This is a genomic window from Bacillus sp. V59.32b (genome assembly GCF_003429085.1).
Classification (GTDB): Bacteria; Bacillota; Bacilli; order Bacillales; family DSM-1321; genus Peribacillus.
The window spans coordinates 57672-115342 of sequence record NZ_QVTC01000018.1 but is presented as its reverse complement, the minus strand read 5'-3'; the positions used below and the strand labels follow the sequence as shown (position 1 = coordinate 115342).

52 protein-coding genes, 1 pseudogene and 1 riboswitch (2 of these 54 cut by a window edge) are annotated in these 57671 nt (G+C 42.7%); of the genes and pseudogenes, 39 read left to right on the top strand and 14 right to left on the bottom strand.

Features of this window, described 5'->3' with window-relative positions; all coding sequences use genetic code 11:
- On the bottom strand, positions 1-334 hold the beginning of the coding sequence (locus D0463_RS05915; RefSeq protein ID WP_117306158.1) for a DNA ligase D. It extends 1511 nt beyond the left edge of the window; 334 of the gene's 1845 nt are visible here — the first part of the coding sequence; the start codon lies at positions 332-334; the stop codon falls past the left edge of the window.
- 112 nt (positions 335-446) lie between these two features.
- On the opposite strand from D0463_RS05915, the gene ku reads away from it, so the two are divergent.
- The 4 genes from ku (at position 447) to D0463_RS05890 (ending at position 5125) form a co-directional block, all read left to right on the top strand.
- Positions 447-1277, top strand: coding sequence for a non-homologous end joining protein Ku (gene ku / locus D0463_RS05910; RefSeq protein WP_117306156.1), 831 nt, complete (start codon positions 447-449; stop codon positions 1275-1277).
- An 862-nt stretch (positions 1278-2139) separates the two neighbouring features.
- Positions 2140-2718, top strand: a complete 579-nt coding sequence (locus tag D0463_RS05900; RefSeq protein ID WP_254052724.1) for a phosphatase PAP2 family protein — start codon at positions 2140-2142, stop codon at positions 2716-2718.
- The gene (locus D0463_RS05895; protein ID WP_117306150.1) at positions 2718-3266 is read left to right on the top strand and encodes a glycerol-3-phosphate responsive antiterminator; all 549 of its coding nucleotides are present in this window, start codon (positions 2718-2720) and stop codon (positions 3264-3266) included. Before D0463_RS05900 ends, D0463_RS05895 begins: the two co-directional genes overlap by 1 nt.
- Positions 3267-3469: 203 nt before the next feature.
- Positions 3470-5125, top strand: coding sequence for a glycerol-3-phosphate dehydrogenase/oxidase (locus D0463_RS05890; RefSeq protein WP_117306148.1), 1656 nt, complete (start codon positions 3470-3472; stop codon positions 5123-5125).
- A 42-nt stretch (positions 5126-5167) separates the two neighbouring features.
- Here D0463_RS05890 and mscL read toward each other — a convergent pair whose 3' ends face one another.
- A complete protein-coding gene (gene mscL / locus D0463_RS05885) occupies positions 5168-5629 on the bottom strand; it encodes a large conductance mechanosensitive channel protein MscL (protein ID WP_117306146.1) in 462 nt (153 codons plus the stop codon).
- A gap of 421 nt (positions 5630-6050) precedes the next feature.
- On the opposite strand from mscL, the gene D0463_RS20220 reads away from it, so the two are divergent.
- Together D0463_RS20220 and D0463_RS05880 are read left to right on the top strand one after the other, a co-directional pair.
- Positions 6051-6206 carry a putative holin-like toxin gene (locus D0463_RS20220; RefSeq protein WP_354959293.1) on the top strand — a complete coding sequence of 52 codons (156 nt, stop codon included), beginning with the start codon at positions 6051-6053 and terminating at the stop codon, positions 6204-6206.
- A gap of 376 nt (positions 6207-6582) precedes the next feature.
- Entirely contained in the window at positions 6583-7245 is a 663-nt protein-coding gene (locus D0463_RS05880; protein WP_117306144.1) for an MOSC domain-containing protein, read from the top strand.
- Between the two features lie 50 nt (positions 7246-7295).
- Here the strand turns inward: D0463_RS05880 and D0463_RS05875 are convergent, their stop codons facing one another.
- Positions 7296-7910, bottom strand: a complete 615-nt coding sequence (locus tag D0463_RS05875) for a class I SAM-dependent methyltransferase (protein WP_117306142.1) — start codon at positions 7908-7910, stop codon at positions 7296-7298.
- A 162-nt stretch (positions 7911-8072) separates the two neighbouring features.
- Positions 8073-8172, top strand: a riboswitch (SAM riboswitch).
- A 91-nt stretch (positions 8173-8263) separates the two neighbouring features.
- Between D0463_RS05875 and D0463_RS05870 the strand changes: the two genes are divergently transcribed.
- The 16 genes from D0463_RS05870 (at position 8264) to D0463_RS05795 (ending at position 30411) form a co-directional block, all read left to right on the top strand.
- Complete coding sequence (locus D0463_RS05870) at positions 8264-10111, top strand: bifunctional homocysteine S-methyltransferase/methylenetetrahydrofolate reductase (protein ID WP_117306178.1); 1848 nt, start codon at positions 8264-8266, stop codon at positions 10109-10111.
- Complete coding sequence (gene metH, locus D0463_RS05865) at positions 10104-13553, top strand: methionine synthase (RefSeq protein WP_117306140.1); 3450 nt, start codon at positions 10104-10106, stop codon at positions 13551-13553. Before D0463_RS05870 ends, metH begins: the two co-directional genes overlap by 8 nt.
- Positions 13554-13827: 274 nt before the next feature.
- Positions 13828-14550 (top strand): polysaccharide deacetylase family protein, encoded by a 723-nt coding sequence (locus tag D0463_RS05860; protein ID WP_160118377.1) that lies wholly within the window; start codon positions 13828-13830, stop codon positions 14548-14550.
- 265 nt (positions 14551-14815) lie between these two features.
- Positions 14816-15892: a tRNA 2-selenouridine(34) synthase MnmH gene (gene mnmH / locus D0463_RS05855; RefSeq protein WP_117306136.1), complete on the top strand. Its 1077-nt coding sequence runs from the start codon at positions 14816-14818 to the stop codon at positions 15890-15892.
- A 239-nt stretch (positions 15893-16131) separates the two neighbouring features.
- Positions 16132-16365, top strand: coding sequence for a hypothetical protein (locus tag D0463_RS20215; RefSeq protein WP_117306134.1), 234 nt, complete (start codon positions 16132-16134; stop codon positions 16363-16365).
- 259 nt (positions 16366-16624) lie between these two features.
- Positions 16625-17392 carry a DODA-type extradiol aromatic ring-opening family dioxygenase gene (locus D0463_RS05845; protein WP_117306131.1) on the top strand — a complete coding sequence of 256 codons (768 nt, stop codon included), beginning with the start codon at positions 16625-16627 and terminating at the stop codon, positions 17390-17392.
- Positions 17393-17798: 406 nt separating this feature from the next.
- On the top strand, positions 17799-20654 hold the full coding sequence (gene sucA / locus D0463_RS05840; RefSeq protein WP_301950625.1) for a 2-oxoglutarate dehydrogenase E1 component: 2856 nt from the start codon (positions 17799-17801) through the stop codon (positions 20652-20654).
- 1 nt (position 20655) lies between these two features.
- A complete protein-coding gene (gene odhB, locus D0463_RS05835) occupies positions 20656-21912 on the top strand; it encodes a 2-oxoglutarate dehydrogenase complex dihydrolipoyllysine-residue succinyltransferase (protein ID WP_117306127.1) in 1257 nt (418 codons plus the stop codon).
- A 299-nt stretch (positions 21913-22211) separates the two neighbouring features.
- Positions 22212-22964 carry a DeoR/GlpR family DNA-binding transcription regulator gene (locus D0463_RS05830; RefSeq protein WP_117306125.1) on the top strand — a complete coding sequence of 251 codons (753 nt, stop codon included), beginning with the start codon at positions 22212-22214 and terminating at the stop codon, positions 22962-22964.
- Complete coding sequence (pfkB, locus tag D0463_RS05825) at positions 22961-23887, top strand: 1-phosphofructokinase (RefSeq protein WP_117306122.1); 927 nt, start codon at positions 22961-22963, stop codon at positions 23885-23887. Before D0463_RS05830 ends, pfkB begins: the two co-directional genes overlap by 4 nt.
- A complete protein-coding gene (locus tag D0463_RS05820) occupies positions 23884-25767 on the top strand; it encodes a PTS fructose transporter subunit IIABC (RefSeq protein WP_117306120.1) in 1884 nt (627 codons plus the stop codon). The genes pfkB and D0463_RS05820 overlap by 4 nt, the downstream gene beginning before the upstream one ends.
- A 119-nt stretch (positions 25768-25886) precedes the next feature.
- Positions 25887-26678 (top strand): VOC family protein, encoded by a 792-nt coding sequence (locus D0463_RS05815; protein ID WP_117306117.1) that lies wholly within the window; start codon positions 25887-25889, stop codon positions 26676-26678.
- A 38-nt stretch (positions 26679-26716) separates the two neighbouring features.
- Positions 26717-27118: a secondary thiamine-phosphate synthase enzyme YjbQ gene (locus tag D0463_RS05810; protein ID WP_117306114.1), complete on the top strand. Its 402-nt coding sequence runs from the start codon at positions 26717-26719 to the stop codon at positions 27116-27118.
- Between the two features lie 184 nt (positions 27119-27302).
- Positions 27303-28538, top strand: a complete 1236-nt coding sequence (locus D0463_RS05805; RefSeq protein ID WP_117306111.1) for an MDR family MFS transporter — start codon at positions 27303-27305, stop codon at positions 28536-28538.
- A gap of 105 nt (positions 28539-28643) precedes the next feature.
- Positions 28644-29294 carry a PAQR family membrane homeostasis protein TrhA gene (gene trhA, locus D0463_RS05800; protein WP_117306109.1) on the top strand — a complete coding sequence of 217 codons (651 nt, stop codon included), beginning with the start codon at positions 28644-28646 and terminating at the stop codon, positions 29292-29294.
- Positions 29295-29409: 115 nt separating this feature from the next.
- Entirely contained in the window at positions 29410-30411 is a 1002-nt protein-coding gene (locus D0463_RS05795) for a phosphotransferase enzyme family protein (protein WP_160118376.1), read from the top strand.
- A 161-nt stretch (positions 30412-30572) separates the two neighbouring features.
- Here the strand turns inward: D0463_RS05795 and D0463_RS05790 are convergent, their stop codons facing one another.
- Positions 30573-31139, bottom strand: a complete 567-nt coding sequence (locus D0463_RS05790; RefSeq protein WP_117306104.1) for a biotin transporter BioY — start codon at positions 31137-31139, stop codon at positions 30573-30575.
- 230 nt (positions 31140-31369) lie between these two features.
- On the opposite strand from D0463_RS05790, the gene D0463_RS05785 reads away from it, so the two are divergent.
- The 4 genes from D0463_RS05785 to D0463_RS05770 all read left to right on the top strand — a co-directional run bounded on the left by D0463_RS05785 (position 31370) and on the right by D0463_RS05770 (position 34535).
- On the top strand, positions 31370-32224 hold the full coding sequence (locus D0463_RS05785; protein ID WP_117306102.1) for a GRP family sugar transporter: 855 nt from the start codon (positions 31370-31372) through the stop codon (positions 32222-32224).
- A 13-nt stretch (positions 32225-32237) separates the two neighbouring features.
- Positions 32238-33023, top strand: coding sequence for a glucose-1-dehydrogenase (locus D0463_RS05780; RefSeq protein WP_117306099.1), 786 nt, complete (start codon positions 32238-32240; stop codon positions 33021-33023).
- A gap of 102 nt (positions 33024-33125) precedes the next feature.
- Positions 33126-34064, top strand: coding sequence for an EamA family transporter (locus D0463_RS05775; protein ID WP_117306176.1), 939 nt, complete (start codon positions 33126-33128; stop codon positions 34062-34064).
- Positions 34065-34313: 249 nt separating this feature from the next.
- A complete protein-coding gene (locus D0463_RS05770; protein ID WP_117306174.1) occupies positions 34314-34535 on the top strand; it encodes a spore coat protein in 222 nt (73 codons plus the stop codon).
- A gap of 62 nt (positions 34536-34597) precedes the next feature.
- Here the strand turns inward: D0463_RS05770 and D0463_RS05765 are convergent, their stop codons facing one another.
- The 3 genes from D0463_RS05765 to D0463_RS05755 all read right to left on the bottom strand — a co-directional run bounded on the left by D0463_RS05765 (position 34598) and on the right by D0463_RS05755 (position 38095).
- Positions 34598-34852: a hypothetical protein gene (locus tag D0463_RS05765; RefSeq protein WP_117306097.1), complete on the bottom strand. Its 255-nt coding sequence runs from the start codon at positions 34850-34852 to the stop codon at positions 34598-34600.
- 382 nt (positions 34853-35234) lie between these two features.
- Positions 35235-36329, bottom strand: coding sequence for an AI-2E family transporter (locus D0463_RS05760; RefSeq protein WP_117306094.1), 1095 nt, complete (start codon positions 36327-36329; stop codon positions 35235-35237).
- 146 nt (positions 36330-36475) lie between these two features.
- Entirely contained in the window at positions 36476-38095 is a 1620-nt protein-coding gene (locus D0463_RS05755; RefSeq protein ID WP_117306091.1) for an ABC-F family ATP-binding cassette domain-containing protein, read from the bottom strand.
- A gap of 169 nt (positions 38096-38264) precedes the next feature.
- Here D0463_RS05755 and D0463_RS05750 point away from each other — a divergent pair, with 169 nt between their 5' ends.
- Positions 38265-38792, top strand: coding sequence for a hypothetical protein (locus D0463_RS05750; protein WP_117306089.1), 528 nt, complete (start codon positions 38265-38267; stop codon positions 38790-38792).
- Between the two features lie 644 nt (positions 38793-39436).
- On the opposite strand, the gene D0463_RS19790 is transcribed toward D0463_RS05750, so the two are convergent.
- On the bottom strand, positions 39437-39754 hold the full coding sequence (locus tag D0463_RS19790) for a GNAT family N-acetyltransferase (RefSeq protein ID WP_254052723.1): 318 nt from the start codon (positions 39752-39754) through the stop codon (positions 39437-39439).
- Positions 39755-39953: 199 nt separating this feature from the next.
- On the opposite strand from D0463_RS19790, the gene D0463_RS05740 reads away from it, so the two are divergent.
- Both D0463_RS05740 and D0463_RS05735 read left to right on the top strand, forming a co-directional pair.
- The gene (locus D0463_RS05740) at positions 39954-40148 is read left to right on the top strand and encodes a hypothetical protein (RefSeq protein WP_117306086.1); all 195 of its coding nucleotides are present in this window, start codon (positions 39954-39956) and stop codon (positions 40146-40148) included.
- A 225-nt stretch (positions 40149-40373) separates the two neighbouring features.
- Entirely contained in the window at positions 40374-40796 is a 423-nt protein-coding gene (locus tag D0463_RS05735; protein WP_117306083.1) for a hypothetical protein, read from the top strand.
- Between the two features lie 51 nt (positions 40797-40847).
- Here the strand turns inward: D0463_RS05735 and D0463_RS05730 are convergent, their stop codons facing one another.
- Complete coding sequence (locus tag D0463_RS05730; RefSeq protein ID WP_117306081.1) at positions 40848-42026, bottom strand: alanyl-tRNA editing protein; 1179 nt, start codon at positions 42024-42026, stop codon at positions 40848-40850.
- Between the two features lie 133 nt (positions 42027-42159).
- Between D0463_RS05730 and D0463_RS05725 the strand changes: the two genes are divergently transcribed.
- Both D0463_RS05725 and D0463_RS05720 read left to right on the top strand, forming a co-directional pair.
- Positions 42160-43233 (top strand): NAD(P)H-dependent flavin oxidoreductase, encoded by a 1074-nt coding sequence (locus tag D0463_RS05725; protein ID WP_117306079.1) that lies wholly within the window; start codon positions 42160-42162, stop codon positions 43231-43233.
- A gap of 123 nt (positions 43234-43356) precedes the next feature.
- On the top strand, positions 43357-44223 hold the full coding sequence (locus D0463_RS05720) for a CvfB family protein (protein WP_117306077.1): 867 nt from the start codon (positions 43357-43359) through the stop codon (positions 44221-44223).
- A gap of 197 nt (positions 44224-44420) precedes the next feature.
- On the opposite strand, the gene D0463_RS05715 is transcribed toward D0463_RS05720, so the two are convergent.
- Genes D0463_RS05715 through D0463_RS05705 form a run of 3 tightly spaced genes read right to left on the bottom strand, consistent with a single transcriptional unit; the run spans position 44421 to position 45513 of the window.
- Entirely contained in the window at positions 44421-44990 is a 570-nt protein-coding gene (locus D0463_RS05715; RefSeq protein ID WP_117306075.1) for a manganese catalase family protein, read from the bottom strand.
- 15 nt (positions 44991-45005) lie between these two features.
- Positions 45006-45272: a spore coat protein CotJB gene (locus D0463_RS05710; RefSeq protein WP_117306073.1), complete on the bottom strand. Its 267-nt coding sequence runs from the start codon at positions 45270-45272 to the stop codon at positions 45006-45008.
- A gap of 1 nt (position 45273) precedes the next feature.
- On the bottom strand, positions 45274-45513 hold the full coding sequence (locus D0463_RS05705) for a spore coat associated protein CotJA (protein ID WP_117306071.1): 240 nt from the start codon (positions 45511-45513) through the stop codon (positions 45274-45276).
- A 759-nt stretch (positions 45514-46272) separates the two neighbouring features.
- Here D0463_RS05705 and D0463_RS20370 point away from each other — a divergent pair.
- From D0463_RS20370 to D0463_RS05685, 4 genes and pseudogenes are all read left to right on the top strand, one after another.
- Positions 46273-46548 (top strand): annotated as a pseudogene (locus D0463_RS20370) (3D domain-containing protein); the annotation flags it as partial.
- A 227-nt stretch (positions 46549-46775) separates the two neighbouring features.
- Positions 46776-48575, top strand: a complete 1800-nt coding sequence (gene recQ, locus D0463_RS05695; RefSeq protein WP_117306066.1) for a DNA helicase RecQ — start codon at positions 46776-46778, stop codon at positions 48573-48575.
- 139 nt (positions 48576-48714) lie between these two features.
- Complete coding sequence (locus tag D0463_RS05690) at positions 48715-48921, top strand: cold-inducible protein YdjO-related protein (RefSeq protein ID WP_117306064.1); 207 nt, start codon at positions 48715-48717, stop codon at positions 48919-48921.
- Between the two features lie 681 nt (positions 48922-49602).
- Complete coding sequence (locus D0463_RS05685; RefSeq protein ID WP_117306062.1) at positions 49603-49797, top strand: cold-inducible protein YdjO-related protein; 195 nt, start codon at positions 49603-49605, stop codon at positions 49795-49797.
- 49 nt (positions 49798-49846) lie between these two features.
- Here D0463_RS05685 and D0463_RS05680 read toward each other — a convergent pair whose 3' ends face one another.
- Positions 49847-50761 carry a YitT family protein gene (locus tag D0463_RS05680; RefSeq protein ID WP_483295720.1) on the bottom strand — a complete coding sequence of 305 codons (915 nt, stop codon included), beginning with the start codon at positions 50759-50761 and terminating at the stop codon, positions 49847-49849.
- 99 nt (positions 50762-50860) lie between these two features.
- On the opposite strand from D0463_RS05680, the gene D0463_RS05675 reads away from it, so the two are divergent.
- The 4 genes from D0463_RS05675 (at position 50861) to D0463_RS05660 (ending at position 57191) form a co-directional block, all read left to right on the top strand.
- Positions 50861-53149 carry an ATP-dependent DNA helicase gene (locus D0463_RS05675; protein WP_117306170.1) on the top strand — a complete coding sequence of 763 codons (2289 nt, stop codon included), beginning with the start codon at positions 50861-50863 and terminating at the stop codon, positions 53147-53149.
- Positions 53150-53295: 146 nt separating this feature from the next.
- Complete coding sequence (locus D0463_RS05670) at positions 53296-55452, top strand: PAS domain S-box protein (protein ID WP_117306060.1); 2157 nt, start codon at positions 53296-53298, stop codon at positions 55450-55452.
- A 237-nt stretch (positions 55453-55689) separates the two neighbouring features.
- Positions 55690-55875: a hypothetical protein gene (locus D0463_RS05665; RefSeq protein ID WP_117306058.1), complete on the top strand. Its 186-nt coding sequence runs from the start codon at positions 55690-55692 to the stop codon at positions 55873-55875.
- A 143-nt stretch (positions 55876-56018) separates the two neighbouring features.
- Entirely contained in the window at positions 56019-57191 is a 1173-nt protein-coding gene (locus D0463_RS05660) for an MFS transporter (RefSeq protein WP_117306056.1), read from the top strand.
- A 49-nt stretch (positions 57192-57240) separates the two neighbouring features.
- Here D0463_RS05660 and D0463_RS05655 read toward each other — a convergent pair whose 3' ends face one another.
- Positions 57241-57671: the 3' portion of a GNAT family N-acetyltransferase gene (locus D0463_RS05655; RefSeq protein ID WP_160118375.1), read on the bottom strand. 91 nt of this gene lie beyond the right edge of the window; the window shows 431 of its 522 coding nt (coding positions 92-522); its start codon lies beyond the right edge, outside the window — the gene reads right to left on this strand; it ends in the stop codon at positions 57241-57243.

Sequence of the window (57671 nt, the reverse complement as noted above, 5' to 3'; positions counted from 1 at the left end):
GGGAAACAAGAGCCGCCTCTTCAATCGTTTTTTTTGTTTTCAGGCGGCCACGCCACTGAAGATGCATGAAATCGGACTTGTATGGGTTGGCAAGCCAAACAACTTCGCCGTCGAGTTGAATCGGCAAATGCTCCGTTAATGCGGGTTTTATTCGATCAACGAATTCTTCAATTTCCGGGAATGACGGGAGCAGATTCTTACCGTTTCTGCTAGTCAGTTCGATTTTATTTTTGCCAATTGTAAGCAGGGCACGGAAGCCGTCATATTTCACTTCGTATCTCCATGGTTTTCCGGTCGGGGCACTATCATGATACGTCGGAAGCATAGGTTTCATCAGATCACTCTTTCTGTTTGCCAATTGTTTATAGGTGTTATTTTGAAGCTGGAGAGAAAAAATATGCTTAGGCAAATTAACTTTAGAAAAAGAAAATGAAGAAGGTGAAATCATGCATACGATGTGGAAGGGCAGCATCAGCTTTGGGCTGGTTAATATTCCGATAAAGCTGCATGCCGCAACAGAAGATAAGGATATATCCCTGAGGACACTTCATAAGGAATGCCATTCTCCGATTAAGTATGAAAAAGTTTGTCCTGTCTGTGAAAAAGAGGTGGGCAAAGATGATATCGTCCGAGCTTTTGAATATACAAAAGGTAAGTTCGTCGTTATTGAAGATGAAGAACTGGAGCAGTTGAGAAAGGTAAATGAAGACAGAGCGGTCGAAATCATTGATTTTGTTAAAATAGAGGAAATTGATCCGATTTATTTTAACAAAAGCTATTACATGTCGCCCAATGAAGGCGGCGTCAAAGCGTATTCACTACTTCGGGCTGCTCTGGCAGATTCAAAAAAGGTGGGTCTGGCAAAAATCATCATTAGAGCGAAAGAACAGATGGCGGTCATCCGAGTAGTGGAAAACACACTGCTCATGGAAACGATCCATTATCCTGATGAAGTCCGCTCTGTCGCTGACGTCCCGAATATACCCGCTGCGGATAATGTGAGCGACAGGGAGCTGTCTACGGCGATCATGCTTATTGACCAGTTAACGACCGAGTTTGAACCAAGTAAGTACAATGATGATTATCGTACCGCGCTTTTGGAACTTATTGAATCAAAAAAGACAGGCAAAACGATTACGCCAAAAGAACGAGAACCGGCTGCATCCAATGTGACCGATTTAATGGCGGCACTTCAGGCGTCCATCGACAGAACAAAGCCTCCAGCAAAGAAAAAGCCGGCGCGTAAACGAGCCGCAGCGAAAAAGAAAGAGGCTTGATAAATCAGAGCGGCTAAAGGAGATCCTTTCCGCTCTGATTTTTTAAATGGAAAAGCGACAAGCAAACTTTTCTAAAACGAGCACAAATCCGGATCATCGAGCAGAAATTCAATTAATCGAGCACAAATTCTCATCATCAAGCAGAAATTCAATTAATCGAGCACAAATCCGAATCATCGAGCACAAATCCGGATCATCGAGCAGAAATTCGGATCATCGAGCAGAAATTCGGATCATCGAGCAGAAATTCGGATCATCGAGCAGAAATTTGAATCAGCGAGCACAAATCCGGATCATCGAGCAGAAATTCAATTAATCGAGCACAAATCCTCCTCATCGAGCAGAAATCCAATTAATCGAGCACAAATCCGGATCATCGAGCAGAAATTCAATTAATCGAGCACAAATCTGAATCATCGATCAGAAATTCAATTAATCGAGCACAAATCCGAATCATCGAGCAGAAATTCAATTAATCGAGCACAAATCTGAATCATCGAGCAGAAATTCAATTAATCGAGCACAAATCCGAATCATCGAGCGGAAATTCAATTAATCGAGCACAAATCCGAATCATCGAGCAGAAATTCAAATTATCGAGCCCAAATTCATATGATCGAGCAGAAATTCAAATAATCAAAGACAAATTTGAAGAATCGATCCACAAATCTCAACATTTCGAGGCTGAAATATCATCATAAGTATTGATTCTTGTTTGGAAAGCTGGGAGTGAGGTATATTTCTTAAGAATGATATTTCGCCCGGGGTGATTGTACTGAAAATTAAAACAAACATTTACTTTTCCTTTATTGCAGTGTTATTGTCCTTATATGTATTCATATTCACAAAATTTGCAGAAAAATTGAAAGAAAATGAACTGGAACAGTTCGATTCTGCGATCATTCAATTTATTCAAGGGCAGATTTCCGATCAGCTGACGTCAATCATGAAAGTGCTGACATTTTTCGGGTCCATTCCATGGTTTATCATGGCAGCAATCGCCGTATCGATTTTTTTGGTTCTCTCTCATAAAAAACGATATGCCGTTTTTTTATTGTTTACTTCCTGGACAGGGTTAGTATTGAATCTCGTGCTAAAATGGATGTTTAAAAGGGAAAGGCCTGATTTGCTGCCAATCATCGCTGAAAACGGCTTTAGCTTTCCAAGCGGGCACTCCATGGGTTCGTTTGTTTTTTACGGTGCTCTGGCAGTTATCCTAGTAAGAATTTCTAAGCATGCCTTCCTTGATTGGATTTTCGGCAGCTTATGTGCCTTAATCATTTTGTTCATCGGGATAAGCAGAATATATTTAGGGGTGCACTATCCGAGCGATGTGATTGGGGGCTTTGCCGCGGGCGGGGCATGGTTGACGATCTGCGGGCTAGGCTTGCGCTACTTTGAATACAGTTTTACTAAAAAAAGGAGGGGAGACCGACGTTAATGCAAAAAATCTTTCCAGCATCCAGAAACATGAAGGAATTTGAGCAATTTCTCGAAAGTCCCTATGAAATCGGTGTTTTTTTGGAAATACATATTTCGATGCTGAAATCAGTCCAAAGGCTAGCCGAGCAGCATGGAAAAAAGATGATTTATCATATGGACCTCATTCATGGGATAAAGAACGACGACTTTGGAACCGAATACGTGTGTCAGGAGTATAACCCGTACGGACTGATCTCGACAAAAATCAACGTGATTTTAAGAGCAAAGAAAAAAGGAGTGAAAGCGATCCAAAGAATGTTCTTAATCGATTCGGGGGCGCTGGAGAAAAGCTTGAAGCTGGTGGAGAAAACGCAGCCGGATTATATCGAGCTATTGCCTGGTGCGATGCCGTGGATAATTGAAGAAGTATACAGCAAGGTGAACATTCCGATTATGGCTGGCGGCTTTATTAGGACAGAAGAAGATGTTGAGAATGCCTTTAAAGCGGGAGCGGTCGGGATTACCACTTCAAATCTTAAGTTATGGCGCGCGTTTTCCCAAGAGTAAGAAGTTATTCTTTTATAAATTTAGAAATAGGTATATAATGAAAGTAAGTTAATATTCGGTTCGAGATTTGGAGAGGCCACGATGCTGCGATTAGTGATAATCGCCTGTTTCGTGGCCTTTTTATATATAGAAGCATTTATTATCATAATCATGGGGAAGTAGGGTAATACATTAACTAGAGAGACATTAAGGAGGAACTTATTATGAAGTTTTCGAATCTTGACCGCGCGCAACTGCGTGAAAAATTACAGTCGGAAGAATTTGATCTGTTGATTATCGGCGGGGGAATAACAGGCTCAGGAATTGCGCTTGATGCCGTTACCCGCGGAATGAATACAGCGTTGGTTGAAATGCAGGATTTCGCAGCAGGCACGTCAAGCCGTTCCACCAAACTCGTCCATGGCGGCCTTCGTTATCTTAAGCAGTTTGAAGTGGCGATGGTCGCGGAAGTGGGCAAGGAACGGGCGATTGTTTATGAAAACGGACCGCACGTCACTACTCCTGAATGGATGCTGCTTCCTTTCCATAAAGGCGGAACATTCGGCAAATTTACAACTTCAATTGGACTGCGAGTATATGACCTGCTTGCTGGTGTTAAGCGCAAAGAATGGCGAAAGATGTTAACAGTCGATGAAACAATTAATAAAGAACCGCTTGTAAAAAAAGAAGGCTTAATGGGAGGCGGATATTACGTTGAATACCGCACCGATGATGCCCGGTTGACGATTGAAGTCGCCAAAAAAGCAGCCGAATTCGGCGCAAATTTAATGAACTATGCTAAAGTGGTTGATTTTATCTATGAAGACGGCAAAGTGGCCGGTGCGGTTGTAGAAGACCGGTTAACGAAAGAACAATTTTCAATCAAAGCAAAGAAAATTGTCAATGCGGCTGGTCCTTGGGTGGATACGCTTCGTGAAAAGGATGGTTCCAAAAAAGGCAAAACCCTTAAGCTGACAAAGGGAGCTCATGTTGTCATAGACCAATCGCGTTTCCCGTTAAAACAGGCTGTCTATTTTGATACCCCGGACGGGCGCATGGTCTTCGCGATTCCCCGTGAAGGCAAAGCGTATGTAGGGACAACCGATACCTTTTACGATAGCGATCCGGTGAATCCGAAAATGACCGCAGCCGACCGAGCCTATATCATCGAGGCGATCAACTATATGTTCCCTGAAGTCAAGATTGTGGAACAAGATGTAGAATCAAGCTGGGCAGGTGTCCGTCCATTGATCCATGAAGAAGGGAAGGATCCATCAGAAATTTCCCGTAAAGATGAAATCTGGGTATCGGATTCGGGCTTAATCACAATCGCTGGCGGAAAATTGACAGGCTACCGTAAAATGGCGGAAATGGTGCTTGACCGGGTTGCAGCCCAATTTGAAGAAGAGCTCGGCATTAAGTATGACAGCAGTCAAACGAAGCACCTCCCGATTTCGGGAGGCGACATTGGTGGTTCCGGTAACCTGGATAGTTTCAGAAAAACGGAAGCAACGGGAGGAACCCATCTCGGTTTAAGCCGACAGACGGCCGAAAAGCTTGCACAAATGTACGGGACGAATGTTCGGAAGCTGTATGAAATCATTGAAAACAGTGGAAAAGATGCAGAAAAATATAACTTACCCGTTGAGGTATATGCTATGCTTGTCTATTCAATCGAACAGGAAGCTGCTGCAACACCGGTGGATTTTTTGCTAAGAAGAACTGGTGCGATCTTGTTTAACATTGACGAGGCAAAACAGTGGAAACAGGGAGTCGTTGATTATATGAATGAAACATTCGGTTGGGATGAGAATCAAAGACAACATTTTGAAACGGAAGCGGATGCGGCGATCGAAGAAGCACAAACACCCGAAATGTGAAGCTATATAAAAGAAAACCCGCCGATTGGCGAGTTTTCTTTACTAGGTATCAGTGCTTAATTCGGTTTCATCTGCAGTCAAATAAGTCGTGCAAGCAGGGCAACGCTTAGCCGAAACAGGAATTTCCGAAATACACTCCGGGCATTTTTTTGTTTCAATCTTATTGGGTTCTTCTTTTTTGTGAAAGCGATTGACTTGCTTAACAATCATGAAGATGACAAATGAGATAATTAAGAAATGGATGATATTATTAATGAAAAGACCGTAATTGATTGTGGCCGCTCCCGCTTCCTGTGCCTCTGCAAGCGAGCTGTAATTCTTGTCTGACAGATTTATGTATAGATTACTGAAATCGACTTTGCCTACAATCAGCCCGATTGGCGGCATAATGATATCGTTTACGACAGAGTCAATGATTTTGCTGAAGGCTGCACCAATAATAACACCGATTGCGAGATCCAACACATTTCCTCTCATAATGAATTTTTTAAACTCTTTAAACAAAACTGGGTTCCCATTCCTTTCTCTGCATATGGATGTATTTATGATACCACTTGTTTGGACATCTTGTAATAATGAGAAAAGTATGATTGGCGAGCATCTTAAGACGAGGAATAAAGGTATTTGGGTATATATAGCTTGAAAATTCCATGCTTTTCAAGGTACAAAAAAATCGCTCTTTGACAAACAAGAGCGAAAGAAGCGGAAATATCGATCTCTAGAATCAATATACAGGCGAACGCGATAGGGTCTCGACTATATATTGTGTTTCTATTTTACCATATCTTTTTTCACGATCGCAACTATTGTTAGAAAATTTTGACGAAACTTGACTAAATCTACGGTATGAGAACTAGGACAATAGTCATTATTTCACAAAAACAGAACGAGTGTTCGTAAAATAGTGTTTGTTGTGATATAATAATTGTACGATAGGACAATCCCTAGGAGGTCTCCTAAGGGCGGTCGGCTAACCCCGAGGAAAGGGGGTGAAGCCTTGACAATTTTCGAAACCTTAATGGCGATGTTTACTTTTGCTACTCTGATAATTGCCATTTTGTCATTCCAAAATAAAAAATAGACCTCCCTTGTCCGAAAAATGAGGGAGAGGTCTATTCATCCAATGTAGGCCGATCCCCTATTGGGGGACCATGTCTATCGTGGGCCGTAAATGCTGCAACATTTACGGCTTTTTATTTAGCAGAAAGTATAAACTTTCCTTTCTGCATAAAGCAGGACACAGACTAAGTGTGCCACGTCCTTATGTATTCGCCTGTGTGACCCACATCCTGTGGGCCTCAACTACGTCTAATCTCCGCCTTACGGTCGTCAATCGACGAGTTTTTTTTATTTTATTACATATCCTTCTTTAGAATACCACATGATTTCTTATCTGTCACGAAACCTGAAGAACGACTATAATTAATGAGCAATTCTCAAAAAAGGAGAATCAGAAAATGGGGATAACAGGAAAAATTGTTTCTTTTCAGATTGGCAGACCACAATTGAGAGTCTTTTCCGGTGCTCAATTTAATACGGGGATCAATAAGCAGAAGGTAAAGACCGCCTTTGTTACAAAGGCTGAGATAGAAGGCGATGGCATCGGCAACAAGAAACACCATGGTGGTCCGGACAGGGTCATTTGTTTTTATCCATACGAACATTATGAGATGTGGGAGAAACGATTTGGAAAAAGAATATCGATCCCCGCTTTCGGTGAAAATTTGACGGTTTCTGGGATGAAAGAAGAACAAGTGTACATAGGAGATATTTTCAGAATTGGTGAATGCATCACTCAGATTACACAGGGACGAATACCTTGTGCGATGATATCTCATTTCAATAACGAGACTGGCTTTCTAAAGGAGGTTATCGAGACATCATACACTGGTTATTTCGCAAGAGTTTTGGAGGAAGGGCAGGTCCGTGAAGACGACAGTATCGAGCTCGTACAAAGGGTACAAAATCATGTCAGCGTTCTATCTGCGAATGAAATTTATTTTCATAACAAGGAGGGCTTGATAGGACTTGATAGATTACTTACCATTGATGAGCTGGGAATCGTATGGAAAACCAAAATTATGCGGAAAAGAGCCGCCTTGTTAGAAACAGAAGGTTAAATCCCTCCATGCTATGTGAAAATAAATGCTGGATGACCTCTGATTTTCAATCATATATGCTTCTTTTTACAAACGCCTGTGACGCAGACTGTCAATTCAGGTTTTACTTTTTTGAATTTTACAGAAATATCCCGGAAGCCAGCATAGACTAAATCCTGTTCAATCTGGAACGCATGGGAAAATGTTTTTTCGCGGGAGGCGTCGTCTTCCCTCGGCTGGACTGTGATGGCGATTCTGCCGCCATCCTTCAACAATTGATGGATGCGCATCAATGATTTCCTTTTATTCTTCCATAACGGATAATTATTTACGGATATGACTTTATCATATTGGTACTCACGCTGATTATAATCCATTACATCTTTCTGGTAGAGATTCAGCCGTCCTTTGTCGATCGCTTTTTCATTCCGGATGTGGGCAGTCTCGAGCATCGTTTTCGAAACATCGACGCCATCTATTTTGAGGTTATCATATTTTTGCAGCATTTCTTCGATGGCATATCCGGGACCAAAGCCGACTTCCAATATATGATCGCCCGGTTTTACTTTAAGCCGGTCAATTGTCCAACGGTTAATCTTGCGGTTTTCAAAAGCCATAATCATGCCTGCTAGCCTGCCCAGTATACCTACGGGTTTGCGAAACTGCTTTGCGATGGTTTCAAGCATATCAAACCCTCCTCATGTTAGTGAATATATTATATTTTCACCAAATGAATCGTTTTAAACCACATATTTGCAAATCAAATTGATTGTAACTATTGAAATATATCCTTTCATCATGTAAAGTAATAATTATTAAATTTAGAATATGCAAACAATTATATAGTGATCTTATCGAGAGAGGTGGAGGGACTGGCCCTGTGAAACCTCAGCAACCGGCTATCGCCAAGGTGCTAAATCCAGCAAGCTCGTGCTTGGTAGATGAGGAGAATGTGACAAAAAGCCTTCTTCTTACAGAAGGCTTTTTGTTTTCCCTCACAGATTCGATAGACACAAACTGTTTGAGAGAGGGGCGCATAATGAATTTTCGTGAAGAGTTGAAGAGTAGAATACTAATAGGTGATGGGGCGATGGGCACCCTTTTATATTCAAACGGAATCGGCCACTGCTATGAAGAATTGAACATCAGTGATCCTGGCCGGATCGAAACAATCCATGCTGCCTATTTGGATGCGGGAGCGGATATCCTGCAATCCAACACTTACGGTGCCAATTATTATAAACTCAAACGCTACGGCCTTGAGGATGAGGTAAGCAATATAAACAGGAAAGGCATTTCCCTGGCAAGAAAGGCTGCTAAGGATAAAGCTTTTGTTTTTGGAACCATCGGTGCGTCAAGAAGCATCCGTAAATCTGACTTAAGTTTGGAGGAAATCAAACGGGGATTTCGCGAGCAGTTATACAGCCAGCTCGTGGAAAGTCCGGATGGCCTGCTTTTCGAAACATACTATGACTTAGAAGAACTGGAAACCGTTCTGCAAATTGCCCGCAATGAAACAGATCTACCAATCATTGCAAATGTATCAATGCATGAAATCGGTTATTTGCAAAATGGGATCCATCTGAATGAAGCATTTCAAAGACTCGAACAATTAGGTGCTGATGTAGTTGGCATCAACTGCCGTTTAGGACCACACCATATGATTCGGTCTCTTGAAGAAGTGCAGCTTCCAAAGCAGGCGTATATTTCCGTCTATCCTAATGCGAGCCTTCCGGACTATGTGGATGGACGGTTGGTGTACGAAGCCGTTCCGGACTACTTCGGGTCAAGCGCCTTAAAGCTTCGCGAACAAGGTGCCCGTATCATCGGGGGCTGTTGTGGAACGACTCCTAAGCATATTGAATCGGTAAAGCAGGCGATTGGGAACTTGAAACCCATTACAGAAAAAGAGATTAAAGCTCGTCGGATTGAGATCATTGCAAATGACCATCACGAGAAAACGACGGCCCTCTATGAAAAAGCCAGAAAAGAACGGACCATTCTCGTCGAACTGGATCCTCCTAAGAAATTAGGCGTTGAAGCTTTTATGGCAGGCGCGAAAGCCTTGCATAAAGCCGGGGTCGATTCCATCACATTGGCGGACAATTCACTGGCAACGCCAAGAATCAGCAATGTTGCAATCGGGACGATGCTGAAAAATCAGATCGGTACTGACCCGCTTATTCACATTACCTGTAGGGATCGTAATTTAATCGGACTGCAGTCCCATTTAATGGGCTTGCAAACGCTCGGATTAAATGAAATCTTAGTTGTAACGGGAGACCCTTCAAAAATCGGTGATTTTCCGGGAGCTACTTCCGTTTATGATCTTTCATCGTTTGATTTGATCAGCCTTGTGAAGCAGTTTAATGAAGGTTTGTCCTTTTCAGGTCAAAGTCTCGGACAGCGCTCGAATTTTAAAATCGCCGCAGCCTTCAATCCGAATGTTCGTTATCTTCACAAAGCAGTGGAGCGGATGGAAAAGAAAATTGCCTGTGGCGCCCAGTCATTTTTGACTCAGCCTGTTTATTCCATCAGCCAGATCGAGGAAGTCCACGCGGCAACAAAGCATCTGGAGACACCGGTTTTTATCGGGATCATGCCGCTTACGAGCTCCCGCAATGCCGAATTCATTCATAATGAGGTACCCGGCATCAAGCTTCCGGACGATGTAAGAAACGCAATGGCCACGGCCGGAAGCGATCCTGCCCGTGCTAGGGCTGAAGGAGTGGCTATCGCTAGGGAACTAGTTGATGCGGCGCTTGATAGGTTTAAAGGAATCTATCTAATCACGCCTTTTTTACGTTATGAAATGACCGCGGAGCTTTCGCGCTATATTAGAAAAGTTGACAGTGAACGATTCGTTGAGGTGACCATACATGAATAAACGACAGATACAGGAACAAATGAAAGAGAAGATCCTCCTGCTTGATGGAGCGATGGGTACGATGATACAGGATGCCGATCTAACGCCTGAAGATTTCGGCGGGGAAGAGTACGAGGGCTGCAATGAATATTTATCGATAACCGCACCACAAGTCATTCAGTCGATTCATGAAGCTTACTTGAAGGCTGGAGCGGATATCATTGAAACAAATACATTCGGGGCGACGAGCATTGTGCTGGATGAATATGATCTTAGCACACTTGCGTATGAACTGAACAAAAAATCGGCAGAGCTGGCAAAAGCCGCCTGTGATATATACTCGACTGACAGCTGGCCTAGATATGTCGCAGGGTCTATGGGACCAACAACCAAGACGTTATCCGTAACCGGAGGAACGACATTTGACGCGTTATCAGCCTCATATGAAGAACAGGCTCGAGGCTTGATCGATGGCGGGAGCGACCTGCTTCTTATTGAAACAAGCCAGGATATGCTCAATGTTAAGGCGGCTTTTACCGGAATAAAGAAGGCTTTCTCTTTAACCGGGACTGAACTTCCGATCATTATTTCAGGAACGATTGAACCAATGGGGACAACGCTTGCGGGACAGTCGATCGAAGCGTTCTACTTATCATGCGAGCATATGAACCCGATTGCGGTCGGCCTGAATTGTGCGACAGGGCCCGAGTTTATGACTGATCATATACGGAGCTTGTCAGAGCTCTCCATTTCGGGTGTCAGCTGCTATCCGAATGCCGGACTTCCTGATGAGGAAGGACATTATCATGAATCACCCGTGTCACTGGCCGGAAAAATGCTTCAATTTGCGGAAAAAGGCTGGGTTAATATTGTTGGAGGCTGCTGCGGAACGACACCAGCGCATATCGAGGAATTAACTAAGGTATTACAAGATATAAATCCTCGTCAACTTTCCCGAGAGCCACATCAGCATGCCGTTTCGGGAATTGAGCCGCTTTTATACGATGACTCGATGCGTCCGCTTTTCGTCGGTGAACGCACGAATGTAATTGGCTCTAAAAAATTCAAGGAGCTAATCCGCGACAAGCAATTTGAACCTGCAGCCGAGATTGCAAGGGCACAGGTAAAAAAAGGCGCGCATGTCATCGATATTTGTCTGGCTGACCCTGATGATGATGAGCTTGGCAATATGAAAGAGTTCGTCCAAGAGGTTGTGAAAAAGGTAAAGGTGCCACTTGTTATCGATTCGACTGATGAAGCTGTGCTCGAGATCGCTTTAAAGAATTCGCAAGGAAAAGCAATCATCAATTCAATCAATTTAGAGGATGGAGAGGAACGGTTTGAAAAAATCGTACCGCTCATCCATCAATATGGGGCTGCTGTTGTTGTCGGTACGATTGATGAGACAGGCATGGCGGTCGACGCTGAGCGCAAGCTCGAAATTGCAGCGCGCTCTGTGGACCTGCTCGTGAATAAATATGGACTTAATGCCACAGATCTCATTTTTGATCCGCTCGTTTTTCCGGTTGGAACGGGGGACGAGCAGTACATTGGTGCAGCTCTGGAAACGGTGAAAGGGATTCAGGCGATTAAAGAAACGTTTCCGGACTGTTTGACGATACTCGGAATTTCAAACGTTTCATTCGGGCTACCAGCACGCGGCAGAGAAATATTAAACGCTGTGTTTTTATATCATTGCACGAAAGCAGGACTCGATTATGCGATTGTGAATACGGAAAAGCTGGAGCGGTTCGCTTCGATTCCTGAAGAAGAAATCAAGCTAGCTGAGGCGCTTCTTTTTGAAACATCAAAGGAAACGCTGCAGACGTTCACTGAATTCTATCGTGGTAAAAAAGTAGAAAAAAAGGAAAATATCGCTCTGCTTCCATTAGAGGAGAGGCTGGCCAATTATATCATTGAAGGTACAAAAGAGGGACTAATTGATGATCTTAATATAGCCTTGGAAAGAGGAGATAATCCTCTTGCTATCATCAACGGCCCGCTTATGGATGGAATGGCAGAGGTTGGCAGATTATTCAATGATAATCAGCTTATTGTCGCAGAGGTCCTCCAAAGTGCAGAAGCGATGAAAGCTTCGGTTTCCTACCTTGAGCCATTGATGGAAAACGAAGCGGACAGTGCCAGCAAAGGGAAGGTACTGCTGGCAACGGTTAAGGGCGATGTCCATGATATCGGGAAAAATCTCGTTGATATCATCCTGTCCAATAATGGGTATGAAGTCATCGATTTGGGGATTAAAATTACGTCTCAGCAAATCATCGAAGCAGTTCGGACTCACAAGCCTACTGTAGTGGGGCTATCGGGGTTACTGGTAAAATCAGCGCAACAAATGGTGCTGACAGCACAGGATTTAAAACAGACCGGGATTGATACGCCAATTTTGGTTGGCGGTGCTGCGTTATCCCGTAAGTTCACGGACTTTAAGATCGCTCCTGAATATGAAGGGCCAGTGTTATATGCAAAAGATGCAATGGACGGGCTGGCGACGGCAAACATCCTGCATGATGAAGAAAAGAAGACAGCCCATTTACAAGCACTGGATGCTAAACGTAAAATCGCAGCTTCCAATGCGGAGGCAGCGGCTCTCATCGTCAAACCTGAAGTGAAAAAATCTATAGCTCCTGTTTTAACGAATGTTCCGGTGAAAAAACCGTCAGACTTAAAACGGCATATTTTAAAAGACTACCCCTTTGAAGTCGTACATCCTTATATCAATAAACAAATGCTAATCGGGCATCACCTTGGCTTGAAAGGCAAGGTTGACCAGTTATTGAAGCAAGGAGATGAAAGGGCCATTTTGCTGAATGATTTAACCGAAGAACTCGCTTCGTTTCTGAGAGGCAATAAGGATTATTCTTTAAACGGCGTCTATCAGTTTTTCCCGGCTCAGAGTGAAGGGAACAAAGTATGGATATATCATCCGGAAAATCACACTGAGGTACTCGAAACCTTTGATTTTCCTCGCCAGGAAACAAGTCCGTACCTTTGTCTCGCTGACTATATTAAGCCGATTTTATCAGGCGAAATGGATTATGTCGGAATGTTTGTCGTTACGGCAGGGAATGGAATCCGTGCGTTAGCGGAACAATGGAAGCATGACGGTGATTTCTTAAAAAGCCATGCGATTTCTGCATTGGCTCTGGAAACCGCCGAGGGATTCGCTGAACGGATGCACCAGTTGATGAGGGATTCCTGGGGGATTGGCGATTCAGTCGATATGACGATGAAGGATCGATTTGCAGCCAAGTATATGGGACAAAGATATTCTTTCGGGTATCCGGCTTGTCCGGATCTAGAAGACCAGGCAAAGCTATTCCGTCTCTTGAAGCCCGAGGAGATCGGCGTGAATTTGACGGAAGGATTCATGATGGAGCCTGAGGCTTCTGTTTCGGCGATTGTACTAGCGCACCCTGAAGCAAGATATTTTAATGTGAATAGATAAAATACCTCTGTACGGGGCCGATCCAAAGCTGAATTTTACGCACTTTGGGTCGGTCCTTTTATTTTTGTACAGAGTGGATGTCTTAGAAAAATTAATGATCAATCCAAACACCATTCTTGGAAGGTAGTTTTTTGTTTGTGCATACCGAACCTGTATGAAACATAGCCCAAAAGCCAACCTTAAACAGTAAAAACGAAAGGTATGTTATATTATGAGGGTTCTGTTTAGTTTTTTACTTTTCTTTGTCCTGATTTTTGATTCAGCTGAGGCACCTATGGCCGGTAAAACTGGAGCAGTTCAAGCGTCAAGCCAGACAGGTGTACGTCCTATTCCTCCTGAATTATCGCCGTTTAAACAAAATGACGAACAAAAGGTTGCTTATTTAACATTTGATGATGGGCCTTCATTGAATACAAAGAACATTCTTGATGTACTTGATCGTTACCATGTGAAGGCCACTTTTTTTGTTAAAGAAAACGAAAAACCATACGCCATGAAGGGATACCGGGAGATTAATAAACGGGGCCATGTTATTGCGCTCCACTCTTCTTCCCATGATTATTCGGTTATTTACCGTTCAAAAGATGGTTTTTTTGAGGATCTGAACCAGCTTGAAGCCTTTTTAAAAGGAAACTTCGGCATTTCATCTCGGCTAGTCCGGTTTCCCGGTGGTTCAAGGAATATCACGACGCGCCAGAATGCAACAAAACATGTCGTCAATGAAGTGATTCAGGAGCTTTCTAAAAAAGGGTATGTGTATTGTGATTGGAATGTCGATTCGAAGGATGGATTCAGCTCTTCCATAAGCGAGCAAACCATCATCAATTCGGTCTTAAAGGGGACAAGAAACCAAAAGCAGGCGGTCATCCTGCTCCATGACATTACCGATATGAAAAATACCGTCCGCGCGCTTCCTGAAATCATTGAAGGCTTGAAAGAACAAGGATATATTTTTGATATAATCCATGATGATTCACAGCAAGTACAATTTAAATAAGCTATGTTGAATATCACTGTTGATTTTTGGGTCATTTGCTTCCCATCCATGAAACCGAAAGAGAAAGCTCGCTTTCTCTTTCGGTTTCATGGATGGGAAGCTACCTTTCAGCAGAGTTGAAAGGCGTGTGAAACCCTGGTTTCACACGAATGAACCAAAAATGCTATTAATGAACAATACTTTATAACAGATAAGAAGACTCCTTCTTGGTTGAACAGTTGCGTTATTTGACTATAATGAAGATATGAAGAAGGAGGCAATATCCGTGAAAGAACTATCCATTGACGAATTTATCCAGCAGTCAGATTCCGTCGCCATCGATGTTCGCTCTCCCGTTGAATTTGCGGAAGGTTCGATTCCCCATGCCGTCAACCTACCGCTGTTCACAAATGAGGAAAGAGCGGAGATAGGGACGATTTATAAACAGGAAGGATCGGAAGCGGCAAAATGGAAGGCGATGCAAATTGTTTCTCCAAAGCTTCCGCAACTTCTCGGTGAAATAAAAGCGATAAAAGAGAACGGAAACGAACCGGTTTTGTTTTGCTGGCGCGGCGGGAGCAGAAGCCAGTCAGTTGCTGCTTTTGCCACTCTATCGGGAATTGAGGTATCAAGAATTGTCGGTGGCTACCGGGCATATCGTGAAAGGATTCTTGAAAAAACGCCTGAGCTCTTGCCGGGTAAAGCAATTGTCCTTCACGGCATGACAGGAGTAGGCAAGACATCCATTCTCCATGAGCTGAAATTAAGAGGGTACCCTGTTCTTGATTTGGAAGGAATCGCGAAACATCGTGGCTCCGTTTTTGGCTCATTTGGAGAAGGCAGTGCCCATAACCAGAAAAAATTTGATGCCCTGCTCTTTGACGGACTATCATCTATCCAGCCGTCGAATTATTTTATTATGGAGGCCGAGAGTAAACGGATTGGGCATGCCACACAGCCTGATTTCCTTCTCAAATCAAAAGAAGGAGGAATTCATATTAGTGTCGATACATCAATGGAAAACCGAATTCAACGCACGTATGAAGAATATGTCCAACTCAATAAAGAAGATCCAGGGTTTAAAGCTAATGTGCTGGAAAACCTGCGCAAAATTGAGAGACGGATTAAAGATAAGGAGAAACTGAAAGACCTGTATCACGCCGTTGAAACGGAAGATTACAGAAAGCTGATTTATATTCTCTTTGTTGACTATTACGACCCGCTCTATTCACATAAAGAAAATTCTTATGATGGGAAATTTTTTTATGTCAAGGGCGATTCGATCACAGATGCGGCTGAAGAGATAACGAAAATCATCGAGAAAGCCGGATTTGATAGACCTTTATCGTCATTAATCAAATAAAACATTAGGGGATCTGTACATTCTGTGTCAGGTCCTTTTTATGAAGGGCACCTGCCGAATATGGGCTTTAACTAAATTGTTTCCATTCTAACATATTTCTGAATGACACTAATATTTATTGACATATTTAGTTAGCCGAATTTGAAAAGACTAAGGAACACTTTTTTAAACATGTTGTAAATGAGAATGATTTTTTTGAATATGTTAATCGGGCTGCAGTTGAATTGGAGAATTTTTTATTGAAAGACGCTTCGGAAACCAATGAGAAAAAAGTTATGTTTCTCACTAAATTTATTTTTAGCGCTCTAATTGATGCCGATCGCACAAATACTCGGCTTTTTGAGGAAAATAAGACTAGCGATTCTGTAGTTAACCATAAAGGGCTGTTTATTGCTTACTACGAAAGACTGTCAATCGCTAGTGTCGCATCCTTCGTGGATGCGTCGATTGAAATACAAGTTGAAAGCTTGTAGTGGAGAAAGAAGGGGAGTAGGGTCGCATCCTTCATGGATGCGTGGATTGAAATTTTGAATTCGGCAAGTGAAGCGGTCAGCTGTTCTGTCGCATTCTTTATGGATGCAACTTGCGCAGACGCTGCACGACTATGTCAGGTTTTAGAAGAAGTTCATATTTACAATGCGCACCGACTTTTTACTCTGGAAGTGGTTTAGTTTTGACTGGTTGAGGAAAATAGAAAACAGACCAGAAAGAAGAAAGGAAACGAACATAAATATGCTTCCATCACTGTTTTTAGCACACGGAACACCATCTCTTGCCATAGAGAGTCATGGATACGCTGAGTTTTTAAAAGAATACGTCTTGGATCTTCCGATTCCAAAAGCGATCGTTATCTTGTCTGCTCACTGGGAAAGCCGTGAACAAATGATTACTGCAGTGCAGACACATGATATTTTGTACGATTTTGCAGGATTTTCAGAAGAGCTGTATAGCCTTACATATCCTGCACCCGGAACGCTTGATCTAGCGGATCATATCCTCACTCTGCTGGCTAAGGCCGGAGTGTTTGCCATGCTTGATAACAAGCGACCTTTGGATCACGGGGCATGGGTACCGCTGCGTGTGATGTACCCAGAGGCAAATATCCCTGTAATTCCGCTTTCGATTAACCCAACGCTTTCGAATAATAAGCAATATGAGATCGGAAAGGCGCTGTCCGCACTGCGGAGCGAGAATGTTTTAATTATTGGCAGCGGCGGTATTGTCCATAACCCTGATGAGCTACTCCTTGAGATGGATGTTGCAGAAGGCTGGGCCGTATGTTTCGAAGAATGGGTGGAGAAAAGAATTCGCGAATGGGATTTAAACAGCTTGTTTAACTATGAACTCAGCGCGCCTTTTGCAAAAGCGGCTGTTCCGACAAAAGAACATTTTGCACCCCTATTAATAGCGATGGGGGCTGGGCATGAAAATAAAGACCCGCGACTGCTTCATAGATGTTTCCAATACGGTAATTTAAGCTTAAGTGCATGGGAATTTTAAATAAATATCTAAATATAATGAATGAAGTATTTATATTGGGAAATATTTCAGTAATGAAGCTTTGTTCCTCTTAGGAGAAAAGCTTCATTTTTTTGTCTAAGAAAAGAAGAAACTTGTAGAAATAGCGAAATTTATAGCAAATTGTGAAGAAAGTAGGATTTTGGCTTAATTTGCGCTAATAACCCGGAAATTGCGACTATTTTTCACTATTATTACAGGTATATCCTTTGGATATTTCTTCACAAACATGTTACTATAACAAATGAAAACGTTTTATGCTTTGAATTTTAATAATCTTTTAAAAAAATAACTATTTTTATATAGTTTAAAAATTTTTGGCAAGGATTTTATTTGACAGAGGTAAAACGCAGATATGAAATTCTACGAACAGTTGGGGGTTTACAAATTGACCAACCAGGATGCTAAGGCATATAACCCATGGAAAATATTCTCTGGTCCAAACCTTGGGTACGTCATGGAACAATTCGATTTATACCAAAACAATCCGGATGAAGTCGATCTGGAACTAAAAAACTTTTTTGAGACGTATGGTCCTCCTTCAGAAGAGGTTCTTTCGGGAATTTCTCAGAATGGGACTCCGCTACAACCTGTACAGCAGCCGAGCGAATCACTTTCCATGAAGAAAATGATGTCTGCTGTAAAGCTTGCTGAAAACATTCGTACATATGGACATTTAGCTGCCGATATTTATCCGTTAAATGAGGCAAGGCTTGACAGTGAGCTTCTTCATCTCGATAACTATGATTTGACAGCGGAAGACTTGAAAATCATTCCGGCAGACTTGATCTGCCCGGAAGCACCGTCAAATGTAAGAGATGGATATGAAGCGATTCAATACTTAAAAGAGCTATATACGAAAACGATTGCTTTTGAATTTTCTCAGGTGAATGATCTTGAGGAAAGGAAATGGCTGAATGATATGGTCGAAACGGGTAAGATTTTTCCTGAGATGACGAAGGAAAAGAAAACGTTATTATTAAGGCGTTTACACGAAGTAGAAGGATTTGAGAAATTCCTGCACCGGACATATGTAGGTCAAAAGCGTTTCTCCATCGAAGGTCTTGATGCGTTGGTACCGGTTCTCGATGAAATTATAGCGGAAACTGTTCAAAACGGGACACCGAACATCAATATTGCAATGGCACACCGAGGGCGTTTGAATGTATTGGCACACGTGCTTGGGAAGCCTTATGAAGTAGTTTTTTCCGAGTTCCAGCACTCTCCTAACAAAGACTTAGTGCCATCCGAAGGCTCGACCGGAATTAACTATGGCTGGACTGGGGACGTAAAATATCATTTAGGGCTTGATAAGCAAATTACGAAAGAAAATACGCAAAAGGCGAGACTAACGCTTGCAAATAACCCAAGCCATTTGGAAGTAGTCGGACCGATTGTCGAGGGGTATTCCCGTGCTGCCCAGGAAGTAAGAACCCAGGCCGGTTTCCCTAAACAAAATATTGAAAAGTCGCTTGCTATCCTCGTACATGGAGATGCCGCATTCCCGGGTGAAGGGATTGTGCCTGAAACGCTCAATTTGAGCAGATTAAAAGGCTATCAAGTAGGTGGAGCGATTCACATTATCGCAAACAATATGATTGGTTTTACGACGGAAAGCGAAGATTCCCGTTCAACTAAATATGCGAGCGATCCGGCTAAGGGCTTCGAAATTCCGATTGTGCATGTCAATGCGGATGATTTGGAAGCATGTTTGGCTGCCGTTTCACTGGCCCATCAATACCGTACCAAATTTAAAAAAGATTTCCTGATTGACTTGATCGGGTACAGACGTTTCGGACATAACGAAATGGATGAACCGCTTGTGACCCAGCCACAAATGTATGCATTGATTCATAAGCATCCGACAGCAAAAGAAATTTTTGCTGACAGGCTGGTTAGTGCTGGGGAGATTTCCAAGGAAGAACTCGCAGCTATTGAAGAACAGGTAGATGCTAAATTTTCGGAGTCTTACAATAAAGTCTCCGGGAATAAACCGGAAGAAGGCCGGGAGCTCGATCCTCCTGATAATGTTGAACACGGCATTCCAAAGCTGGATACTTCTGTTTCGGCGAATGAATTGAAAGCAATCAATGAACAGCTTTTGAAATGGCCTGAAGGTTTCAGTGTAAACAAAAAGCTTGGGCGAATCCTTACCCGCCGCCTTGATTCATTTGGTGAAAGTGGCAAGATCGATTGGGCCCATGCTGAAACATTGGCATTTGCGACCGTTTTGAAGGATGGGACGCCCATTCGATTAACAGGACAGGATTCGGAGCGTGGGACATTTGCACAGCGCAATATCGTTCTGCATGACAGTGAAACCGGGAAGACCTATTCCCCACTGCACACGCTTGAGAATGTAAATGCTTCTTTTGCAGTCCATAACAGCCCGTTGACCGAAACGGCGGTTATTGCTTTTGAATATGGTTATAACGTATTCGCGCCGGAAACATTGGTGCTTTGGGAAGCCCAATTCGGGGACTTCGCAAACACAGGACAGGTTATTTTTGACCAGTTCATTGCCGCGGGACGCGCGAAATGGGGCCAAAAATCGGGTCTGGTTATGCTGCTTCCGCATGGCTATGAAGGACAGGGGCCTGAGCACTCCAGCGCACGCCTTGAAAGATTCTTGTCATTGGCCGCCGAGAAGAACTGGACGGTAGCGAACTTAAGTTCCGCTGCACAGTATTTTCATATCCTGAGAAGACAGGCAAAAATCCTCGAAATGGATGAGGTTCGTCCGCTTGTACTCATGACACCGAAGAGCTTGCTCCGAAATCAAACGATGGCTTCCGAACTGTCTGAATTCAGCGATGGAGAATTCCAGACTTTCATTGAAACACCGGGCGGAAAGCCTAAATCGGTGGAGCGAGTCGTTTTCTGTACAGGGAAAATTGCAGTGGAGCTGAGAGAAAAGGCTGAATCGGAGAAAAACCTTGAATGGTTGAAGATTGTCAGCATCGAGGAAATTTATCCGTTCCCATTCGATGGGGTTCAAGAATTGCTGAAAAAATATCCAAACTTGAAGGAAATAGCCTGGCTTCAAGAAGAGCCTAAAAATATGGGGGCGTGGTCTTTTGTTGAACCACGATTGAACGCTGCCGCACCTGCTGGGGTATCGGTATCTTATATCGGCCGGAAACGCAGATCAAGTCCTGCAGAGGGAGATCCTTTGGCTCATAAGAAAAAGCAGCAAAAAATCATTAGTGAAGCAATTACACGGACGATAGAGGGGGATATGTAAGATGGCTGAAGTGAAAGTGCCAGAATTAGCGGAATCAATATCTGAAGGAACGGTGGCCCAGTGGCTGAAGCAGCCAGGGGATCATGTGGAAAAGGGAGACTACATTGTCGAGCTTGAAACAGATAAAGTAAACGTTGAAATCATTTCTGATCATGCCGGTACCTTAAAAGAGCTTCTTGCCGAAGAAGGAGATACCGTGCAAGTCGGTCAGGCAATCGCTGTAGTTGATGAGAGCGGTGCAGCAGGCGGAACGGCTCCAACGGCTGATGCTTCTAAGGCAGCTGAACCAGCACCGGAAAAAGCGGCACCTGCACCTGCACCAGTTAGTACTCCTGCCCCGGAAGCGAAAGAGGAAGCCAAGGCTTCTAACGGACAAAAACCAATTGCTTCACCGGCAGCGAGAAAGCTTGCCCGTGAAAAAGGAATCGACTTAAGCGAAGTGGCTGTAACCGACCCTCTTGGCAGAGTGCGCAAGCAAGATGTGGAATCAGCAGGCAAGGCTCCTGCCCAGGCAGCTCCTGCAAAACCTGCAGCGGCCGCGCCAGTACAAAATGATAGCCGTGTAGAAGTCATTAAGATGTCCCGCCGTCGCCAGACAATCGCCAAGCGCCTGGTTGAAGTACAACAGACAGCTGCGATGCTTACAACCTTTAACGAGGTAGATATGACAGCGATCATGGAATTGCGAAACCGCCGCAAGGATGCTTTCTTCAAACAGCATGAGGTGAAGCTTGGCTTTATGTCATTCTTTACAAAAGCTGTGATCGGGGCACTCAAGAAATATCCACTATTGAATGCCGAAATCAATGGCACCGAAATCATTCAGAAAAACTACTACGATATCGGTGTAGCGGTTTCCACTGAAGAAGGCCTTGTCGTCCCGGTCGTCAGAGATGCTGACAGAAAAGGCTTCGCTGAAATTGAAGGATCCATCGCAGACCTTGCAGTGAAAGCACGTAACAATAAATTGGCGCTTTCCGATCTTCAAGGCGGCACTTTCACGATTACAAACGGAGGAACATTCGGTTCATTGCTATCGACGCCAATCCTGAACGCGCCGCAGGTCGGTATCCTCGGCATGCACAAGATCCAGGTAAGACCGGTTGCGATTGACAAGGAGCGTATGGAGAACAGACCGATGATGTATCTTGCACTGTCGTATGACCACCGCATTGTCGACGGAAAAGAAGCCGTGAGCTTCCTTGTAACGGTTAAGGACTTACTCGAAGATCCAGAACAATTGCTATTAGAAGGCTGATTACCATATAAGTAAAAAGTTAGAGTCCTTCCATTCTGATTCATAGAATGGAAGGGCTTTTTTGCTGTTTTTAATTGGGATATCACCGAAATCTGAGATATATCATCGAAACTGCAGATATATCATCAAAACTGAATATATCATCGAAACTGGAGATATCACCAAAACTTAAATTTCGAACAATTAATGAACGATTTTGATAGTTTTGTATAATAATTGAAAGAAATTGAATGAGTTTGATTGTTTTTGATTGATTTATGAAAAGGCTTCCTTTATGATGGAATTAGGGAGGTGAGGATGTGCTGACAGAAGAAAGGCAGCAAATGATAATGTCGCTTCTTAAACAACAAGGAACAGTGAAGCTTCAGGAGCTTGTCGAGCATCTGCAAGCATCAGAATCGACCATCAGACGGGATTTAAGTCAATTAGAAGAGTTGACATTATTAAAACGGGTCCATGGTGGAGCTGCCCTGTTACAGAGAAAAGGATTGGAGCCAACCATCCTTGAAAAAAAGAATAAAAAAGTTGCGGAAAAGCAGCGAATTGCCAAAATAGCATCCAGCTTTATTGAAAATGGGGATTGTATTTACTTGGATGCCGGGACAACAACGATGGAAATGATTCCTTTTATGAAAGATAGAAATGTAATCGTTCTCACAAACGGCTTAATGCATATTTCGAAACTAATGGAATCTGGAATAAAGACCCTCTTAGTTGGGGGACAAATCAAGGTGTCGACCAACGCAACTGTAGGCAGCACCGCGATTGAATTTTTAAAAAATTACCGGTTCGATAAATGCTTCCTTGGCATGAATGGCGTACATTCGGGACTTGGATTCACGACGCCGGACCCAGATGAAGCAATTTTAAAGAAAACAGCCTTACAGCTTTCTCTGGAAAGCTATGTTTTGGCGGATAGCACGAAGCTGAATGAGGCAACATTTACAAGAGTGGCAGATTTATCTGAAGCGACAATCATAACCGATAATCTTGACGAATCTGCGCTAGAAACAATAAGACAACATCCAAACGCAAAGGTTGTGACAGCATGATATACACTGTAACTCTGAATCCTGCGATCGATTTCATCGTCGAGGTGGATGATTTTCAGAGTAACTCCTTAAACCGTATAAAGAAAGAAGCTAAATTTCCTGGCGGTAAAGGCATCAATGTATCGAGGGTTCTAAAACGAATCGGAATCGAAAGCAAAGCACTTGGTTTTACAGGTGGCTTTACGGGAGAATTTATCAAAAACTTTTTGGAAACAGAAAATATCTCCGTGGATTTTACAGAAGTAGCAACGGATACAAGGATTAATATCAAATTAAAATCCGCAGGTGAAACCGAAATAAACGGCTTGGGTCCGGAAGTGACACAGGAAAACTATCAAGACCTTTTAAAAAAAATTAATGAACTGACTATTGATGACATCGTTGTCCTTGCCGGAAGCATTCCGCCATCTGTGCCATCTGATTTCTATGAACACGTGACGAAATTATGTTTGGATCAAGGAATACGCGTGATTGTGGATACGAGCGGTCCGTCATTAATGGATGTGATCAAGCACAAGCCTTTCCTGGTTAAACCGAATCATCATGAATTAGGAGAGATATTTTCAACTAAGATTCAAACGACAAAGGACGCTGCGAAGTATGGGCAGCAACTAATCGAGCTCGGCGCCAGAAATGTCATCGTTTCAATGGCTGGCGAGGGTGCGGTACTTTGTACGGAAAACAAAATGTACAGTGCGAATGTGCCAAGCGGAAAGGTAGTTAACTCAGTAGGTGCGGGTGATTCCGTTGTGGCAGGATTTGTTGGTACATACACTAAGACGGCTGACATTCTCAAAGCCTTCAAGTTTGGCCTCGCTGCCGGGAGCGCGACCGCTTTTTCAGCGGATTTAGCCCGTAAAGAAGATATTGAAGCTTTGATACCTCAAATAGAAGTAAAAGAGTTGGTGGAGGGGATTTTATGAAGATTACAGATTTATTAAAAAAAGACACGATAATTTTACATCTTGCTTCAAGAGAGAAAGAGCAAGTCATCGACGAGCTGGTTGGAAAGCTTGCAGATGCGGGGAGATTGAATGATCGCAAGGCCTTTAAAGCGGCAATCTTGAAGCGGGAAGAGCAGGGTACAACAGGAATCGGAGAAGGAATCGCAATTCCGCATGCCAAAACCACTGCGGTAAAAACGCCTTCGATTAGTTTCGGTAGGTCTGATCCAGGGGTTGATTACGAATCATTGGATGGACAGCCGGCGCATTTATTTTTCATGATAGCGGCCAGTGAAGGGGCGAATGACGCGCATTTAGAAACGCTAGCCCGTCTTTCTACATTATTGATGGATGAAGCTTTCCGCAAAAAGCTGCTTTCGGCTTCTTCTGAACAACAGATTATTTCGATTATTGACGAGAAAGAAAAAGAGGTTAACGAGGAAGAGGCTGTAGAAGAAATTCTCGGAGAGGACACATCATTCTCTGGCAAACAAATCCTGGCAGTCACAGCCTGCCCGACCGGAATCGCCCACACTTACATGGCTGCAGATGCCTTAAAGGCACAGGCGAAAGAAATGGGCATCGACATCAAGGTCGAAACAAACGGCTCATCAGGGATTAAAAACGGCCTGACAGCTGCTGAAATCGAAGCTGCTGATGCGATCATTGTTGCGGCAGACAAACAGGTGGAAATGAATCGTTTCAAAGGCAAGCATGTCATCATCGTTCCGGTAGCACAGGGGATCAGGAAACCGGGTGAACTCATTCAACGAGCCATAGACAAAGACGCCCCTGTCTATAAAGGAAGCAACGAGAAAAACGAGGGCGGCGATTCATCAGAAAGCCGCAGCGGCTTCTATAAGCATATCATGAACGGTGTCAGCAATATGCTGCCGTTCGTTGTCGGCGGAGGTATTTTGATTGCCCTGTCATTCGTGTTTGGGATTCATGCGGCCAACCCGGATCATGAGACATACAACCCAATCGCCAAAGCGTTGAGTGATATCGGTGGCGGTAACGGCGCATTCTTCTTCCTTGTGCCGATTTTAGCCGGATTTATCGCTAGTTCTATTGCGGATCGGCCAGGTTTCGCGCCCGGCATGGTCGGAGGATTGCTCGCAGCCCAGGCCGGAGCAGGATTCCTTGGCGGCTTAATTGCCGGTTTCCTTGCTGGTTACGTTGTCGTGGCATTGAAAAAGGGATTTGAGGTATTACCAAGACAACTTGAAGGTATCAAACCAGTCCTGCTTTATCCTGTGTTTGGAATGCTAATTATCGGTTTTATTATGATTTTTATCATCAACGAACCAGTTTCCTCCATTAATAAAGGGCTCACAGACTGGTTAAGCGGTTTATCGGGCGGCAACGCAATCCTGCTCGGAATCATTCTTGGCGGAATGATGGCTGTCGACATGGGCGGTCCAATCAACAAGGCTGCGTTCACATTCGGTATTGCAGCAATCGAAGCGCAAAGCTTTGGGCCGCACGCAGCGGTTATGGCCGGCGGTATGGTCCCGCCTCTTGGAATCGCGCTTGCAACAACATTCTTTAAGCATAAGTTTACAGAACCAGAAAGAAAGTCAGGGTTCACGAACTATTTCATGGGTGCATCCTTCATCACCGAGGGAGCGATTCCATTTGCGGCTGCCGATCCGGTCCGGGTACTCACAAGCTCGATTGTCGGTTCCGCAATAGCAGGGGCTTTATCGATGTTCTTCGAGGTAACCCTCCCGGCACCGCACGGAGGAATCTTCGTTATCGGTTTGGTGAATAATCCGTTATTGTACATCCTGGCGATCTTGATCGGTGCCGTAGTAACGGCAATCATACTTGGAGTTTGGAAAAAGAAATCAGTATAGTAAATGAAGGGATAAGCGAGTTATTGCTTGTCCCTTTTTTCTTTGTAACCGTCATAGCTGACTACTTCTATAAAGAGTGAGATAATGAATTCACTCTTATTTGGGGGAGGAAAATAGCAATGACTTTATACTTTGATCACCTTGTGCATTTTGTAAAGGGGACACCAATAGAAGCAATTAAGAAGATGGAACTTCATGGGTGGGAGGCAGTTTCTGGAGGAAGGCATGAAATGTGGGGGACATATAACAGCTTAATGTACGCCGGGCTGAGTTACATAGAATTTTTGGCAGTGGAAAATACTGAAACAGCAAAGAAATCGACTAATCCGCTTATCGAACTACTTGTCAAAGATGAAGAAGGGTTTGGCCAAGTCTGTTTGCGTACAAACGACATTCAAAAATGGAAAGAAGACCTGGAACGCAAGGGCATACAAACCAGCTCGGTTATTAATGCGGAAAGAAGAAGAGAAAATGGCGATTTATTGAAATGGAAGATGCTATTCATAGAAGAGCGGGACACAGGCTTGCCTTATTCGTTTTTTATTGAGTGGAGCGGCGATGATGAAAAACGACTTTCGGAAATGAAGCAGTCAGGAATTATTCCCCAAAAACAGCTAGGCAGAAAGATTTCATCTGTCCATTTTGGGGTAAAGGATATCGAGGCAACAGCGGAAAAATGGTCCAGCTTGCTCAATATTCAAGCAGGGGAAGCATACATGGACAGCAGGCTTGGCAGCTTCTGTAAAAGCATAACTATCGGAGATACCGAGCTGATTTTCATAGAGCCGGGTGAGAATGATTATATGACCGAGCTTCTTGCCAAAAAAGGAGAACGACCTTTCCTTGTCACTTTTGACGGAAATGAAGCGAGTGAGACGGTTGAGATATTTGGCGGATTATACAGTCTCTAGCCATATGAAGGAAAGCTAAATGTTAGGAGGCGGAGAAGATGTTGAAGAAAATGACGTTAACGACGACAAAGCGTGACGAGATGACAGATATTACGGCCGAGGTGCAGCGATTGATTGACGAAGCAGGAGTTGAAGAAGGAACAGCCCTCGTATATTGCCCTCATACGACAGCTGGGATTACGATCAATGAAAATGCGGATCCCGACGTAAAACGGGACATGCTTCGCAGGTTTGATGAAGGGTACCCATGGAATCACACAATGGATTTACATGAGGAAGGGAACACCGCCGCACATATGAAGGCAAGTACGGTCGGTTCCTCACAGCATGTCATCATTGATAAAGGAACTTTAGTGCTGGGAACATGGCAGGGCGTTTATTTTTGCGAATTCGATGGCCCGCGCGAAAGGCAGTTTTTTGTGAAGCTCATGAAAGGCTAATTTTATCATTCAAAGAAGGGAAAGCGGACGGTGATTCTTGCTTTCCTTTTTTTGTTGATTGATAACCGCTTCAAGAGCCTTTTATCCATCCCCTATTGACGAAGCACCGAAAGAGGACTAAAATCAGAAAACAATATCTAATAAGAAAATTTTTAAATCGTCACGGGAAAAAGGGGTCTTACATATGAGAAAGATATTGACGGATGTCGGACCGATCGGCTGGAATATCATTATCGGCACGATGTTTGGCAGGATGGCAACTTCGATGAGCATGCCGTTTTTGGCGATTTATTTGACGAAGTCACTCGGCGTTTCCCCGGCCATGACCGGGGCGATTGTCGCTGTAAGTGCTCTAGTAGGAGTGTTGGCAAGTTTCCTCGGGGGGTATCTGTCGGACCGGTTCGGTCGGAAACGGATTTTGATTTTATCGATCTTTATGTGGGCGGCTGTGTTTGCAGGTTACGGCTTTTCAAAAACGATTCTGGCCTTTTTTATTATGAATTCATTAAACGGCTTGTGCAGAGCCCTGTTTGAACCGGCATCAAGAGCCTTGCTCTCGGATATTACCGAGCCTAAGAACAGGCTGCTCATCTTTAATTTAAGATATACGGCAATCAATGTCGGAGTAACCTTCGGGCCGCTCTTGGGATTGAAATTGGGTTCCGCCGATTCAATGGCTTCGTTCTATGTAGCAGGCATCATTTACGCATTATACGGGCTGTCGTTGGTCGTTTCCTTAAAAAGCTATCAAGATAAAACCGTTGCTTCAACCAATCGAATCACCATGAGAGAAGCAGCAGGTGTAATTAAACAAGATAAAACCTTCACGCTGGCACTAGTGGCTTTAATTCTATCGATTACCGGTTTTTCACAGTTCAATTCAACGCTCCCGCAATTCTTCTCCTCATCAGAAAGCTTTGAAAATGGAGTGGCTGTCTTTTCTTATCTGTTAGCATTAAATGCCCTGCTGGTTGTAATCATCCAATATCCAATCGTAGCCATCAGCAAGAGGTTTCCGTCTGTTCTGTCCATTACAGCCGGAAATTTAATCATTTGCTTAGGTCTGATCGGATTTGCCTTTGCCAAAACCATTCCTGCTTTCATTCTAATCATCGTTCTGTTCACGATCGGGGAAGTTCTGATGTTTTCAATGACTGATATGTTCATCGACGAATTAGCAGATCCGGCGATAAAGGGAACCTATTTCGGCGCCATGGGCTTTAGCGGTTTGGGAAATGTAATCGGTCCTTGGTTTGGAGGAGTATTGCTCGGTCACTTCGGAGCTGGACAGCCACTGTTGCTATTTGGCACGCTCAGTGCCACCGCAGTCTTTGGTGTCCCGCTGTTTCTGATTGTTTATTCCCAGCTGAAAAAAAGAAAGACTTTCGGACGCAATCTTTCAAACGATATTCAGACATAGCATCAATAATTCTTTTCTTTAAAGTGGTAAAGTGTTAGGTTATAATTAACTGTATGAAAATTGGGGTGTAATCTCCTCTAACAAGCTAAATAAGGAGATGATTTTTTGGCTGATACTCATGTTTATTCAAAAAAAGAAGAATTGGTTAACGCGATCACCCATGGAATTGGAGTCTTATTAAGTATTACAGCGCTCGTTTTCCTGATTATCTTTTCCTCCCAGGAAGGGTCAGCCTGGCATGTCGTCGCTGCAACGATCTATGGAGTCAGCATGCTCGTGCTTTATACTTCATCAACGCTCGTTCACAGTTTTCCGCCTGGTAAGGCAAAGGATATATTTGAAATTTTCGATCATTCGGCGATTTACTTTTTCATTGCCGGAACATACACGCCCTTTATGCTGATTGTACTAAATGGTGCCCTTGGTTGGACGCTTTTGGGAATCGTCTGGGGAGTGGCACTCGTCGGCGTTGTTTTCAAAGCATTCTTTGTGAAGAAATTCCTTTATCTTTCCACTGTCCTGTATATCGCGATGGGCTGGTTAATTGTAGTCGCCTGGAATCCAATGGCTGCGACCATTCCGGCTGCTGGAATGCAGCTGCTTATGGCAGGCGGGTTATTATATACGCTTGGAGCTGTATTTTATGTCTGGCGTGGTTTCCCTTTTCATCACGCAGTCTGGCATTTGTTCGTGATTGGCGGCACAGCGGCGCATTTCTTCGCGGTGTTGTTCTACGTCCTTCCAATTCATATGTAATAATGAAAAATCCTTATCAACGAGATAAGGATTTTTTGTGATTTTTTTGAAAATAACATGATAAAATATGTATGGGTATATATTCCAGAACTTAAAAAATGGCGGGGGAGAACCGATGGAAAAAACAGTTGAAATGGTTTTCAGTAATGCGATATTGCATGAAGGTGCAGCAATCTTTCTGGTAGAGATTGAAAGCCTGAAAAAAATTGGAGACTTCGAGAATTATATATACAGCGGCCAAAGGGACGGAATAGAAGTCATCGTCCGCTACACCCACTCTTCGCACCGGAGCTACGCACTCCTGCAGGCAGAAAGCGATTGGGTCGCTTATTTAAAACTTAACGGCTCATGCGTATATGAGCATTTTACTTCCATAAACGGACGATATATTGAAAGCGCACAAGCTGTTGATGGAACGGAATTTTATATGAGCTGCTACGAAAAATTACCAGGAAGTCAAGTCGGCTGGCGGGAACTAGAAAGTGATCAAGAGCTTGCGCGTAAATGGGGCGCAGCGATAGGGAAAATGAATAAAATTACAAAGACGTATCACCATCCCGCCGGAATCACGCGTCCTCATTGGGATGAAGAAGAGTTGTTTGAAATAGAAAAAATTAAGCCGGAAATCGATGAAAAGGTTATTGCCTATCGTGATCAAGTGGTCTCAGCTATTTCAAATCTTCCGAAAACAAATGACAACTATGGGCTTATTCACTCGGATTTGCATTCTGGTAACTTCCTTGTCCACGATGGCAAATTGAATCTTTTTGATTTCGATGATTGTGCCTATCATTGGTTCGCCAGCGATATTGCGATTCCATTGTACTATATTGTTTTTCAGAGGGATTTACATACGTTGGAGGGGCGAGATGAATTTGCTAAGCGTTTTTTTACTGGGTTTCTCGAAGGCTATCAAAAAGAAAACGATCTTTTGGTGGGGATAATCGAAACGATTCCATTGTTTTTAAGGTTGCGCGATATTGTGCTGCTTTCCGTCCTATACAAGAAATTTGATTTTTCCCGATTGAACGAGCAACAAAAGAATTTTTTTGAAGCGGTAAAGGGGCGGGTAGAGCGCCAGGAAGCAATCATTAATATAGATGCATTACTTACTTGAATCAATTTCATAATTCCTTTTTATAAAGAAACACAGACCACCAGAATATTACTTATTCAAAAAATGTTCTTAGTTTATGAAATGGATTCACTTAATAAAATAAGAATTAAAAACCCGTTTCTGCTTATATTAAGTCAGAGACGGGTCTCTTTTCGTTCACTTTATGCGGAAAGCTTTTGTTGTGGAAGCATTCTCGATGCATCAAGGCGATTTCGCACGAGGATTCCCACCCAGCCGGCCATTACGGCTTTAATGACGCCTACGATGAGGAATGGAGTTGCACCACCTGCAATAGCGGCTGTCCATGATAAAGATGCAGCGATTTTTAACCAAATGGTACCGAAAGTCAAAGTGATCACCATACCAATGATATTAGCTAAAATGGCATTGGTCACGGTGAATTTCGTTTTTTCTAAAATAAGTCCGGTCAAGAAAGCGGTCGGGATGAAACCGACTAAATATCCTCCGGTCGGTCCGAAAATTTTAGAGATGCCGGCTGACATTTCAGCGAATACCGGAATTCCGGCTGCGCCGATAATTAAGTATAAAATAACGGCTAACGTTCCGTAGCGGGAACCTAAGATTGTAGCCGCCAGTCCGATTGCCAGTGTTTGCCCGGTAATCGGGACAAGTGGCAGCGGAATGTTTACTTGTGCGAGTATCCCGATAATCGCTGCAAATAGAGCAGTGATGATCATCATTCTTAATTTTTCTCGATTTTGTTGCATTTTTCTTCCCCCTCTTAATGTAAACCTTTAATTATTTGAAGTTGACATATATAGATTCTAAATTCGCCATTTCGTTTTGTCAATCGGAAAACATCGACAAACTTCAAGGAAACACATTAATTTTCTGAATAATTTGTCAGGTTTCTACATATTACATAAGGGAATAAATGAAGATAGCTTGTTAGCATATGGAGTAAATTATATGATTTTGCAGGAAAGAAGGATAAGTAATGGAAGGGATTTTATTTGCGTTGCTCCCTGCAGTTATGTGGGGAAGCATTGTCTTAGTCAGCGTCAAGCTTGGCGGCAATGCCTATAGTCAGACATTGGGGATCACTTTTGGCTCGATGATCTTTGCTATTGTCATGTTTTTTATTAACAAACCTGATATGAGTACGGTTGTATGGGTAGTAGGAATCATCTCAGGGATTTCCTGGGCGGTCGGACAGCTCTATCAATTGAACAGTGTCAAATATATGGGTGTTTCAAAAACAGTTCCGATTTCGACGGGAATGCAATTGCTTGGTACGACATTGTTCGGGGTCATAGTCTTCCGGGAATGGACAAACACTACCACCATCGTTCTTGGAGTAATCGCATTGATTTGTATTATCGGTGGTGTAATTTTTACAGCATTGGGGAAAAAAGGAGAAGACGATAAAGATGAGAACTTCAAAAAGGGGTTGCTTGTACTCGTTGTTTCTTCACTTGGTTTTATCGGCTATGTGGTAATTGTCAGATGGTTTGAAATTGAGGGCTGGGCCGCGATTTTACCGCAGTCGATCGGAATGCTCATCGGAGCGCTCATTCTTTCAGTCCGTCACAAACCGTTTACAAAATACGCGTTCCGAAATGTTTTAACTGGTCTGATTTGGGCGATCGGAAATATTGGCTTGCTTCTGGCAAACCCAAAGGTAGGCGTGGCAGTAGGGTTTTCATTTTCGCAAATGGGCATCGTCATTTCAACGCTTGGCGGGATATTCCTTTTAGGAGAAAAGAAATCAAAAAGAGAACTGATTTTTGTAATCATTGGCTGCGCGCTTGTAATCGCGGGCGGCGTTTTACTAGGTATGACAAAAAGATAAGGAGTGGTCATTTATGTATCAGGATTTAGAGAATAAGGTAGTCGTCGTTACCGGTGGATCATCGGGATTAGGAAAAGCGATGGCTGAACGGTTTGGGCGGGAAAAAGCAAAGGTGGTCCTAACCTACCATTCAGATAAACATGATTTCCAGAGCATCGTTGATAATATCAAGGCGGCAGGAGGAGATGCGGTCGCGATTAAAACGGATGTCACAAAGGAAGATGAAGTGAAAAAGCTGATTTCTTTTACCGTCGATACATTCGGCACCCTTGATATCATGGTTAACAATGCAGGCATCGAAAACGAAGTGCCGACCGAAAGATTGTCCCTTGATGATTGGAACAAAGTGATCAATGTCAATTTAACCGGAATCTTTTTAGGCAGCAGGGAAGCGATCGCTTACATGCTTGACAACAAAATAAAAGGAAATGTCATCAATATGTCCTCGGTCCATGACCGGATCCCGTGGCCGCATTTTGCTCATTATGCCGCTAGTAAAGGCGGGGTGAAGATGTTGACCGAAACACTTGCGCTGGAATATGCACCGCACGGAATCCGCGTCAATAATGTTTCACCAGGAGCGATTGACACTCCAATCAATGCGGAAAAATTCAATGACCCGGTGGCGAAGAAAGAAGTAGAAGCCTTGATTCCAATGGGATATATCGGGAAACCGGAAGAGATTGCGTCCTGTGCCGCCTGGCTGGCCTCTTCGGAATCGAGCTATGTGACTGGCTTGACGCTATATGCGGATGGTGGCATGACCAAGTATCCAGGATTTCAGGCGGGAAAAGGCTAAACCAAACAAGGGAGATTTGCTCCCTTGTTTTTTTTGGTCCATTTTAGCCCTGATGCCTGTATAATACTAGTTATTGGAAAAGAATTTTCAGGTAACAAAGGAGTGGCTATGAAAAGGTATAAAGGTTATTTAATGGTCGTTGTTGCTGCTTCTTTGTGGGGGATTTCGGGAACTGCCGCGCAGCATTTATTTCAAAACAGCAGTGTAACGATGGGCTGGCTTGTAACAGTCAGGCTGCTTGGATCCGGATTTTTGTTCCTATTGTTCGCTTTATTAGGCCGTAACAAACAGGCTGTGTGGGAAGTGTGGACAAATAAATATTCGATTTCTCACTTTTTGCTTTTTGGTTTATTTGGAATGCTGGGAGTGCAGTATACATATTTTGCCTCGATAGATGCTGGCAATGCGGCAGTCGCTACCTTACTGCAATATGCCGCCCCAGTGATTATTCTTGGATATTTTTTGGTAAAACTGCGCACTGTACCGAATATGTTTGAAATTGTAGCGGTTACTTTAACACTTGCGGGAACATTTCTCCTATTAACGGACGGCACACCGCAAAAACTTGCTGTACAAAAGGCCGGTTTTATCTGGGGAATATTATCAGCATTTGCACTGGCTTTTTATACGCTTTATTCCGGAAAATTGGTAAAGGAATATGACTCGATCATAGTCGTAGGCTGGGGAATGATGATTGGCGGCCTCGCCTTAAGTCCGGTGTATCCGCCGCTTTCATTTAATATGGCTTCCTTGGAAGTATCAACCTACAGTTTAATTCTATTTGTCATCATTTTCGGTACGTTAATTCCATTTTATTTGTTCATTGATAGTATGCGTTTTATTACAGCGAAGGAAAGTAGTTTGCTGTCATGTTCCGAACCGCTGTCGGCTGTAATATCTTCGGTGCTTTTACTCGGCATTCCCTTTGGCCTTTACCAGGGAATAGGTGCTCTATGCATTATCTTCATGGTAATTGTATTGACGCTTAAGCCGAAGAAGGCAACTAGCGAAGATGTTCAGGTTGAAGAGATGAACCTATAATTCAGAGGCGTAATTAACGAGCGGTGATCCGAATTTGCGAGCGATAATTTGAATTTGCGAGCGATGATCCGAATTAACGAGCGCTAATCCGATGTGAAAGATTTTCAAAAAAATTTCACTATCTCATGACGCTTGCCTATGCATCATCTACCTTTTGAACATATCTGTATAGGGAAGCTAAATATAGGCAACATGAGGAGGAATACTGTGAATAACGAATTTCAAGGTTATCCTGTTAACCCGAATGATATGATGACCCGTCAATATGGTTATGGATTTGGGCGCAGACCTTATGGTTATGGGCGTAGACCATTCGGACGTAGACCTTATGGTTTTGGGGCACCATTAATAGGCGGTTTCTTGGGAGGACTTGCAGCCGGGGTTCTGATAGGAGGACCTGGCGGCTACGGGTATGGTGGTTATCCTTATGGAGGTTATCCTTATTATGGTGGCTATCCATATTACTGGTAAATAAGTTACTTCAGTCCGGGCAGTGTTCCTGCCCGGTTCAATATTTTAATTACTAACAGAAGTTAATGATAGATATCTTTTCTTACTAGAGAATTTTTAACATGAAGATTATGAAAGATTCTAAAATGGAAAACAAAATCATCAAAAAGGGTATGATCGTTTTCTTCAAAGTGATAGTTTTCTAAAAAACAATCGATGATCCTGCTATCCTCGATTTGATCGAATAAACCTGATACATAAAATTGGTATGTGAATTTTTTATAAAGAAAATCATATCCGTTCGTCTCAAAGACATTTTCAACAGCTTTAGAATCCAATCATATTCTCCTTTCGAAAGGTCTATTTATTATTATTCCAGTGAGCGGATTTTCTAAACAACTAGATTAAGAATCTAATGCACGTTTTTTTATAAGGCTCTGTTAAATTCCATTGTTGATTTTCAAATGGTCATGGAATCTACTCGCTTTCCGCGGACGAACTGGCAAGCCTCCTCACTCGTACCTCGCTGCGGGGTCTTGCCAGCCCGTTTTTCCGCAGGACGTTGATTCATCATCCTTGAATAGACACCGCACGAGAAAATGCGTATGCATTTTCGAGGAGTCTCGCAGATTCCCTTCCCAAAAACAACATTATCGTTTAACAGAGCCTTTTATAAAAATAGATGAAAACCCCGCCAAGGAAAGCCTTGGCGGGGTTTGGTCATGCGGAAAAGGTGTCATCATATTTTCTTAGCTTGATAAACCGATACGTGTTAAGGACGATTGCCTTGGACACTGCGTAGGTCGGTACGGCGAGTAACAGGCCGACAACTCCTGCAAGGCTTCCAGCCACCATCAAGAGCAGGATGATGGTTAATGGATGCACGTCCAATTTCCGTCCCATTACCTGAGGCGAAATCAGATTGCTTTCAATCTGCTGCACGATCAAAACGACTAAAACTACCCAAAGCGCCATCAAAGGTGAGTGGATAAAGCCAACAATCACTGCCGGCACCAGGCCGATAAACGGTCCTACAAAAGGAATGACATTGGTCAGCATCGAAACAAGCGCAAGAATGAGAGGGTAATCCAGATCGATGATTAAATATCCAATATATATGAAGATCCCGACAAAGACGCTGACGAGTATTTGCCCCTGAATATAAGAACTAAGCGCTTCATCCATATCCTTCAGAACTTTCCTGCCTTCATCTTTATGCTGCTCCGGCACAAGCTTAAGGATTTGATCAGGCAGCTTGTCACCATCCTTAAGCATATAAAATAGGACGAAGGGGATTAGGACGATAAGAACGAGTATACCTGTAATCGCGGAAATAAAGCTGACTACATTGGTACCAATAGTTGAAACAACTTCGTTAATATATTCAGTCACTTTTCCTGTCAGTTCTTCGATGGAAAAATTATCGCTTTCCTGAAATCGGTTAACATATTCATTGTCGTTCAGTTCCATGACAGTGTCCCTAACTTCAACAGCATATTCCGGTGTATTTTCAATCAAGCTGCTGAACTGTTTCTGAAGGGGAGGTCCGATTACAAATACTAGTGAAACGATCAATCCGATCCCGATTAAATAAATAATCAGGATGGAAAGCGCTCGCGGGATATATCTTGCTGAAAAGTTCACGAGCGGCCGAAGTAGATAATATAGTACACCTGAGAGGACGATTGGTGTAAATAAGGTAGTCACCATAACGGCTATCGGTGTGAAAATAAAATTAACCTTCGATGCCAATAATACGATTAGCAATATTAAAACAATTCCATAACCAATCCGAAACAATTTAGATTGCGGCATTTCATCAACTCCAATACGAATTAACAAGTTACAAAGCTGTTTTCATCATACAACATTGAAGATAAAAAGCAATGGTATGAGTGAGCGCGAGCTAATAAAAAAACAGGTGATAATCGTATGATTACACCTGTTTTAAGAGAAGCGATTTAATTGTACATAGCTGCCACTTGCTTTTGCAGCTCGGCGTTTTCCAGATATTCATCATAATTCACTTGCTTATCAACCAGGCCGTTCGGTGTAATTTCAATGATGCGGTTGGCGATTGTCTCGATGAATTGATGGTCATGAGTTGTGAAAATCATTGCACCTTTAAAGCTTACCAGGCCATCATTCAATGCCGTAATGGATTCCAGGTCAAGGTGGTTCGTAGGCTCATCAAGCATCAATACGTTAGAACCACTAAGCATCATCTTGGATAGCATGCAGCGGACCTTTTCGCCTCCGGATAAAACACCGGCTTTCTTTAGCACTTCTTCACCCGAGAAAAGCATTCTTCCCAGGAACCCACGAAGGAAGCTTTCACTTTGGTCATTGGGAGAAAATTGGCGCAGCCAGTCAACCAACGTTAAATCCTGGCCTTCAAAAAATTCGGCGTTATCTTTTGGAAAATAGGCTTGAGAGGTTGTAACTCCCCATTTAAAAGAACCCTCGTCAGGCTCCATTTCTCCGGCCAATATTTTAAATAATGTGGTCTTCGCGATTTCATCCCGGCCAACCAATGCGATTTTGTCGCCTTTATTCATGATAAAGCTGACGTTATCAAGCACTTTTACACCGTCGATCGTTTTCGATATACCCTCGACACGCAGCAAATCATTGCCGATTTCACGCTCCGGTGTAAAAGATACGAAAGGGTAACGTCGGGAAGAAGGCTGGATATCATCCAGTGTAATTTTATCAAGCAGCTTCTTACGGGAAGTGGCCTGCTTCGATTTCGACGCATTCGCACTGAAGCGGGCGATGAAATTTTGCAGGTCCTTGATTTTTTCTTCCTTCTTTTTGTTGACATCCTGAGCTAATCGAGCGGCCAATTGACTGGATTCATACCAGAAGTCATAATTGCCCACATAAACTTTGATCTTGCCAAAATCAAGGTCGGCAATATGCGTACAGACCTTATTCAAAAAGTGACGGTCATGGGATACGACAATAACCGTATTTTCAAAGTTGATTAAAAATTCCTCAAGCCACTGGATCGCTTTAATGTCAAGGTGGTTCGTAGGTTCGTCCAGAAGCAGGACGTCCGGCTTGCCGAATAGTGCTTGTGCAAGCAAGACCTTTACCTTGTCGCCGCCTGTCAGTTCAGACATTTTCTTATTATGAAGGTCCTCTTGTATACCGAGTCCTTTTAAAAGAATCGCGGCTTCCGATTCAGCTTCCCATCCGTTCAGTTCGGCAAATTCGCCTTCAAGCTCGGCAGCTTTCATTCCGTCTTCATCGGTAAAATCGGCTTTCATATAGATTGCATCTTTTTCTTCCATAATCTTGTACAATCTTTCATGGCCCATAATAACAACGGTCATGACTTCAAGTTCTTCGTATTCGAAGTGGTTTTGTTTCAAGACTGTAAGACGCTCTCCAGGCCCCATATGCACGTCGCCAGTCTGAGCTTCAATTTCACCGGAAAGGATTTTCAGAAAGGTAGATTTTCCGGCTCCGTTCGCACCAATCAATCCGTAACAGTTACCGGGGGTGAATTTTATATTTACATCTTCAAACAGCTTGCGGTCTCCATAGCGCAAGCCGACATTAGTAACAGTAATCATTTACGAGCATTCCTCCTAGACAATATCTTTTAAAGTATAACACGGAAAAGGGGAGACTGGAAACAGAATACAAGTGTTAGAAACAATCGAAACTAATAAAATTATGAAACTTTTTCCAATATCCATTCGTTATATATATAAAAGATAAAATCGTAGGGAGGGAACGAATATGGGAATGAAATGCAAAGCGCTGTTTTTGGTGCTGCCTGCTGTATTTCTACTGGCCTCCTGTGATTTGGTACATACTGAAGGATATCTGGAAAAGGATCAAGAGGTTGCGCTCATGGATGAGAACCTGGAACTTGAAGGAAAAATCTTGGAGCTTGAGAATCAAATAGAAGGATTGAAAAAAACACAGGCGACCGTTTCCTTGATCGATGAAGATGTCACGCGCTTTTTTGTGGCTTTAAAAAATGGAAATGTCGATGAAGTGATGAGGCATGTAACAAATGAGGTCGAAATCAAAGAGACAGGGATTCAATTTATGAACGGATCATCGATTCACTATGGAAATGGGATTGGCAATATGGACATTAGTTACATACGATTGATTGACCATGAGCTGGAAAGGGAAAAGGGCACGCTCGTTTATGAGTTTTTTTCTACAGATGATTATACAAAACCCGCCACTGTGGCCGTTGAGGTCATCCATAATCCAGAAGGCTGGAAAATAAACCGCTGTACAATCGAATCTTAATAATTTTCAGGGAGTGCTGATTAATTTTCAGCACTCTTTTATTTTAGCTAATAAGTATTTCAGGAAAAACCTCGTCAGAATATATCGGGAATTTTCAGTTTTGTAGCAAGGAACGTGGTTTTAGAGACATATTTTCCGGTTAGTCTGTATCACTGTTTTTACAGAGCTTTTCCATTTTTGTAGGCTGGTTTTTTAGTTTTTGTAGCCAGTTCCGAAGCTTTTCTGGCAAATTTTCCAGTTTATTGATGGAATCACCATTTCTGCATGCCAACTAATAAAATATATTTCAATAAAGACCTCGCCAGAATATATTTTTCAACTCGGCAATTTTTGTTTTCATGATAAAATGGTAAATAGAACAATAAGGATTTAAATAAAAGAATAAGGTTCTGACAGCACCCTGCCAGAACCTCTATAACATCTATGTATGGTCAGCAGAATTTATAAATATAAAAGTGCATCATGGATATCATTCCAACCATAGGCTACCTCAGTTAAAACGGAGCCAGAAATCAAGATTGATTTCTTATCGACAATTTTGCCTCCCAGGGATTCATAAAATTTACGGCCGGTGTTCTCTTCCAACGCCCAGATGATTAGATTTGGAAATTCGATGTTGATTAACGCTTCGATTACAGGCTTTATCAGTTTTTTGCCCAGCCCGTTTTTTGATAACCTTCCAGAATATAGATCGCATACACTTCGGCCGTGTATTTGGGGTCATTGGTTTGTTCCTCGCCGCCACTTGAAAATCCGACAATTTCACCTTTATCATTTTCGGCAACAAAAACGATACTTTTCCCTTCCTCGATGATCTTTACCCAGAAAGCGAGTCTTTCATTAATTTCTAAGCTATTTAAATAGTCATCAGAGATGATGCCCTTATATGTAGTTTTCCAGCTGTTTACATGGACGTTAGCAATACCTTGTGCATCACCCATTGATGCTTTTCGAACGTTCACGATTTTTGCCTCCTTTGCCTATGACTATATCTTACCTCATTTAAACTGTTTTGTTCATTTACCTATTATTTAGGTGCCAAGGAACAATTACCAGCACTAAATTTCGTATTCGATGTTTACGCTTGCTGGGTAAAGGTTAAAAAAATAGAGAAGGCAGTTAGTTAAATAATCAGCTGAGACGAAAGGATGTAGAAAGTAGATGAATTTGAAGGTAGCATTTTATTTTCCCGGGGGAGTAGAGATTTCACATGAAGTGGAAGGAGATGAAGATACGACGCAAATGATAAGCAATATCCAAAAGCATCGCTTTTATAATTTGGTTAAAGAGAACGCTCATTATGTAGTGGATACTGAGAAGGCTGTGTTTTTCTCCGTAACGGATTTGGATGAATAGTGACTTGGGTGGCGAGTATAGCCGTTTTTCTTTAAGCTATACTCGCCGGATTACGATTTCTCCAGCATCTTTGAAAGCAAGCAATACAGAAAGATAGCTAAACGTATATAAATGGAATATGTTTCAAGCGCGATGAGTAAAACCCTGCCCGAATTATTTTGCCAGCCCCTAGGAAAATGAGGTAATGTATATAGGGAGAATACTTTGTGTACAAAGGAGATTCCTATGAAAATTGACATTTCAAAACAGCAATATGAACTTTTGGTCAAGCTCATTGAATATGGCATGTGGGTCGTGGATTCCGAAAATCCAGATTCTGCTAATGAAGATTATCGGGAAGTGGAGCAAACGATATTGGCAGGTGCTGAAGAGTTTGCGTTTAGCGACATTTTTCATAATGAAGAGCAAAATTTGTTAGAACCGTCACCAGTGCTGCAAAATGATATTTTTCAAATTCTCGATTCGTACGAGGACATGGTATTTTTGGATAAATTCGTCTATTATATGGCCAGAAAAGACATTGAAACCGAGAATTTAACCCATAATTATAATGAAGAGCAATATATGGAACGGTTAATGGAACTGGAAGACTACTATCATGAGCAGTTTGAACGCTTTGGTGTTGCGAAAGTGACTATTGAAGAATAACTTAAAAAACCAGCCCTTTATTGATGTAAGGGCTGGTTTTATGTTCATTAATCAGTTTTCCTTTAAGAATTGTTGCTTCGTAAACGCTAAAAAATCAACTAAATCTTCACTGCTGGAAAATCCGGCCTGGGCACTTTTATCATTTCCCCCGCCCTTGCCGTTAAAGGAAGCTAAATGTTCTTTCAGGAACTGCCCACAATGAATAGGCAGACTGCCATTATGTGAAAGAACCAGCTTGTTATCCTTCCTCGTACCAAATAAAGCCAGAAGGTCCTGTTCTTTTGTAAGGAGTGCTGCAAGATACTGCAATTCCTTAAGCGATTTATCATTGAACAAGCGGGAAACGATACCATCTCTGTTTTCCTGCAATAGATCACGAATCAAGTAAGAAGCGTTTTCTTCAAAAAGCTTCTCGCGTTCTGTTGCTGCCTGTCTGTAATCCTGCTCTAATTTGTCGATGCGGCTGATGACGTCCTTGTGTCCGGTATGAAAGCGGGTGGAAAGAGAATTAAGGATTTCTAGCGATTCATTATAATGGGCGAGAGCCCTAAAGCCGCATTTAAAATAAATTCTGGTGAATGCCTTTTGTTGTTCAAGTTTTAAAATTTTAATGGTTCCAATGGATCCAGTACCTTTGACATGTGTTCCGCCGCAAGGATTATATTCAATACCCTCGATTTCGACAATCCGGATATTCTCTGTCACTTTGGGCGGCTTTACAACCGGCAGTTCATTTAACTTTTCTTTTGACACAAAATAGCTATCAATGCTTCGGTTTTCAAAAATCAGCTGGTTCGCTCGCACTTCAATCTCATTAGATTGTTGCTGTGTTAAGTCTGTCGCGTCAATGTCAATGGAAATTACATCGCTTCCAAGATGAAAACTCATCGTTTTTGCACCAGCAAGCTCACGGCAAACAGCAGATAATAAATGCTGGCCGCTATGCTGCTGCATATGATCGAATCGGCGGTTCCAATCGATTTCGCATGAAATCTCGCCAGTGCCCGGTAGCTTGGGAAGTTTATGATAAATCGTATCGTCCTCTAATAAAACATCCAAAACCTCGATCCCATCAATGGAACCTGAATCTGATGGCTGGCCGCCTCCTTCAGGATAAAATGCTGTTTCCTCAAGAACAATTAGAAAGAACTCATCTTTTTCAATAACCTGATTAACGGATGTTACCCATTTCCGGAGGTATGCATCCTCATAAAATAACTTTTTCCACATGATCGGTTCCTCTTTCATCCATTTTTACCGATAGTATAACACTTCCGAATGGAAACAAAGACATTAGTTAAAAAGGAATTTTAATCTCTTTGTAGAATGCCTAAGTATCATATTCTACACACTGGAGGATATTATGAAATTAAAAACGAAGCTCTGCGACATACTTGAAATCGAGTACCCGATCATCCAGGCAGGAATGGCTGGAGGACCGACGACAGCGGATTTGGTTGTACATGTCTCAGAAGCAGGGGGATTAGGTTCACTGGGGGCCGCTTATATGTCACCGGATGAGATTAGGAAGGTAATATGGGAAATAAAGGAGAGGACAGACAAACCTTTTGCCGTCAATTTGTTTTGCGCAGATATGAAAGGTTCAATGGAAGGAATTATTGATTCCCAAAAAGTTCTCGATGGGTTGCGAACAGAATTAGGGATTGTACGAAGTAACCAGGATTTGAAAACGAATGATCTCTTTGAACAGCAGTTTCAAGTATTAATAGAAGAAAAGGTTCCGGTAATCAGCACAGCTTTCGGGGTTTTATCTCCTGAGAAAGCAGCTGCCGCAAAATTCCACAAAATTTTAATAACGACGATGGTAACGACAGTAAATGAAGCGAAGCTTGCTGAAAAAAGCGGTGCCGATATTATTATCGCACAAGGCAGTGATGCAGGCGGCCACCGAAGCACATTCGACATCGACACTAATCCCAATGGAGCAAACATTGCAACATTTTCTCTTGTGCCGCAAGTAGTTGATATGGTTTCTCTTCCAGTTGTCGCTGCAGGAGGGATTATGGATGGTCGCGGCCTTGTGGCAGCCCTTGCTCTGGGTGCAGAAGGTGTTCAAATGGGAACAGCGTTTCTAACGGCACTCGAATCGGGAGCACATCCGGTTTATAAGGAAGCTCTCTTGACCAGCACAGAAGAAAGCACGGTGATTACGAAAGCATTCTCAGGCCGGCCGGCAAGAGGAATCAAGAACGAATTTGTCGAATATTTTGAGGAAAGCGGCGTTTTGCCGGCAGCCTTCCCGACACAAAATGCATTAACGAATGATATACGAAAAGAAGCTGCCAGACAGAATAATCCTGAATTCATGTCTCTTTGGGCTGGCCAGGCGACAAGGCTATTAAAAAAGGATTTAGGTGCTGAACGATTGATCCATTCCATTATCATCGAAGCAGCGAGATTGCTTGATTCGAATTAACGAACAGCATTCTGTTTTGCGCTATTCAACAAAAAATGATAGATTCTAGTATGTTGGAAACATTTATTTGTGGGTAAACTACATACAGACAGTTTGAATGAAGGCGGGAGGATACATGTATTTATGGCAAAAATAGCAGCAGGTACCGTAGTTGAATTAGAAGTCGAACGACAGGCTGATTTTGGTTATTTTCTGACTGACGGTAGTGAAGATGTTTTGCTTCACAATAATGAAATAGAAGAAGAAATAGAAATTGGCGACCTCATTCATGTTTTCTTATATCACGATAAACAGGGAAGGATTACGGCGACAACCAAAATTCCTGAAATTCATATAGGATCTTATGGATGGGCTGAAGTGGTCAACGTGAAAAGGGATCTGGGCGTTTTTGTGAACATCGGCGTTTCGAAGGATATTCTTGTTTCAGTTGATGACCTGCCAGGCTTAGGACATCTTTGGCCCGCAGTCGGTGACAAATTGTATGTTTCATTGAAGACAGACAAGTATGACCGTCTGTTCGGCAGGCTTGCCACCGAGGATATTATCCAGGATATCGCTGTAGAGGCACCGGCCAAAGGAATGAGAAATAGTGCTGTTCAAGGGCATATATACCGTCTGTTAATGGTTGGCTCATTTATGATTACAACAGAAGGATATCGCTGTTTTATCCACGAAAGTGAACGTAAGAAGGAACCAAGGCTTGGAGAATATGTTGAAGGAAGAGTGATCGATATCAAGGAGGATGGAAGCCTGAACATTTCCTTGATGCCGTTTAAACAGGAGAAAATGGCGGACGATTCCCAAGTCATCTATAACTATTTATTAAATAGGGGCGGTGCGATGCCTTACAGTGATAAAACGGCGCCGGATGATATCCAATTCCATTTTGGATTAAGTAAAGGCGCATTTAAGAGAGCACTCGGCAAGCTGATGAAGGAAGGGAAAGTGTATCAGGAAGAAGGCTGGACATATTCTTCGGAGCGAAAATGATTTGAACGTCTAAAAGCAGCGGGAGGAGAGGCCGATCCCGCTGCTTTTAATTTTTTAATAGGCGCGATAATTGAGATTTACGAGCGGTTCTCTGGAAATACGAGCGATTACTGAGATTTACGAGCGGTCCTCTGGAAATACGAGCGATTATCCAAATTTATGAGCGATGACCCAAATTTTAAAACAAATTTTCTTTATTAAAAGTATTTTTTCTTTCCCTGGTCTTCTTTTAATATTTCTACCGCTTCACGGAATCTTAATGAGTGGACAATTTCACGCTCCCTTAAAAATCGCAGGGAATCGTTGATATCCGGATCATCGGAAATATCAATCAGCCATTGATACGTGGCACGCGCTTTTTCTTCTGCAGCGATATCTTCGTATAAATCCGCGATTGGATCTCCCTTTGCCTGGATGTAGGAAGCCGTCCATGGTACACCGGACGCATTATGGTAGTACACGGCACTATCGTGATTTACATAATGGTCGGCAATGCCGGCATCTCGCAGCTGTTGAGGCGTCGCATCTTTCGTTAGCTTCACAACCATCGTCGCAATCATTTCGAGATGGGCAAATTCCTCGGTTCCGATATCATTTAACAAACCAACCACTTTATCAGGAATGGAATACCGTTGATTTAAGTATCGGAGTGCAGCAGATAGTTCCCCATCCGCACCACCGTATTGTTCAAGCAAAAACTTCGCCAGGGTAGGATTGCACTGGCTCACCTTCACCGGATACTGTAATTTTTTCTCGTAAACCCACATCTGCTATTTCCCTCCTTAAACCTGCCATGGCCATGGCCCGCGGCCCCAATCCCAGCGGGGACCTGGATCATTGCTCACTCCAAATTGCATCAAAGGACCGTATTTCGCTTCAAACACTTGCTTTAACTGTTTTGAGTAATCGGAAAATTGATTGAATTGCTGCAGGGCGTCTTGGTCATCCGGGTGCGTGTCGAGGTAAAGCGTCAATTCGACGAGAACAAAATCGGCGGCCTGAATCTGGTGTAATCTTTGATAGTATTCATCATCAATTTGTTTAGGCAAATTAAGACTCCCTTTCCCTATATGGATTTTCGTAATAATCGTATAACGCTTTCCATAGCGTTCCTTTCATTAATGCCTCGTGAGGCGGGAACTGTTCCATATTAGGCGGCTGAAACTCCATGTATATGTTGATGGGTGTCCGATAATACTTTTTCCCAATCGGCGGACAGGGATCAAAACGACTATGAAATGGCTTATATGCTTTAATGGGCGAGAAATAATCATGGTGCTTGCTGTTCAAGGTGATTCCTCCTCTTTCAAAATTGAATGTCACTTAATAGGTATGCAATAAACCGTAATATATACCGATATTGGCGTTATCCCTCCTATTAATATATTAATTTGCCCACTTAGCCCTTTTTAATATTACAAGACTGTGAGATTCTGCTCTTTTGTAATATATCGTTAACGTCCTGTTATCTTTGTCATGACACTTTCACCTCTTTGTCCTTTGTTTGAAAAATAACTATGCTATGATAGTTTTCGTTAGCTTTTAAGAAAAGCAAACAAGGAGGTAACGACTATGAAGAAATCAATCTTGGCTTTCGCAGCGGTGGCTGTAATTTCAGGAAGTCTTGGAGCAAATGCATCCGCACAGGATGTGAAAGTAAAAGATGGAGACACATTATGGGGACTATCTCAAAAATATGAAGTTTCAGTTGAAGAACTGAAGTCCTTAAATAACCTGGCTACAGATACGATTCAATTAGGAGCTGTACTTAAGGTTTCCCAACAAAAATATCATACTGTAAAATCGGGCGATACCCTTTGGAAAATCGCACAACAATATGGTGTGACAGTAGAAGACATTAAACAAGTGAATAAATTGGCTTCCGACATCATTCAACCGGGCGCCCAGCTTGCCATCGGAGAAGGTAGCGGACAAGCAGCGGCACCTCAGGCAGCACCAGTAGCGACGAAGGCTGTCAAAAAAGCAGCAGTTGCTAAACCAGCTGCCAGCAGTAATGACTCAGCGCCTGAAGGGGCAAGAGAAATATCTGTCAAGGCAACCGCTTATACGGCGAGCTGTGAAGGCTGCAGCGGAGTAACGGCAACCGGGGTTAACTTGAAAGCTAATCCGAATGCAAAAGTCATTGCTGTTGATCCAAATGTAATTCCGCTAGGCACCAAAGTATACGTTGAAGGTTATGGCTATGCCACTGCCGCAGATACAGGCGGATCAATTAAAGGAAACAAAATCGATGTTTTCGTACCAAACAAAAGCGATGCAATTAATTGGGGCGTAAAACAAGTAACAGTGAAAATCCTAAAATAAAATAAGTAAAGTATATAGGGACTGACACACAAGATGTGTCAGTCCCTGTTTATTTTCCACTCTTAAATAATTCTTTTGTAGATGACTTTCTTCTTATATAATAATGATGTTAGACCCCTAACTCAGTTACCCTCGTATATAGCTTGTCTTCTTTTCGTCTTCATCGTTTAATTTTCCGTTTGAACGAATTTTAGTACATTTAAATAAATAATAATTGGGGGATGTTTTTGTTGAAAGAAGCTTATCAGTATTTAAAACAGTATTTTGGTTATGATTCTTTCAGGCTCGGCCAGGAAGAAATTATTAACCACGTCTTGAACGGCACGAATACAGCCGGTATTATGCCTACAGGCGGCGGTAAGTCAATTTGCTATCAAATTCCAGCACTTATATTCCCGGGGATTACCCTCGTTGTTTCACCACTGATTTCCTTAATGAAAGACCAGGTGGACACACTTTTGCAGAACGGGATCTCTGCAGCGTATTTGAATAGCACTCTATCGTCGACAGAGGCGGATCAAAGAATGGTGGATGCTGCGAATGGTGTCTATAAACTACTCTATGTAGCTCCAGAACGGCTAGAGAACAGTTATTTTCTCGAAAAATTGAAGCGGCTTGACATCTCACTGGTCGCTGTCGATGAAGCCCATTGTATATCTCAATGGGGACATGATTTCCGCCCGAGTTATCTGAGGATCCAAACCCTTATTGAACAGCTGCCATCCAAGCCGGTTACCCTGGCTCTTACCGCAACGGCGACTGCCGCGGTCCAGAAGGATATTTGCAAGACGCTTGGCATCGAAGAAAATAATGTCGTTAAAACCGGATTTGCCCGGGACAATTTATATTTTTCGGTTGTGAAAGGCGAAAATAAATCCGCCTTTTTAAAAAGATACCTCGAGCAGAATAAAACGGAATCAGGAATTATTTATACGGCCACAAGGAAAGAGGCAGACTCGTTATATCAGACCTTACATAGAGCGGGGATAAAAGTTGGCAAATATCATGCCGGCATGAATGAGAAGGAACGAAGCGCTCAGCAGGAAGGTTTCCTCCAGGACGATGTTACTGTCATGATCGCAACGAATGCGTTCGGGATGGGGATAGACAAATCGAACGTCCGCTTTGTTATCCACTATCAGACACCCAAAAACATGGAAAGCTATTATCAGGAAGCGGGCCGCGCAGGCAGGGATGGTTTGCAAAGTGAGTGCATCCTGTTATATTCTCCGCAGGATATGCGGATTCAAAGATTTTTAATTGACCAGTCTAATCCTTCTGAAGCATTGAAGGAGCAGGAACTGAAGAAGCTGAACCTGATGAAGGATTATTGCCATACGGAAGGCTGCTTACAGGCATTTATTTTAAAATATTTCGGACAAGCGGGTGCTGCGGATTGCGGCCATTGTGAAAATTGTCTCGATCAAAGGGAATATCAGGATGTGACGGTTGAAGCACAGATGGTTTTTTCCTGTATGATGAGGATGGGTGAACGATTCGGTAAAATAATGATCAGTCAGGTGCTTGCCGGTTCAAGGAATAAAAAAGTAACGGATTTTCGCTTTGATAAGCTTTCGACCTATGGAATCATGCGGACCCAATCCGCGAAATCAATCGCTGACTTTATCGATTTTCTGACGGCAAGAGAGTATATCGAGATGGGAAGCGGCCAATTTCCAGTGCTTAAGCTGACGAACGAGGGAAAAAATGTCCTGCTTGGCAAGGAAAAGGTACTGCGCAGGGAAAGTATTCAACCGCAAGCACATGCTGCCGCTGATGATATCCTGTTCGAGAAGCTTCGCCTTGTCAGAAAAGAAATTGCTCAAACTGAAAAGATACCGCCGTTCATCGTATTTTCAGATGCCGCTCTAAAGGACATGTCAGCAAGGCTTCCGCGGACAGAGGACGAGTTTCTCGAAGTTAAAGGAGTAGGGAGCCAAAAACAAGAAAGATACGGAAAACCATTTCTGGAAGCTATTGCCGCCCATCTTCACGATAGACCTGAAGAAGCGAAGGTCCAGAAATGACCTCATAAATGAGACTGTGTTTATCATAAATATTTTACTGCCTTCATGCGTATACTATATAGGTAAAGCGGCAGCGCGCCTCGCGTTCGCCTGAAAATGTTTATACTTTCTTGCTATACCTAAAATGAGGAGGTTACTCATGTACTTTGGCAAAAAGAATTCAGAGGAACCAGTAGTAATCATGGAGGACACAGTCGTATACGCCTGCGCATCGGAAGCATGTAATGGTTGGATGAGAAAAGAATTTGCGGCTGATAATGAAACGTGCCCAATGTGCGGCGATAATTTAACAGAGGAAATTCGCGAGCTGCCGAAAATACAAAATGAATACAATGCATTTCGCTAATACAACCTTTCATGTGCCACTTTTATAGTGGCTTTTCATTTTTTAAAAATAAACTTGACTTATCAAAAAAAAGTTGATATAATTAAATTTCTGTTATCTGAAATATTTTCGGATGGACAGTGAGGGTAATTTAATAGGTGCGTTTTTATTAAAGTAAGCGGTACAGATTTTTTATAAAAAGAAATGAATGTCATCATGCAATTTAGAATAAGGTTAGTGACAAAGTTAGACATGTAACTGTTTTTCACCTCATGATTTGTTCTTCTACTTTAACTTACTTCTACTATTTGGACAGACTTGCTCCAAATCAGCTTTGACTTACAGTCCCCTTTTAATAAACATGTGCTTTAAAGCCGGAAAATCTGATTCTCACTGGCGCGGTCTAGGAACCGTATGGATGGGAGAGAGGTAGGGCTTTCATTGTTTTGGGTTAGGCGCGGAAATTACTCTCTTATCTTGAACAGCAGAAATTGTCGCTGTAACAAGATTAATATGCATGCAAGTCATGCGGTGAGGGCTATCTTCGTAAAATGGAGATAGCCTTTTTCAATATACCTGAGCGTTTTATGCTATAATGAAAATGCATTTCTTTTTTCTCGTGAGCAATTTTTTATCTTGCTTCATCAAAGGTAAGGATTTTCTGGAGCATCCGATTCAAACAAACCAAAGGAGTGAGATGCATTGTATAGACGTAATAATGAAGAAGAAATCCCCCCGGAGGAAACCAAAGTATGGGAATGTACTTCCGAAACATGCAACGGATGGATTCGCGATAATTTCACTTTTAGTGACGAGCCCAGTTGTCCGCTGTGTAAAAGTGAAATGAAGGAAGCGACGAAAATGCTTCAGGCGATTAATAATCCGAGAATGAAATAAATATGGCAGGGCTGACTTAGAATTTTGGGTCAGTCCTTTTTATATGTAATCAATAAACTTTTTTCTTAAAACGACCGCCGCGGACCTCGTCAATATTCGCTACGGCAAAGAATGCGGAAGGATCATTTTTTGTCACGATCTCCTTTAATTTAGCTTCCTCCAGCCGGTTAATCACACAGAAAATGACTTTCTTATCATCACCTGAGAACCCCCCAACACCTGTCAAGTAGGTAACTCCCCGTCCTAACCGTTTAATGATCGTCGCACCGATTTGCTGGTATTCATCGCTGATAATCCAAACCGATTTGGATTCGTCCAGCCCCGAAATCGTCAAATCCATCGTCTTGAAGGCGACAAAGTATGCCAACAATGAATACATAGCCCGGTCCCATGAAAAGACAAAACCAGAAGTGCCCAGAATAAATAGGTTGAAAAACATAATGATTTCGCCGACCGAAAACGGCAGTCTCTTATTGACGAGAATCGCTAAGATTTCCGTACCGTCGAGTGAACCGCCGTATCGGATTACGACTCCGCACCCTGCCCCTAGAATTATTCCGCCGAAAATGCTGGCTAGCAGAATATCGTGGGTAAGCGCAGACGTGTGATGCAGTAAAGTCGTTGTTAACGATAAAATGAACACACCGTATAAAGTAGAAAAGGCGAACGTTTTTCCAATCTGTTTGTACCCAATAAAGAAGAAGGGAAGATTCAGCAGAAAAATAAATGTCCCGAGTCTCAAGCCTGTCAAATAAGAGAGCATGATTGATACCCCTGTGATGCCGCCGTCAATGACCCGATTCGGGACAAGGAACATTTCTAGCCCGACGCCCATTAGGATTGCTCCAATTGTAATCATGAAGCCGCGCTGCAAAATCCTGCCCGCAGTAAGTTTGTTTTGCTGAGCCTGTTTATCGATGATTTCTGAAAGGTTCGTTGATGGTATGATTTCTGGCATGTTCATAGATCCCTCCAGGATTATTGCTGTTTTAAAACTCATGCCATATATTGTTTCCAATTTATATGTTTTAATAGGAAATATATTTAAAAGTTGGGTGATGTCATGATTCATGAATATCGGATCTCAGTCAGGGCTTTAGTTGAATATGTCCACAGGAGCGGCAGCATTGATTTACGTTTCAGGACGAACACATCCATGGCGGAGGGAACAAAAGTCCATCAAAAAATTCAAAGACAGTATGCGAAGACGGACCAAAAAGAACTCTTCCTGCAGACGATTTTCCCATACCGGAATATTCAGTTTCATATCGAAGGAAGGTGTGACGGTCTTTTATTTCATGACGGGATCGTTACGATCGATGAAATAAAATCAACCTCAGGTGAATTGGAACTCATAACTGAAGACAGCTATCCCGTACATTGGGCCCAGGCAAAATGCTATGCGTATATGTATGCGATTGATCACGGAATCCAAGAAATAAATGTGCAGCTGACATATGTGCAGGTTGATACAGAACAAATCATACGATTCAAGCAAACATATACAATGGAAGAACTGCGTCTGTTTATTCGGCTTATGGCGGAAGGTTACTACGAGTTTGCCCACTGGCAGGTCGTGCATATAGCGGAGAGAAATGCCAGTTTTCAGAGTGCGGAGTTTCCATTTGAAGGCTATCGCAAGGGGCAAAGGAAGCTTGCTGGCGCCGTATATAAAACCATTGCCGAAGGAAAGAGCTTATTTGCAAATGCGCCAACCGGTATAGGAAAGACGGTATCCACGATTTTCCCGTCATTAAAAGCGGTAGGAGAAGGGGTACTTGAAAAATTATTATACGTAACGGCCCGAACAACCACGAGACAGGCCGCCGAAGATGCTTTCTCGTTACTGGTCGAAAACGGTCTGTCCATAAAGACGGTCACGATTACCGCTAAAGAAAAGATCTGCTTTCAAGAAACTACTGTTTGCGGCAAAGCGCAATGCGAATTTGCGGACGGTTATTATGACCGGGTGAATCCGGCTCTTCTCGATATTTTGAAAAATGAGAATGTTATCTCCAGGGAAACAATCGAGAGTTACGCCCGGAAGCAAAAACTCTGTCCGTTTGAGTTTTCATTGGATCTTGCATATGTCAGCGATGCGATTATTTGTGATTATAATTATGTTTTCGACCCGAGAGTTTCGCTGCAGCGCCTTATGGAGGAACAAAAGAAAAAGACGATCTTGCTAGTGGACGAAGCCCACAATCTGGTAGACCGGGCAAGAAGCATGTTTTCAGCAGAGTTATTAAAGTCCGTTTTTCTACAGCTAAAAAGACAATATAAAGATAAACATGCAGAAATATTTACGACATCCAACAAGATTAATCAATTTTTTATTGATCTAAAAAAACGAAGTGAATCCGAAAAAGTGATCGAATTGACCGGCATTCCAGAAGATCTTTTCGAACTTTTGGAGCAATTTACTGACGCGGCGGAACAATATCTGTTGTTGAACCCACAGAATGACGCAGATAATCAGGAATTGCTGGAAGCCTATTTCAGCGCCCAGAATTTCATCCGGATTTCCGGGTTATATGATGAACGCTTCACTGTCTATACAGAAATCAGCCGTAAAGAGATGATGTTAAAAATCTTCTGTCTGGATCCATCAGAATTACTAAAGAAAACTTCAAAAGGGTATCGCTCGGCCATCCATTTTTCGGCTACGCTCAGCCCGCTTTCGTTTTTTATTGACATGCTCGGCGGGGAAGAGAGCGACTATTCTATTTCGATCGCATCGCCATTCTCGCCTGACCAAAATGAAGTATATATTAAAAAGGTTTCCACCCGGTACCGTAACCGGGAGTCATCGAAAAAAGATCTTGTAGCGATGCTTCAGTCCCTTTTGACCGGGCGAACCGGGAACTATCTTGTCTTTTTTCCTTCTTACCGCTACATGAACCAGGTATTTGAAGATTTTAACCAGGATGGCAGGTTCCAAACAATCATCCAAAACCCGGCTATGGATGACGCAGCAAGAACTGCTTTTCTAGCGGCATTTGAGTCAGGGAACGAATCGATCCTCATCGGGTTCGCGGTGATGGGAGGCATTTTTTCAGAAGGGATTGATTTAAAAGGCGATCGATTGAGCGGAGTAGTTATAGTCGGAGTCGGGATGCCGCAGATTGGACGGGAACGGGATATTATCAAGAACTATTTCGAATCGAAAGGAAAAAACGGCTTTGATTATGCCTATGTCTATCCCGGGATGAACAAAGTGCTCCAAGCAGGTGGCAGGCTTATTCGTTCGGAAGACGACCACGGACTTATCGTTTTAGCGGATGATCGGTTCTTGACGAACAAATATCAAAAAATGCTTCCCGAGAATTGGAGCAGCTTCACAATTATATAAATAGAAAATTATACCAGAAGTTATATAGAAAAGTACTCAAAAGTGTGGCCGACGTGTGAACAATTATTCTCACATGTATTGTTGTCTTTCTTTAAATAGGCTAAGATTATTTTGGTATGATTGAAGTCTAGAGAAAGGTGTTGTTAATGGACGCTAGTATTGTATCCTCCAATCCGATTTTATTATTGGTGGCAATCATCTTAACTTTTATCGCTACCTATACTGCGCTTGATTTGTTAACAATGCTGCAAACTGCAGAGCGAAATAAGAGATTCCTCTTTCTTGGAGCAAGTTTTTCTATGGAAATCGGAATTTGGACTTTGAACTTTTTGGGAGTTCGGGCCTTCGACATGAGTGGCGCGGCTACCTATAATTTGCCGGTTGCCATTTTATCGATCGTTCTGGGAATTGCGTTGACTGCGATGGGCTTTTTCACGGTTACTGCAGAAAAGCTCCGTTTGTCTAATGTAGTCATTTGCAGTCTGTTGCTTACCTTTGCACTGCTTTCCAATTATGTGATTGGAATGTATTCATTAAACTACAGCCTCAAGCTTCAAATAATGATGCTAATCGTGACTTTTGCCATCGTTTTTACTTTATTTTTATTTGCGCTTATGATTTTGTTTTATGGGAACCGAATGGGAACAGCCAATCGTCTCTGGTTTAAGCCGGTTTCCACCTTTATCATGACAGGTGCAATTGCACAAGGACATCTGTTATTGCAAAGGGCCCTTCCCACTAATACACCGGTTAGAACGGTTAATCAGCTGGTCAATGACACACCCTTTATCGTATATTTAGTTCTATTTATGTCTGTCGTCATATTGGCAGGGCTGCTGGGCTCAAGCGCGATTATAAGCAGGCGTCTTGCAAGAAGTGATCAGCATGTCAGAGATATCCGTTCTGCTCTCGACCAGTCGGCCATTGTGGCCATCACGGACTCAAAAGGGATTATTACGTTTGTGAACGATAAATTCCAGGAAATATCCCAATATAGCGAGGATGAGCTGCTTGGCCAGAATCATTCCATTATCAACTCTGGTTATCACCCAAAGAATTTTTTTACGGAGCTTTGGCAAACCATCACCAAGGGGCATACCTGGAAAGGGGAAATTTGCAATCGGGCCAAGGATGGTTCCTTGTATTGGGTTGATACGACGATTGTTCCATTTATGTCAGATGGCAAACCGTATCAGTATATTGCGATCCGGACGGATATTACCGCCAGGAAAAAAGTCGAAGAGGACTTAAAGGAATCATTGAAAGAAGTTAGCGATATCCATTATGCGCTTGATCAATCTTCCATTGTGGCCTTTACGGATGCAAAGGGGACCATCACCCGGGTTAATAAAAAGTTTTGTGATATCTCCGGGTACAATCGCGAAGAGTTAATTGGCCGTAATCACAATATATTGAATTCCGGGTACCATCCAAAAGCCTTCTTTGCAGACCTTTGGAAAACGATTGCCAGCGGCAGGGTCTGGAAAGGGGAGGTCCACAATCGGGCTAAGGACGGTTCCTATTACTGGGTCGATACGACAATCGTTCCTTTCTTGGGGAATGAGGGAAAGCCTTATCAATACCTTGCAATCAGAAATGATATTACCGAACGGAAGAAGACTGAGGAAGCTCTTCACCGCCAGGATAAGTTGGCAGCAGTTGGACAGCTTGCGGCAGGAGTCGCCCATGAGATCAGGAACCCATTAACATCGATGAAAGGATATGCTGAATTCCTTCAGTTGGATGAGAACGATCCGCAGCGGCAAGAGTTTCTCGACATTATCCTCGACGAAATCGAGCGCGTGAATGATATTGTAGAGGATTTTATGGTGCTTGCAAAGCCGCAGACTTTGAATCTCGAGACGAAGAATATCGTCCCGGTCGTTCGAAATGTGCTTTCATTGCTAGAATTCGAAGCAAGGAAAAGAAATGTCTATTTACATTTCGATTGCAAGGAAGAGGAGATTCTTGTTTCGTGTGATGAAAATCGCTTAAAGCAAGTATTCCTGAATTTCTTGAAAAATGGCATGGATGCTATGCCGAATGGCGGCAACCTTCAGGTGAACATAGAGCTAAAAGAGGGAGAAGTTCAAATATCAATCGTTGACACAGGGGTAGGCATACCAGCGGATAAAATAAAAAGGCTTGGCGAACCGTTTTATACAACGAAGAAAACCGGTAACGGCCTGGGATTGATGGTAAGCTTTAAAATAATCGAGAGCCATAACGGCCGGGTCTTTGTCGAAAGCGAACTTAATAAAGGCACGAGTTTTAGAATTTTGCTTCCTGCTAAGAGTGCATAGTTTTGATTGTAAACAGGGATGGTGACGTCCCTGTTTTTTGGGCAGTTGGGACCTGCTTTCAGAAAAAGAATCGCACAATAGTACCGAGTTTTTTTAATGTTATATAAAAAAATCAAGCTCATTTAAAGAAATGGTAAACAATAGTTAAGAATGGGTGATTCATCTTCTTTTTTGCCCAAAAACTTGTATGATAGTTTTGTAATCCAAAATGGAACTATCGAGGAGGCAAAGGAAAAAATGAAAAATCTGAAACATTGGCTATTAGCTTTAATGTCTGCTTTCATGTTAGTAGGTGTTGCCACTGGTTGCAGCGAGGATTCCGAGACAGAAGATTCAAATACAGAGGAAACGGAAACAGAAGAGGGTACTGAGGAAGGCACTGAAGAAGGTACAGAAGAGGAAACCGAAGAAGAAGGCCAATAAATATAGCAGAAAGAAGCTGGACCAACAATGGTTCAGCTTCTTTCTTTATTTGCTCCGCTCCGTGGACAATTTTTTTGCATAGCTTTTGTTGTGGGATTATGCTAATTTGAATAATAGATGAACAACGTGGAGGATACATAGTCTTGGATAAACATATTAGGTTCAACCTTTTGAATTTACAGGGATATTATTTGTTTTCCTTTTTTGCATTGGGAAGCCTGACCCCTTTGTTGAGTGTTTACTTAAGTGAAGTCGAGAAATTAAACGGGTACCAAATCGGTACGATCATGTCAGTCGGACCGGTGATTATGATTGTGTTTCAGCCGCTGTGGGGCATGTTTTGCGACTGGACGGGAAAGCCGACGAAAATACTCTCGATAACAACTCTGTTGGCAGGGGTCTTTGCGTTAGGGTATTTGTTCTTTGATCAATATTATTTAATCCTGGGTGTAGCCGTTTTATTCGGAATTTTTCAAAGTGCGATGATTCCTGTGTCAGATAGTATCTCGTTGCAGTATACAAGCAAGGTCAAAGCCAATTACGGGAATATACGATTGTTTGGATCGCTTGGGTTTGGGATTGCCGTATTTATTATGGGGCGCCTATCCGAGACTGATCTCGGACCGACGGTGATTTTTTATGCGACCTTTATCGCCTTGACGATTGGATCTCTGCTGGCACTCCGTCTTCCGAAGGAAAACGAGTCGGCAAAATTAAAGATTACACACGGCATTAAGGAACTGTTTAGAATTAAACGATTTTTAATTTTTCTTGCTGTCACATTCCTGATCTTTGGGCCTAACCTCGCGAACAACGTATATTATGGTCTGTTCGTTGAAGCAAGGGGTGGTACATATACCGGCATCGGCATCGCCTTTTTGCTCGCTGTATTATCAGAAATTCCGTTTATGCGGATTGCAGGAAGCTGGATCAGGAAATTGGGCCTGTTGCCGATTGCGCTGATAGCCGGCATCGCTTCTTTAGTAAGATGGATTTTTTATGTTACACAGCCAGGCTTGGAGATTATCTATGCAACTTCGATCATCCAGGGATTTTCACTTGGACTGTTCATCCCAGCAGGTCTGCAATATATACGGCGTATCACCCCGCAGCATATAACCGTGACGGCTGTGACTGTGTATTCCGCAATTGGCAATGGACTAGGAAACTGGTTCAGTACCTTTACGGGCGGAATTATCCTGGAAAAGATGGATATCTATAGCGTCTATCTCTTTTTTGGCATCCTGTCGCTGATGGGTATCCTTCTGACTTTATGGCTGATTAAAATGGAGAAAGACTTTCATTGGATTCCTTAATTTATAACGCAAAAAGCTGCCTGGTACTCAACCAGACAGCTTTTTTAGTTTAAAGGAAAAGAACCATGTGATCTTCATCACAATAGCGGCCATTCCATTTCATAGCATGTTTTTCTATTCCATATGTACGAAATCCTAATGATTGATAAAGGGAGATTGCCGCTTTATTCGTCTTAACCACCGTTAGATAAATCTGCTCTATTCCTTCCATTTCCTTGGCTTTCTTCATAATCGTTCTGACCAGCTGTTTTGAAAGGCCTTTTTTTCTGTATGCCGGGTCTGTATAGACAGCCATCAAACCCGCTTTATGCAGTACTTTCACTCGCGGATCCCTTACTAAAGTTGCGATGCTCACTAATTGTTCTTCATCAAAAATACCCATCGTATAGGCATGATCTGTAGGCTTCAAACGTTCACGAAAGCTCTGCAGAAGATCTGCCTGCTCTATGGTTTCTTGATAGGTGACCAGAAAATTTTCAG

Coding starts and splice junctions, on each gene's coding strand:
- D0463_RS05785 (WP_117306102.1), top strand. CDS start 31,370: ATGGAAGGGATTTTATTTGCGTTGCTCCCTGCAGTTATGTGGGGAAGC.
- ku (WP_117306156.1), top strand. CDS start 447: ATGCATACGATGTGGAAGGGCAGCATCAGCTTTGGGCTGGTTAATATT.
- D0463_RS05665 (WP_117306058.1), top strand. CDS start 55,690: ATGAAAAATCTGAAACATTGGCTATTAGCTTTAATGTCTGCTTTCATG.
- D0463_RS05795 (WP_160118376.1), top strand. CDS start 29,410: ATGGAAAAAACAGTTGAAATGGTTTTCAGTAATGCGATATTGCATGAA.
- D0463_RS05880 (WP_117306144.1), top strand. CDS start 6,583: ATGGGGATAACAGGAAAAATTGTTTCTTTTCAGATTGGCAGACCACAA.
- D0463_RS05770 (WP_117306174.1), top strand. CDS start 34,314: ATGATGACCCGTCAATATGGTTATGGATTTGGGCGCAGACCTTATGGT.
- D0463_RS05860 (WP_160118377.1), top strand. CDS start 13,828: ATGGCCGGTAAAACTGGAGCAGTTCAAGCGTCAAGCCAGACAGGTGTA.
- D0463_RS05675 (WP_117306170.1), top strand. CDS start 50,861: ATGATTCATGAATATCGGATCTCAGTCAGGGCTTTAGTTGAATATGTC.
- D0463_RS05870 (WP_117306178.1), top strand. CDS start 8,264: ATGAATTTTCGTGAAGAGTTGAAGAGTAGAATACTAATAGGTGATGGG.
- D0463_RS05740 (WP_117306086.1), top strand. CDS start 39,954: ATGAATTTGAAGGTAGCATTTTATTTTCCCGGGGGAGTAGAGATTTCA.
- D0463_RS05715 (WP_117306075.1), bottom strand. CDS start 44,990: ATGTGGGTTTACGAGAAAAAATTACAGTATCCGGTGAAGGTGAGCCAG.
- D0463_RS05815 (WP_117306117.1), top strand. CDS start 25,887: ATGACTTTATACTTTGATCACCTTGTGCATTTTGTAAAGGGGACACCA.
- D0463_RS05810 (WP_117306114.1), top strand. CDS start 26,717: ATGTTGAAGAAAATGACGTTAACGACGACAAAGCGTGACGAGATGACA.
- D0463_RS05845 (WP_117306131.1), top strand. CDS start 16,625: ATGCTTCCATCACTGTTTTTAGCACACGGAACACCATCTCTTGCCATA.
- D0463_RS05755 (WP_117306091.1), bottom strand. CDS start 38,095: ATGATTACTGTTACTAATGTCGGCTTGCGCTATGGAGACCGCAAGCTG.
- D0463_RS05680 (WP_483295720.1), bottom strand. CDS start 50,761: ATGAACATGCCAGAAATCATACCATCAACGAACCTTTCAGAAATCATC.
- D0463_RS05690 (WP_117306064.1), top strand. CDS start 48,715: ATGTACTTTGGCAAAAAGAATTCAGAGGAACCAGTAGTAATCATGGAG.
- D0463_RS05760 (WP_117306094.1), bottom strand. CDS start 36,329: ATGCCGCAATCTAAATTGTTTCGGATTGGTTATGGAATTGTTTTAATA.
- metH (WP_117306140.1), top strand. CDS start 10,104: ATGAATAAACGACAGATACAGGAACAAATGAAAGAGAAGATCCTCCTG.
- D0463_RS05790 (WP_117306104.1), bottom strand. CDS start 31,139: ATGCAACAAAATCGAGAAAAATTAAGAATGATGATCATCACTGCTCTA.
- D0463_RS05730 (WP_117306081.1), bottom strand. CDS start 42,026: ATGTGGAAAAAGTTATTTTATGAGGATGCATACCTCCGGAAATGGGTA.
- D0463_RS05670 (WP_117306060.1), top strand. CDS start 53,296: ATGGACGCTAGTATTGTATCCTCCAATCCGATTTTATTATTGGTGGCA.
- D0463_RS05750 (WP_117306089.1), top strand. CDS start 38,265: ATGGGAATGAAATGCAAAGCGCTGTTTTTGGTGCTGCCTGCTGTATTT.
- D0463_RS05890 (WP_117306148.1), top strand. CDS start 3,470: ATGAAGTTTTCGAATCTTGACCGCGCGCAACTGCGTGAAAAATTACAG.
- D0463_RS05780 (WP_117306099.1), top strand. CDS start 32,238: ATGTATCAGGATTTAGAGAATAAGGTAGTCGTCGTTACCGGTGGATCA.
- D0463_RS05805 (WP_117306111.1), top strand. CDS start 27,303: ATGAGAAAGATATTGACGGATGTCGGACCGATCGGCTGGAATATCATT.
- pfkB (WP_117306122.1), top strand. CDS start 22,961: ATGATATACACTGTAACTCTGAATCCTGCGATCGATTTCATCGTCGAG.
- D0463_RS05725 (WP_117306079.1), top strand. CDS start 42,160: ATGAAATTAAAAACGAAGCTCTGCGACATACTTGAAATCGAGTACCCG.
- D0463_RS05895 (WP_117306150.1), top strand. CDS start 2,718: ATGCAAAAAATCTTTCCAGCATCCAGAAACATGAAGGAATTTGAGCAA.
- odhB (WP_117306127.1), top strand. CDS start 20,656: ATGGCTGAAGTGAAAGTGCCAGAATTAGCGGAATCAATATCTGAAGGA.
- D0463_RS05875 (WP_117306142.1), bottom strand. CDS start 7,910: ATGCTTGAAACCATCGCAAAGCAGTTTCGCAAACCCGTAGGTATACTG.
- D0463_RS05820 (WP_117306120.1), top strand. CDS start 23,884: ATGAAGATTACAGATTTATTAAAAAAAGACACGATAATTTTACATCTT.
- D0463_RS05735 (WP_117306083.1), top strand. CDS start 40,374: ATGAAAATTGACATTTCAAAACAGCAATATGAACTTTTGGTCAAGCTC.
- D0463_RS05720 (WP_117306077.1), top strand. CDS start 43,357: ATGGCAAAAATAGCAGCAGGTACCGTAGTTGAATTAGAAGTCGAACGA.